This window comes from Sphingobacterium spiritivorum ATCC 33861 (genome assembly GCF_000143765.1).
In the GTDB taxonomy this organism is placed as follows: Bacteria; Bacteroidota; Bacteroidia; order Sphingobacteriales; family Sphingobacteriaceae; genus Sphingobacterium; species Sphingobacterium spiritivorum.
In genome coordinates this window covers 115,343-172,550 of the sequence record NZ_GL379772.1, presented here as the reverse complement: position 1 = coordinate 172,550, position 57,208 = coordinate 115,343, and the positions used below count along the sequence as shown (strand labels likewise).

Annotated in this window: 59 protein-coding genes, 1 tRNA gene, 1 other RNA gene and 1 riboswitch (2 of these 62 cut by a window edge); of the genes, 38 read left to right on the top strand and 23 right to left on the bottom strand. The window is 38.7% G+C overall.

The window, feature by feature from the left end:
* A protein-coding gene (locus HMPREF0766_RS15285) for a M48 family metalloprotease (protein ID WP_002999058.1) crosses the window boundary here: on the bottom strand, positions 1-1,044 show its start. 1,047 nt of this gene lie to the left of the window's left edge; only the first 1,044 of its 2,091 coding nucleotides appear in the window; the start codon lies at positions 1,042-1,044; the stop codon falls past the left edge of the window.
* A 155-nt stretch (positions 1,045-1,199) separates the two neighbouring features.
* On the bottom strand, positions 1,200-2,591 hold the full coding sequence (locus HMPREF0766_RS15280) for an arginine decarboxylase (RefSeq protein WP_002999056.1): 1,392 nt from the start codon (positions 2,589-2,591) through the stop codon (positions 1,200-1,202).
* Positions 2,592-2,700: 109 nt separating this feature from the next.
* Here HMPREF0766_RS15280 and argS point away from each other — a divergent pair, with 109 nt between their 5' ends.
* The 5 genes from argS to HMPREF0766_RS15260 all read left to right on the top strand — a co-directional run bounded on the left by argS (position 2,701) and on the right by HMPREF0766_RS15260 (position 8,839).
* Positions 2,701-4,485: an arginine--tRNA ligase gene (argS, locus tag HMPREF0766_RS15275; protein ID WP_002999055.1), complete on the top strand. Its 1,785-nt coding sequence runs from the start codon at positions 2,701-2,703 to the stop codon at positions 4,483-4,485.
* A 119-nt stretch (positions 4,486-4,604) separates the two neighbouring features.
* On the top strand, positions 4,605-5,681 hold the full coding sequence (locus tag HMPREF0766_RS15270) for a Gfo/Idh/MocA family oxidoreductase (RefSeq protein WP_002999054.1): 1,077 nt from the start codon (positions 4,605-4,607) through the stop codon (positions 5,679-5,681).
* 2 nt (positions 5,682-5,683) lie between these two features.
* Positions 5,684-6,874: a BaiN/RdsA family NAD(P)/FAD-dependent oxidoreductase gene (locus tag HMPREF0766_RS15265; RefSeq protein WP_002999052.1), complete on the top strand. Its 1,191-nt coding sequence runs from the start codon at positions 5,684-5,686 to the stop codon at positions 6,872-6,874.
* A gap of 111 nt (positions 6,875-6,985) precedes the next feature.
* Positions 6,986-7,370, top strand: an RNA gene (rnpB, locus tag HMPREF0766_RS21960) — RNase P RNA component class A.
* A 65-nt stretch (positions 7,371-7,435) separates the two neighbouring features.
* Entirely contained in the window at positions 7,436-8,839 is a 1,404-nt protein-coding gene (locus tag HMPREF0766_RS15260; protein WP_002999050.1) for a sigma-54-dependent transcriptional regulator, read from the top strand.
* 419 nt (positions 8,840-9,258) lie between these two features.
* Here HMPREF0766_RS15260 and HMPREF0766_RS15255 read toward each other — a convergent pair whose 3' ends face one another.
* From HMPREF0766_RS15255 to HMPREF0766_RS15245, 3 genes are all read right to left on the bottom strand, one after another.
* Complete coding sequence (locus HMPREF0766_RS15255; protein ID WP_002999044.1) at positions 9,259-10,440, bottom strand: homoserine dehydrogenase; 1,182 nt, start codon at positions 10,438-10,440, stop codon at positions 9,259-9,261.
* A gap of 25 nt (positions 10,441-10,465) precedes the next feature.
* On the bottom strand, positions 10,466-11,521 hold the full coding sequence (locus tag HMPREF0766_RS15250; RefSeq protein WP_002999041.1) for a homoserine O-acetyltransferase family protein: 1,056 nt from the start codon (positions 11,519-11,521) through the stop codon (positions 10,466-10,468).
* A 92-nt stretch (positions 11,522-11,613) separates the two neighbouring features.
* Positions 11,614-12,921, bottom strand: a complete 1,308-nt coding sequence (locus HMPREF0766_RS15245) for an O-acetylhomoserine aminocarboxypropyltransferase/cysteine synthase family protein (protein ID WP_002999039.1) — start codon at positions 12,919-12,921, stop codon at positions 11,614-11,616.
* A 246-nt stretch (positions 12,922-13,167) separates the two neighbouring features.
* Positions 13,168-13,282: riboswitch (SAM riboswitch) on the bottom strand.
* Positions 13,283-13,533: 251 nt separating this feature from the next.
* Here HMPREF0766_RS15245 and HMPREF0766_RS15240 point away from each other — a divergent pair.
* The gene (locus tag HMPREF0766_RS15240) at positions 13,534-14,235 is read left to right on the top strand and encodes a 2OG-Fe(II) oxygenase (RefSeq protein ID WP_002999037.1); all 702 of its coding nucleotides are present in this window, start codon (positions 13,534-13,536) and stop codon (positions 14,233-14,235) included.
* A complete protein-coding gene (locus tag HMPREF0766_RS15235; protein ID WP_002999034.1) occupies positions 14,235-14,486 on the top strand; it encodes an Ada metal-binding domain-containing protein in 252 nt (83 codons plus the stop codon). The genes HMPREF0766_RS15240 and HMPREF0766_RS15235 overlap by 1 nt, the downstream gene beginning before the upstream one ends.
* Positions 14,487-14,529: 43 nt before the next feature.
* Here HMPREF0766_RS15235 and pdxR read toward each other — a convergent pair whose 3' ends face one another.
* Positions 14,530-15,993, bottom strand: coding sequence for a MocR-like pyridoxine biosynthesis transcription factor PdxR (gene pdxR / locus HMPREF0766_RS15230; RefSeq protein WP_002999032.1), 1,464 nt, complete (start codon positions 15,991-15,993; stop codon positions 14,530-14,532).
* Between the two features lie 90 nt (positions 15,994-16,083).
* Between pdxR and HMPREF0766_RS15225 the strand changes: the two genes are divergently transcribed.
* The gene (locus HMPREF0766_RS15225) at positions 16,084-16,530 is read left to right on the top strand and encodes a GNAT family N-acetyltransferase (protein ID WP_002999030.1); all 447 of its coding nucleotides are present in this window, start codon (positions 16,084-16,086) and stop codon (positions 16,528-16,530) included.
* A 91-nt stretch (positions 16,531-16,621) separates the two neighbouring features.
* Here HMPREF0766_RS15225 and HMPREF0766_RS15220 read toward each other — a convergent pair whose 3' ends face one another.
* Positions 16,622-16,993, bottom strand: coding sequence for a VOC family protein (locus HMPREF0766_RS15220; protein ID WP_002999027.1), 372 nt, complete (start codon positions 16,991-16,993; stop codon positions 16,622-16,624).
* Between the two features lie 266 nt (positions 16,994-17,259).
* On the opposite strand from HMPREF0766_RS15220, the gene HMPREF0766_RS15215 reads away from it, so the two are divergent.
* On the top strand, positions 17,260-17,586 hold the full coding sequence (locus tag HMPREF0766_RS15215) for a DUF4870 domain-containing protein (protein ID WP_002999024.1): 327 nt from the start codon (positions 17,260-17,262) through the stop codon (positions 17,584-17,586).
* Positions 17,587-17,635: 49 nt separating this feature from the next.
* Complete coding sequence (locus HMPREF0766_RS15210; protein ID WP_002999021.1) at positions 17,636-17,869, top strand: hypothetical protein; 234 nt, start codon at positions 17,636-17,638, stop codon at positions 17,867-17,869.
* 103 nt (positions 17,870-17,972) lie between these two features.
* On the opposite strand, the gene HMPREF0766_RS15205 is transcribed toward HMPREF0766_RS15210, so the two are convergent.
* From HMPREF0766_RS15205 to HMPREF0766_RS15185, 5 genes are all read right to left on the bottom strand, one after another.
* Positions 17,973-18,695, bottom strand: a complete 723-nt coding sequence (locus HMPREF0766_RS15205; protein WP_002999018.1) for a hypothetical protein — start codon at positions 18,693-18,695, stop codon at positions 17,973-17,975.
* A gap of 21 nt (positions 18,696-18,716) precedes the next feature.
* Positions 18,717-19,181 carry a hypothetical protein gene (locus HMPREF0766_RS15200; protein ID WP_002999012.1) on the bottom strand — a complete coding sequence of 155 codons (465 nt, stop codon included), beginning with the start codon at positions 19,179-19,181 and terminating at the stop codon, positions 18,717-18,719.
* A gap of 114 nt (positions 19,182-19,295) precedes the next feature.
* Positions 19,296-19,631 carry a carboxypeptidase-like regulatory domain-containing protein gene (locus tag HMPREF0766_RS15195; RefSeq protein ID WP_236590439.1) on the bottom strand — a complete coding sequence of 112 codons (336 nt, stop codon included), beginning with the start codon at positions 19,629-19,631 and terminating at the stop codon, positions 19,296-19,298.
* A gap of 105 nt (positions 19,632-19,736) precedes the next feature.
* Positions 19,737-20,849 carry an agmatine deiminase family protein gene (locus HMPREF0766_RS15190; protein ID WP_236590440.1) on the bottom strand — a complete coding sequence of 371 codons (1,113 nt, stop codon included), beginning with the start codon at positions 20,847-20,849 and terminating at the stop codon, positions 19,737-19,739.
* A 91-nt stretch (positions 20,850-20,940) separates the two neighbouring features.
* Positions 20,941-21,777, bottom strand: coding sequence for an AraC family transcriptional regulator (locus HMPREF0766_RS15185; RefSeq protein WP_002999006.1), 837 nt, complete (start codon positions 21,775-21,777; stop codon positions 20,941-20,943).
* A 191-nt stretch (positions 21,778-21,968) separates the two neighbouring features.
* Between HMPREF0766_RS15185 and HMPREF0766_RS15180 the strand changes: the two genes are divergently transcribed.
* Entirely contained in the window at positions 21,969-22,364 is a 396-nt protein-coding gene (locus tag HMPREF0766_RS15180; RefSeq protein ID WP_002999004.1) for a VOC family protein, read from the top strand.
* 207 nt (positions 22,365-22,571) lie between these two features.
* Here the strand turns inward: HMPREF0766_RS15180 and HMPREF0766_RS15175 are convergent, their stop codons facing one another.
* Complete coding sequence (locus tag HMPREF0766_RS15175; protein ID WP_037460501.1) at positions 22,572-24,422, bottom strand: helix-turn-helix transcriptional regulator; 1,851 nt, start codon at positions 24,420-24,422, stop codon at positions 22,572-22,574.
* Positions 24,423-24,665: 243 nt separating this feature from the next.
* On the opposite strand from HMPREF0766_RS15175, the gene HMPREF0766_RS15170 reads away from it, so the two are divergent.
* The 10 genes from HMPREF0766_RS15170 (at position 24,666) to HMPREF0766_RS15120 (ending at position 32,711) form a co-directional block, all read left to right on the top strand.
* Positions 24,666-24,986: a DUF4870 domain-containing protein gene (locus HMPREF0766_RS15170; protein ID WP_002999000.1), complete on the top strand. Its 321-nt coding sequence runs from the start codon at positions 24,666-24,668 to the stop codon at positions 24,984-24,986.
* Between the two features lie 267 nt (positions 24,987-25,253).
* Positions 25,254-25,715, top strand: a complete 462-nt coding sequence (locus tag HMPREF0766_RS15165; RefSeq protein ID WP_002998999.1) for a hypothetical protein — start codon at positions 25,254-25,256, stop codon at positions 25,713-25,715.
* A gap of 16 nt (positions 25,716-25,731) precedes the next feature.
* Complete coding sequence (locus tag HMPREF0766_RS15160; protein WP_002998995.1) at positions 25,732-26,307, top strand: hypothetical protein; 576 nt, start codon at positions 25,732-25,734, stop codon at positions 26,305-26,307.
* A gap of 65 nt (positions 26,308-26,372) precedes the next feature.
* Positions 26,373-26,831 (top strand): hypothetical protein, encoded by a 459-nt coding sequence (locus tag HMPREF0766_RS15155; protein WP_002998993.1) that lies wholly within the window; start codon positions 26,373-26,375, stop codon positions 26,829-26,831.
* Positions 26,815-27,315 (top strand): hypothetical protein, encoded by a 501-nt coding sequence (locus tag HMPREF0766_RS15150; protein ID WP_002998992.1) that lies wholly within the window; start codon positions 26,815-26,817, stop codon positions 27,313-27,315. The genes HMPREF0766_RS15155 and HMPREF0766_RS15150 overlap by 17 nt, the downstream gene beginning before the upstream one ends.
* Before the next feature lie 89 nt (positions 27,316-27,404).
* The gene (locus HMPREF0766_RS15145; protein WP_037460497.1) at positions 27,405-28,295 is read left to right on the top strand and encodes a helix-turn-helix domain-containing protein; all 891 of its coding nucleotides are present in this window, start codon (positions 27,405-27,407) and stop codon (positions 28,293-28,295) included.
* Positions 28,296-28,361: 66 nt separating this feature from the next.
* Positions 28,362-29,357, top strand: coding sequence for a DUF6268 family outer membrane beta-barrel protein (locus HMPREF0766_RS15140; RefSeq protein ID WP_002998985.1), 996 nt, complete (start codon positions 28,362-28,364; stop codon positions 29,355-29,357).
* Between the two features lie 37 nt (positions 29,358-29,394).
* Entirely contained in the window at positions 29,395-29,808 is a 414-nt protein-coding gene (locus tag HMPREF0766_RS15135) for a DUF2141 domain-containing protein (RefSeq protein ID WP_002998983.1), read from the top strand.
* A 459-nt stretch (positions 29,809-30,267) separates the two neighbouring features.
* Positions 30,268-31,182: an NmrA family NAD(P)-binding protein gene (locus HMPREF0766_RS15125; RefSeq protein WP_002998977.1), complete on the top strand. Its 915-nt coding sequence runs from the start codon at positions 30,268-30,270 to the stop codon at positions 31,180-31,182.
* Between the two features lie 296 nt (positions 31,183-31,478).
* Positions 31,479-32,711 carry a M1 family aminopeptidase gene (locus HMPREF0766_RS15120; protein ID WP_002998974.1) on the top strand — a complete coding sequence of 411 codons (1,233 nt, stop codon included), beginning with the start codon at positions 31,479-31,481 and terminating at the stop codon, positions 32,709-32,711.
* 172 nt (positions 32,712-32,883) lie between these two features.
* Here HMPREF0766_RS15120 and HMPREF0766_RS15115 read toward each other — a convergent pair whose 3' ends face one another.
* Positions 32,884-33,378, bottom strand: coding sequence for a cytidine deaminase (locus HMPREF0766_RS15115; protein ID WP_002998971.1), 495 nt, complete (start codon positions 33,376-33,378; stop codon positions 32,884-32,886).
* Positions 33,379-33,640: 262 nt separating this feature from the next.
* On the opposite strand from HMPREF0766_RS15115, the gene HMPREF0766_RS15110 reads away from it, so the two are divergent.
* The 5 genes from HMPREF0766_RS15110 to HMPREF0766_RS15090 all read left to right on the top strand — a co-directional run bounded on the left by HMPREF0766_RS15110 (position 33,641) and on the right by HMPREF0766_RS15090 (position 37,681).
* On the top strand, positions 33,641-34,000 hold the full coding sequence (locus HMPREF0766_RS15110; RefSeq protein ID WP_002998968.1) for a hypothetical protein: 360 nt from the start codon (positions 33,641-33,643) through the stop codon (positions 33,998-34,000).
* A gap of 18 nt (positions 34,001-34,018) precedes the next feature.
* Positions 34,019-34,432, top strand: coding sequence for an Imm25 family immunity protein (locus HMPREF0766_RS15105; RefSeq protein ID WP_115388680.1), 414 nt, complete (start codon positions 34,019-34,021; stop codon positions 34,430-34,432).
* 426 nt (positions 34,433-34,858) lie between these two features.
* The gene (locus HMPREF0766_RS15100; RefSeq protein ID WP_201680371.1) at positions 34,859-35,338 is read left to right on the top strand and encodes a Crp/Fnr family transcriptional regulator; all 480 of its coding nucleotides are present in this window, start codon (positions 34,859-34,861) and stop codon (positions 35,336-35,338) included.
* A 39-nt stretch (positions 35,339-35,377) separates the two neighbouring features.
* Positions 35,378-35,989: a sugar O-acetyltransferase gene (locus HMPREF0766_RS15095; RefSeq protein WP_002998959.1), complete on the top strand. Its 612-nt coding sequence runs from the start codon at positions 35,378-35,380 to the stop codon at positions 35,987-35,989.
* A 54-nt stretch (positions 35,990-36,043) separates the two neighbouring features.
* Positions 36,044-37,681, top strand: coding sequence for a beta-N-acetylhexosaminidase (locus tag HMPREF0766_RS15090; protein ID WP_002998955.1), 1,638 nt, complete (start codon positions 36,044-36,046; stop codon positions 37,679-37,681).
* Between the two features lie 170 nt (positions 37,682-37,851).
* Here the strand turns inward: HMPREF0766_RS15090 and HMPREF0766_RS15085 are convergent.
* A tRNA-Lys gene (locus tag HMPREF0766_RS15085) sits at positions 37,852-37,924 on the bottom strand.
* 228 nt (positions 37,925-38,152) lie between these two features.
* Here HMPREF0766_RS15085 and HMPREF0766_RS15080 point away from each other — a divergent pair.
* Positions 38,153-38,824, top strand: coding sequence for a response regulator transcription factor (locus tag HMPREF0766_RS15080; RefSeq protein WP_002998952.1), 672 nt, complete (start codon positions 38,153-38,155; stop codon positions 38,822-38,824).
* 1 nt (position 38,825) lies between these two features.
* Positions 38,826-40,097 carry a sensor histidine kinase gene (locus HMPREF0766_RS15075; protein ID WP_002998949.1) on the top strand — a complete coding sequence of 424 codons (1,272 nt, stop codon included), beginning with the start codon at positions 38,826-38,828 and terminating at the stop codon, positions 40,095-40,097.
* Here HMPREF0766_RS15075 and HMPREF0766_RS15070 read toward each other — a convergent pair whose 3' ends face one another.
* The 4 genes from HMPREF0766_RS15070 to rpsF all read right to left on the bottom strand — a co-directional run bounded on the left by HMPREF0766_RS15070 (position 40,098) and on the right by rpsF (position 41,569).
* Positions 40,098-40,394 carry a hypothetical protein gene (locus tag HMPREF0766_RS15070; protein WP_002998946.1) on the bottom strand — a complete coding sequence of 99 codons (297 nt, stop codon included), beginning with the start codon at positions 40,392-40,394 and terminating at the stop codon, positions 40,098-40,100.
* 87 nt (positions 40,395-40,481) lie between these two features.
* On the bottom strand, positions 40,482-40,925 hold the full coding sequence (gene rplI / locus HMPREF0766_RS15065) for a 50S ribosomal protein L9 (RefSeq protein WP_002998943.1): 444 nt from the start codon (positions 40,923-40,925) through the stop codon (positions 40,482-40,484).
* Positions 40,926-40,937: 12 nt separating this feature from the next.
* Positions 40,938-41,201, bottom strand: a complete 264-nt coding sequence (rpsR, locus tag HMPREF0766_RS15060; protein WP_002998940.1) for a 30S ribosomal protein S18 — start codon at positions 41,199-41,201, stop codon at positions 40,938-40,940.
* Positions 41,201-41,569: a 30S ribosomal protein S6 gene (gene rpsF / locus HMPREF0766_RS15055; protein ID WP_002998937.1), complete on the bottom strand. Its 369-nt coding sequence runs from the start codon at positions 41,567-41,569 to the stop codon at positions 41,201-41,203. Before rpsF ends, rpsR begins: the two co-directional genes overlap by 1 nt.
* A 161-nt stretch (positions 41,570-41,730) precedes the next feature.
* Here rpsF and HMPREF0766_RS15050 point away from each other — a divergent pair, with 161 nt between their 5' ends.
* Genes HMPREF0766_RS15050 through HMPREF0766_RS15040 form a run of 3 tightly spaced genes read left to right on the top strand, consistent with a single transcriptional unit; the run spans position 41,731 to position 45,296 of the window.
* A complete protein-coding gene (locus HMPREF0766_RS15050; protein WP_002998935.1) occupies positions 41,731-42,630 on the top strand; it encodes a DUF4886 domain-containing protein in 900 nt (299 codons plus the stop codon).
* Positions 42,631-42,663: 33 nt separating this feature from the next.
* Positions 42,664-44,085, top strand: a complete 1,422-nt coding sequence (locus HMPREF0766_RS15045; RefSeq protein ID WP_002998932.1) for an arylsulfatase — start codon at positions 42,664-42,666, stop codon at positions 44,083-44,085.
* A gap of 14 nt (positions 44,086-44,099) precedes the next feature.
* Positions 44,100-45,296: a sialidase family protein gene (locus tag HMPREF0766_RS15040; protein WP_002998929.1), complete on the top strand. Its 1,197-nt coding sequence runs from the start codon at positions 44,100-44,102 to the stop codon at positions 45,294-45,296.
* A gap of 85 nt (positions 45,297-45,381) precedes the next feature.
* Here the strand turns inward: HMPREF0766_RS15040 and msrA are convergent, their stop codons facing one another.
* The 4 genes from msrA to HMPREF0766_RS15020 all read right to left on the bottom strand — a co-directional run bounded on the left by msrA (position 45,382) and on the right by HMPREF0766_RS15020 (position 47,447).
* The gene (gene msrA, locus HMPREF0766_RS15035; protein ID WP_002998927.1) at positions 45,382-46,032 is read right to left on the bottom strand and encodes a peptide-methionine (S)-S-oxide reductase MsrA; all 651 of its coding nucleotides are present in this window, start codon (positions 46,030-46,032) and stop codon (positions 45,382-45,384) included.
* Between the two features lie 29 nt (positions 46,033-46,061).
* The gene (locus tag HMPREF0766_RS15030) at positions 46,062-46,529 is read right to left on the bottom strand and encodes a DUF417 family protein (RefSeq protein ID WP_236590441.1); all 468 of its coding nucleotides are present in this window, start codon (positions 46,527-46,529) and stop codon (positions 46,062-46,064) included.
* Positions 46,530-46,609: 80 nt separating this feature from the next.
* Positions 46,610-46,885: a hypothetical protein gene (locus HMPREF0766_RS15025; protein WP_002998924.1), complete on the bottom strand. Its 276-nt coding sequence runs from the start codon at positions 46,883-46,885 to the stop codon at positions 46,610-46,612.
* Positions 46,878-47,447 (bottom strand): sigma-70 family RNA polymerase sigma factor, encoded by a 570-nt coding sequence (locus tag HMPREF0766_RS15020; RefSeq protein ID WP_037460607.1) that lies wholly within the window; start codon positions 47,445-47,447, stop codon positions 46,878-46,880. Before HMPREF0766_RS15020 ends, HMPREF0766_RS15025 begins: the two co-directional genes overlap by 8 nt.
* Before the next feature lie 211 nt (positions 47,448-47,658).
* Between HMPREF0766_RS15020 and HMPREF0766_RS15015 the strand changes: the two genes are divergently transcribed.
* The 7 genes from HMPREF0766_RS15015 to HMPREF0766_RS14985 form a co-directional block, all read left to right on the top strand.
* On the top strand, positions 47,659-48,195 hold the full coding sequence (locus tag HMPREF0766_RS15015; protein ID WP_002998919.1) for a DUF6560 family protein: 537 nt from the start codon (positions 47,659-47,661) through the stop codon (positions 48,193-48,195).
* A 248-nt stretch (positions 48,196-48,443) separates the two neighbouring features.
* On the top strand, positions 48,444-49,556 hold the full coding sequence (locus HMPREF0766_RS15010; protein WP_002998916.1) for a FecR family protein: 1,113 nt from the start codon (positions 48,444-48,446) through the stop codon (positions 49,554-49,556).
* Between the two features lie 150 nt (positions 49,557-49,706).
* The gene (locus tag HMPREF0766_RS15005; RefSeq protein WP_236590442.1) at positions 49,707-53,177 is read left to right on the top strand and encodes a SusC/RagA family TonB-linked outer membrane protein; all 3,471 of its coding nucleotides are present in this window, start codon (positions 49,707-49,709) and stop codon (positions 53,175-53,177) included.
* Between the two features lie 12 nt (positions 53,178-53,189).
* Entirely contained in the window at positions 53,190-54,617 is a 1,428-nt protein-coding gene (locus HMPREF0766_RS15000) for a RagB/SusD family nutrient uptake outer membrane protein (RefSeq protein WP_002998911.1), read from the top strand.
* A 15-nt stretch (positions 54,618-54,632) separates the two neighbouring features.
* Entirely contained in the window at positions 54,633-55,334 is a 702-nt protein-coding gene (locus tag HMPREF0766_RS14995; RefSeq protein ID WP_002998909.1) for a DUF4843 domain-containing protein, read from the top strand.
* A 19-nt stretch (positions 55,335-55,353) separates the two neighbouring features.
* Positions 55,354-56,820 (top strand): PKD-like family lipoprotein, encoded by a 1,467-nt coding sequence (locus tag HMPREF0766_RS14990; RefSeq protein WP_002998906.1) that lies wholly within the window; start codon positions 55,354-55,356, stop codon positions 56,818-56,820.
* 57 nt (positions 56,821-56,877) lie between these two features.
* Positions 56,878-57,208 carry the 5' end (the start) of a TlpA family protein disulfide reductase gene (locus HMPREF0766_RS14985; protein ID WP_002998903.1) on the top strand. It continues 1,043 nt past the right edge of the window, so 331 of the gene's 1,374 nt are visible here — the first part of the coding sequence; the start codon lies at positions 56,878-56,880; the stop codon falls past the right edge of the window.

Genomic DNA, 57,208 nt, shown 5'->3' with positions numbered 1-57,208 from the left:
AGCCCACTGATCTTTGATGTTTAATTTGGATTTGTTGTATTTGGTAGTGTCTTCCATCGTAATATGCGGAAGATCATGTTCAAATATGTAGTTGTTTTCTTTTCCCAGATATTCCATTACTCTGGCCTGTTCACTAAAAATATTCTGACTTCTGATATTGTCCGGTATTTTGGCGTCATAAAAAGTAAATACACTGTCCAATGCAAAATTGGCAAATTCCAGGCGCAGTAGCGAATGTTTAAGTGCTTGTGATCCTGCAACATTTGCGGCGATCTCGTCAGCATGAAATTCCATTTCACGGGACAAGGCCATGTAATTGATGTTGATATAGGTATACATTTTTTTCAACACCCACTGGATCCCGACAATGATACGTACAGCTAAACTGGTGAAAAACGCAAAATATCCGCTTGCATTGGACCAATTCTGAATCATACTTTCAAAGCCGGTATTGTTATACAACATATTATAAATGATCTGGTTGACATTGTACACGTAGCTGCCAACCTTCATGCTCTTTTGTGAAAAATGACCGAATTCATGGGCTAATATTGCTTTAAGCTCCTGCTGAGTCACTGCATTGATCAGTCCCACACCGATCTGCAAATTCTTTCTGATAGGAAAAAACATACTCCAAAAACTGGAATCATAAAATACGGAAGCATTTACTTCTGTAGACAGGTACACTTTTTTGGGAGAAGGGCTCTCTACCTCGGCTACTATTTCATCAATCATACGGAACAGTTGCGGATATTCTGTTCGCTTGATTTCTCTAAGATGACTCCGGTCTGTTTTATTGCGGATAAATATGAATTTGATAAGGAAAAAAAGTACCATAAAACCAATACTACCCAGGCCTATTCCGACCATAAATGTGAATATCATTGGACGGAGTACAATAATATAGATGCCTCCTGCCACACAGGCTACTGTCAATGCCACAGCAGATAATAAGAGAGCGAGATAAACAAAGGAGAAGAATATAATGGAGGTAATAGATTTTTTTCCGTATTTTCTGAAATTAGGAGAAACCTGTACATTCATAATGCTGATACAATTGATTTAAAACCCAAAATATACAACTTTTTTAAGTTATATGAAAATGATGTTTTAAATTTATTGTTACTTCCGGATTGACAGCATAAAAAAAGCGGAAGTATTGTTCTATACTTCCGCTTTTATATAACTAACTATTTATTTTACTGGTATCCCAGTAACTTCATTACCTGTTTGGAGTTCTGTTCTTCACCAAATACCTCATAGTTGAATGTTTCATCCCGGTTACGTCTTACCAGTACATGTTTGGGTGAAGGTAGTAAACAGTGATGAATACCGCCGTATCCACTCAATACATCCTGATATGCTCCCGTATGGAAGAAACCAAGGTATTGTACTTTACGTGTTTTTGGCATGAAAACGGAGTTCATATGCGCTTCCTGATTGTAATAATCCTGTCCGTCACAAGTGATACCTCCCAGATTGACACGTTCGTATTCTGAATCCCAGTTATTGATCGGCAATAAGATATATTTCTGATTCAGCGCCCATACATCAGGTAGATTGGTAATAAATGACCCATCGATCATAAACCATCTTTCACGGTCATTCTGTTGTTTACGGCCTAATACTTTATACAAAATACCGGATGCTTCAGCTACAGTGTATTTTCCGAATTCTGTAATAATATCCGGTTCCATAACTTCGTGGTGTGCACAGATCTGTTTGATACGGTTTACGATTTCATTGACCATGTACTCATAATCAAAGTCATGTACCAAAGAATCTTTGAAAGGCATACCTCCGCCGATATCCAAAGTATCCAGTTCAGGATTTATTTTTTTGAACTTACAGTAAAGTGTAACGTATTTCTCCAGCTCATTCCAGTAATAAGGGGTATCCGAAATACCTGAATTAATAAAGAAATGCAGCAGTTTAACTCTGAAATTCGGATTATCAGCGATCTTATTATTGTAAAAATCAATGATGTCTTCGCTGCGGATGCCTAGTCGGGAAGTATAAAACTGAGAATCCGGCTGTTCTTCCGATGCAATACGGATACCGAGGTTACAAGGCTCATCCAGCTCGATTTCATCATCATATAAGTTGAATTCTTCCTTATTATCCAATACCGGAATAATATTCTTGTACCCGTCATGAATCATATCAATGATATACTGTTTGTACTGATACGTTTTGAATCCGTTACAAATAACCGTGATATCTTTTGTCACCGTTCCTTGTCTTTCAAGTGTATCGATCATCGGCATATCAAAAGCAGATGAAGTCTCCAGGTGAATGTCATTTTTCAATGCTTCTTCAACTATATGCTTAAAATGCGATGATTTGGTACAATAGCAATATTTATATGAACCGCGGTAATTGTGTTTCAGAATTGCTGTCTGAAACAAGATTTTCGCTTGTTGGATTTTTTTGCTGACAATAGGTAAATAAGTAAAACGTAACGGTGTCCCGTACGTTTCTATCATTTCCATGAGATTCAGATCGTGAAAATACAATTCGTCGTCGATGATTTCGAATCCGTCTTGCGGAAAACCAACACTTAGGTCAAGAAATTCCTGATAGCTCTGCATTTTTTATTATTTTTGGCAAAGATATGCTTTCAATGCGAATACCTGAATAGTGAAGGCTATTTATTTATCGTTCAGTATCAGAAAGTTGTAAATATTACTTAATCATTACATGAGTCAATTCATAGAAAAAGCGCTTATAGACCATACGGTGCAAGCAGTACATGAGCTTTATCAGGCCGAAATCCAGCCTTCCCAGATCGCGTTACAGGAAACACGTAAGGAATTTGAAGGCCAGATCACTATTGTGGTTTTTCCGATCACTAAATTTTCTAAAAAGTCTCCTGAACAAACAGGAACAGAAGTAGGTGAGTTCTTACAATCCCGAATTCCGGAATTATCAGGATTCAATGTGATCAAAGGATTTCTCAATGTAAGTCTTTCGGATAACTATTGGATCGACCTGTTGAATTCAACACTTTTAGCTTCTGATTTCGGCTGCTTTCCGGCAAACGGCAAGAAACTGATGGTGGAGTATTCCTCGCCGAATACAAATAAACCTCTGCATCTGGGGCATATACGTAATAATCTTTTAGGTTATTCCGTCGCTGAAATACTCAAAGCTTACGGTTATGATGTGATCAAGGCTAATCTTGTCAATGACAGAGGTATTCATATCTGTAAATCTATGCTTGCCTGGCAGAAATTCGGAAACGGAGAAACGCCTGCATCTTCCGGATTAAAAGGAGATCATCTGGTGGGTAAGTATTATGTGATCTTTGATAAGGAATATAAAAAGCAGATCGACGAGCTGAAGGCTGAAGGACAGACAGAAGAAGAAGCGAAAAAGAATGCTCCTCTGATCCGTGAGGCACAGGAAATGCTTCAGCAATGGGAAGCCGGTGATCAACAAGTCATTCAGCTGTGGTCTACTATGAATGGTTGGGTATATTCGGGATTTGAAAAAACGTACAATCAGCTTGGTGTTGATTTTGATAAATATTATTATGAATCCAATACCTATCTGTTAGGTAAAGATATTATTCAGGAAGGTCTGGACAGCGGGGTTTTCTTTAAAAAAGAAGATAACTCGGTGTGGATAGATCTGACTGACGAAGGGCTGGATCAAAAGCTGGTATTGAGAGGTGACGGTACTTCGGTATACATTACACAGGATCTGGGTACAGCACAGCTGAAATATGACGAGTTCCATATGAATGAGTCCATATACGTTGTGGGCAATGAGCAGGATTATCACTTTAAAGTGTTGTTTCTGATTCTGAAAAAATTAGGTAAACCATGGGCTTCAGGTCTGTTTCACCTTTCTTATGGAATGGTGGATCTGCCTTCCGGCAAGATGAAATCCCGGGAAGGAACTGTTGTAGATGCGGATGATCTGATGTCCGAAATGGTTGAGACGGCAAAAGAGCGGACAGAGGAACTGGGTAAAACAGATGGTTTCTCGGAGACTGAAAAAGCTGAACTGTACAATACAATCGGCATGGGAGCACTGAAGTATTTTCTGCTGAAAGTAGATCCTAAAAAACGACTTTTATTTGATCCGAATGAGTCTGTCGACTTTCAGGGACACACAGGACCATTTATTCAGTATACACATGCGCGGATTAAATCGGTGTTAAACAAAGCTGGCTTCTCGGAAGCAACTCCTGTTACTAAACCGGCTTCTATCTCATCCTATGAGCGGGATCTGATCCAGGTATTGGGAAATTTTCCTGTTGTTATCGAGGCTTCTGCCACGGAATTCAGTCCTGCACAATTGGCCAATTATATCTATGATGTGGCTAAACTGTATAATAAATTTTATCATGAGGAAAGTATTCTGAAAGCAGAGGTGGAAGAAGTGAAAAATTTCCGTCTTCACTTATCTGCAACGGCAGCCAGAGTCATTTCAAAAGGAATGAATCTGTTGGGAATACAAGTTCCGGAAAGAATGTAATCAATTTGTATATGAAGCTCAGTTACTCAAAAGAGGGGCTTCATATACGTTCTGTCAAGGCAAGATCCCTGGTGTCATGTCTGCAGGAAAAATATAATGCGTATCAATAATTGTATTCAATGAAAAAGATTGGTGTAGGATTAGTTGGATTTGGGATCTCCGGTCAGGTGTTTCATGCGCCTGTAATGCGGGGCGTAGCGGAATTGGAACTGCTCAAAGTAACAGCCCGTAAACCTGAACAACAGGCGATTTTACACGCTAAATATCCGCAGGTAGAGATTGTGCAGACAATAGACGATATTTTAGCTGACGACCGTATCGAACTGGTGGTCATTGCCACGTCCAATGATATGCATTATCCGTTTGTAAAGCAGGCACTGGAAGCCGGGAAGCATGTTGTTGTAGAAAAACCGTTTACGAATACAACCGTGCAGGCAGACGAACTGATTGCACTGGCAAAATCAAAAGGATTGCAACTGGCTGTGTATCATAACCTCCGTTTTAATTCCGATTACCGTACGGTTGAAAAGGTCGTTAAGAGTGGTGAACTCGGACCTGTTGTCAATTTAGAGAGTCGTTATGACCGGTTCAGAAACTATTTGCGACCGAATGCATGGCGTGAAAATAATCTTCCCGGATCAGGGATATTCTATGATCTGGGGGCTCATCAGATTGATCAGACGCTACAACTCTTTGGAAAACCAACAGGAGTTTTTGCAGACTTAGCCATTCAGCGCACCGGAGCACAGGCTGTTGACAGTTTTGATCTGTTACTGTATTATCCTAATCTGCGGGTATCATTAAAGGCGTCCATGCTGGCAAAGGAAGAAACGACCCGCTACCTCATCTTCGGTCTCAATGGTACTTTTACAAAGAATGGTTCGGATCCGCAGGAAACTTTGCTGCGCGCCGGGCATTTTCCGGATGAAGATCCGCATTGGGGAGAAGAAGATCCTTCCATCTATGGGAAACTGAATATATTGAAAGACGGGGAAGATATTTCTAAAATCATTCCCTCCGAAAAGGGAAGTTATCTGGATTTTTACAGAAATGTTGTGGATGCTATCCGGGGTGCTGCTCCCTTGATTGTACAGCCTGAGCAGGCACGTGATGTCATCCGTATCATTGAGCTTGGCTATCAAAGCCAGCAGGAAAGACGTGTGATTCCTGTCGAAGATCAGCTGATCGCTTACTAATTATGCAATATGATGCTGTAATTATAGGAGGGGGTGCCTGCGGACTGATGTGCGCTGTACAGGCAGGTTTATTGGGTAAGAAGACGCTGATCCTGGAGCGTAACAATAAACCCGGAGCCAAAATTCTGATTTCAGGCGGAGGTCGTTGTAATTATACCAATCTGGGAACTACTCCTGCTAACTTTGTAACACAGAATCCGGACTTTTTACATGGCATATTCAAGCGCTGGACTGTAGATGATACGGTCCGTTTTTTTGAGTCTTATGGTATTTTCGGGCAGGAAAAGACATTAGGTCAACTTTTTCCGATCACTAATAAAGCTAAAGATATTGTTGGCGTATTTACAAATCTTATGTTTGAGACCGGACAGGATATCTGGCTGGATAGCCTGGTAAAGTCTGTGGATCAGGCAGACGGAGGTTTCCGTATCTGTGTCGATACACCTTCAGAGGAAAAAACTTTGAAAACTGCGAAGGTTGTTATGGCCAGCGGAGGACTTCCGGTACAGAAGCTGGGTGCATCTGATTTTGCATTGAGGCTGGCACGTAGATTTGAATTAGCTATTGTTCCCACAGCTCCGGCATTGGTTCCCTTGACCATCACCGGCAAAGATGCTGAATGGTATGCCTCCCTTTCGGGAAACAGTGTTTTCTCAAGAGTATATAATAAAGAGATCAGCTTTGAGGAAAACATCTTATTCACACATTGGGGCCTGAGTGGCCCGGCTATTCTGCAGATTTCTTCTTATTGGCGGGCCGGACAGGAATTTACAATAGATTTGTTGCCGCAATTCAGTATGGAGCAAATCATAAAAGATGAGCGCAACAGCGGTGGTAAGCGACTATTGTCTCAGGTGCTGAATGATTATTTTACCCGCAAGATGGTAGATGCTTTTGGTAAATTTTTGCCGTTGACGACCAAAATTGCTTCTTTGAGTAAGGCAGATGCAAAGCTGATTGTAGAAACGATTCACCGTTTTCAAGTGAAGCCTGCAGGTGACAAGGGATATGACAAGGCTGAAGTGATGCGGGGCGGGGTGGATACAAATGAGCTAAATTCATCCACTCTGGAATCAAAGCGGATTCCCGGATTATACTTTGGCGGGGAAGCTGTGGATGTGACAGGCTGGCTTGGCGGATATAATTTTCAATGGGCATGGGCATCAGCCTATACCATTGCTCAGGCGATCTGACCGCAGGGTTCAGCTTTTCGGTTAGTATGGATAAAAATCACTGCTCTGATTTTTTCTAATACTTACTTCTTCTTAACGATTCCTCATTTAAAAGTCTTACTTTTGCTGCTGAAGCAAACTGGTTCTATCGCTGTTCCGATTATTCGGGAAAGAGGAAAGTCCGGGCAACACAGAGCAACTCACTTCCTAACGGGAAGGCTCCGCTCAGGCGGAGACAGCAAGTGCCACAGAAAATATACCGCCTTGTCTTTGACAGGTAAGGGTGAAAACGTGAGGTAAGAGCTCACGGTATTGCATGGCGACATGGATTACGGTAAACCTTGAGTGTTGAAAGACCAAATAGGTTACGAAACCCGAAGGCTGCTCGTCTTCTTTTACTTCGGTAAAATTCGTAATGGGTAGGTTGATGGAGTCTGTCAGCAATGGCAGATCTAGATAAATGATAGAAAACCGATTTTTCGGTGTACAGAACCCGGCTTATAAGGTTTGCTTCCTTTTTTGAATATTGCCCCTAAATTCTTAATTTGTACACGACAATTAGATAGAAGAGAGTTACCTCATATGACTACAATATTAATAATAGACGACGAACGTGCAATAAGAAGTACGCTGAGAGAGATTTTAGAATACGAAGATTATAAGGTTTTTGATGCAGATAATGCTCTTGACGGTCTTGAAATTCTTAAAAAGGAAAAAATTGATCTGGTACTTTGTGATATTAAAATGGAAAAAATGGACGGTCTGGAGGCGCTTACATTTGCGCAGACACTTAAGCCTGAAGTTCCTTTTATTATGATATCCGGTCATGGGACAGTGGAAACTGCAGTGGAGGCTACTAAAAAGGGTGCGTATGATTTTCTTTCTAAACCACTGGATCTGAACAGAATCCTGATTACGGTGCGCAATGCGCTGGAAAGAGGATCTCTTGTAGAGGAAACCAAAGTTCTGAAGAAAAAAGTATCCAGTTCCAAAACCAAAGAGATACTCGGTAGTTCGGATACCATCTCCAAGATTAAAGAAACGATAGAACGTGTTGCGCCTACAGAGGCAAGAGTATTGATCACCGGAGAGAATGGGTCGGGTAAGGAGCTTGTTGCCAGATGGCTGCATGAAAAATCCAATCGCTCATCCTTACCGCTGATCGAAGTCAACTGTGCTGCGATTCCTTCTGAACTTATCGAATCGGAATTATTCGGACACGAAAAAGGCTCCTTTACCTCTGCGGTAAAACAACGTATCGGTAAATTTGAGCAGGCCAGTGGCGGAACTTTATTTCTGGATGAGATCGGAGATATGAGCTTATCAGCTCAGGCAAAAGTATTGAGAGCTTTACAGGAACATAAGATTACACGTGTAGGAGGGGAGAAAGAGATCGATGTCAATGTACGTGTGATTGCGGCGACTAATAAGGATCTGTTGAAGGAGATTGATGCCGGTAACTTCCGAATGGACCTGTACCACCGTCTGAGTGTGATCCTTATCCATGTGCCGCCTTTGTCTCAGCGTACTGATGATATCCCGACAATAGCAAACAGCTTTTGTGAGGAAATCTGCGGCGACTACAATATGCCGGTCAAGAAGATCACCATGGAAGCTATGAAAGCTCTTCAATCTCTACCGTGGACAGGTAATATTCGTGAGCTTCGCAATATGGTGGAACGCCTGATCATCTTAAGTGATAAGTCGATCACAGATGCAGATGTACTGACTTACGCTAATCCATCTATTGTCAATCCTGCTAATGGTTCTTCTGCAGGAAATGAAACGGGTAAAGCGGTTGACTATAAAGGCATATTCGAACGTTTTGAATCTTTTCAGGACTTTAAAGATCATGCTGAAAAGGAATTTATCAACTTCAAACTGGATAAAAACAGCTGGAATGTTTCCAAAACGGCTGATGATATCGGTATCCAGCGAAGCCATTTGTATAGTAAAATAGAAAAATTCGGTCTTAAAAGAGACTAATACTTATACAAAAGGGGATCAAAATAAAATTTGATCCCCTTATTGCTTGCAAATAATGAATGGAAATTTTAATCGTTAAATCTCCGCTTTTGCTTGTTATAAAGTGTAAAAACAACAACTGCTATAAGTATAAGACCAATAACTAAATATCCTAAGGTGGAATGATCTTGTCTATCCGTCTCATGCTGAGCAAATACGAAATTTGCTATTCCCATCATTAAAATTAATAACCACGCTCTCATAATAAAATTTAGTTTGTAAACGTAGGAATTTACAATTTTAATGCCATACCTGCAATATTGAAATTGTAACTTTTTAGATACAATAAAAATGCGCCTTTTACTTTTATAAAAGACGCATTTGTAAAAATGGTTACTTCCATTTCGGAAGTAACGGGTTGGTTTATGGTGAGTTGCCTCTTATGCGATTTCAGCTATGAATACACCATCTTTTTTGATGTCATTCAGATGAGTTATAATGTGCTTAAGATTGATCTTTCCAATAACATATTTGAAGTTATCAGCATAATAACGCTCACTGATTGAGCTAAAGTTTAATTTGTTAATAAGTACATCGTCTTCATATCTTAAATATATGTTCAATTCATAGTCAGTACTGTAGGAAAGTTCCTGAGCCTCGAGGTGCTTCTTATACTCGTATCTGTAATCATAACGCAGTGCAGTAATGTCTGAGAGTACTGCTGAACCTGTGGGATGACCACCAGCACCTTTTCCATAGAAGAATTGTTCGTCCGCAAATGCTGCTTTTACCAGTACGCCGTTGTTTTCATTCTCGACATTGTATAGCATATTATCTTTACCAATAAATTTTGGCAGAACATATAACACTACCTGTGCATTATTGATCTCCTTGGCCAATGGCACAAGTTTCAGTTTGTAGCCCTTCTCTTTTGCAAAGCGGATATCCTGCTGATCCAGTTTATCTATGCCGATATTTAAAATATTATCCGGTTTGATATATAGTCCGTAAGCATGTGAAGCTACAATAGCAAGTTTGTATTTAGGGTCATATCCTCCTACATCGAGTGTAGGATCTGTCTCTGCAAATCCCAGTTCCTGTGCTTTTTTTAATGCTGTATCATAACTTTGATTTTCGTTAAAAATCTTGGACAGAATATAGTTGGATGATCCGTTGAAGATGCCACTTACCGAATGCAAAAGTTCATTGTCATAATATTCTTCCAGGTTGCGGATAATAGGAATACTTCCGCAGACAGCTCCTTCATAAAGCAGACTTGTACCTGTCTGTTGCTGGATCTCTGTAAGTTCTTCCAGATGTGTTGCAATCATTTTTTTATTTGCTGATACCACATTTTTTCCGGACTTAAGCGCTGTCACTGTAAACTGGTAAGCAGCTTCTGCATCGTCAATTAGTTCGACAACTGTATTGATCTCCGGATCGTCCAGTATGGCAGCAGGATCTGTTGTAAATAATTCTGCAGGCAGAGAACGTTTCTTGTCTGCGTTTTTGATCACAAATTTTTTGATCTCTAAATTTAAATTCTTCGTTTTTATTATATCATAAAGGCCTTGTCCTACTACCCCAAACCCAAACATGCCTAGTGTTAATTTCTTACTCATTTGTTTTTAATAATATCTTTTAATCTTATGCTGTTGTTAATTCTATTGATTTATCTTCTGCAAATTGTGCTGCCAGGAATCCGGAGATGATTTGAGAAAGTGTTTTTGTCTCTATCAAAAAGCCATCATGTCCATACAGGGAATCCAGCTGATAGTATTCGGCTCCTGTAATGTGCTGCGCAATGAATTGTTGCTCTGCCGGTGGAAATAATACATCTGTCGTGATACCGATGACCAGAGTTTTTTGCTTTAATTGCTGCAATGTCTGTGTGGCAGAAACACGGCCGCGTCCCAGATGATGACTGTCCATTGCTTTAGACAAAAACCAATAGCTGTAGGCATTGAAGCGGTTAACCAGTTTATCTCCCTGATAGCTTTGGTAAGAGGAAGCCTTGTACTGCTCTGTTTTTTCAATATCAGATTCTGCCTGTGTTGCTGCATAGGTATCATATGAGCGATAGGATAGCAGCGCCAGGCTTCTGGCTGCTTTCAATCCTTTGGATCCGCCATCAGGTTTGTTGGCATAAAAGGTACGGTCAGCAGTGATCGCCAATCGTTGACTTTCATTATACGCTATACCCCATGGTGAATGCACGGCATTGGTCGCGATGACTATAAGATGGGAGATGTCGATCTGTGCGGAAGCTGCCCATTCCAGTGCCTGCTGTCCTCCCAGTGAACCGCCGATGAGGATGTCGATCTTCTGTATTTCCAGATGATCGGCCAGCAACTGATTTGCCTGAACAATATCGCGTACTGTAAACTGTGGAAAGGATAAGTAATAAGGCTGGTCTGTCTGTGGATTGACAGATAAGGGGCCTGAAGATCCATAGTGGGAACCCAGTACATTGGCACAAACAATAAAATAATCCCGGGGATTGAAAAGATCGTTTTCTCCAAATAGTCCTTTCCACCAATCAAACACATCGGAATTTGCCGTCAGGGCATGGCATACCCAGACGACATTATCTCTATCCGCATTTAACTTTCCATAGGTATGGTAGGCAATCTGCAGATCATCGATCTGCCTGCCATTCTCAAATACAAATGGTTCCGTATATTTAAAAGTTTTGCTACTCATGTATGCTTTATTGTATTGTCCCCTGTGAAGGGGATTACATATTATCCGAAAAATAGATACTTTACAGACCTGTAGTAGTCTGTACGGTCTTTTTATTTAATCTTTTCAAATGCTTGCTGAAGATCCGCTTTGATATCATCAATATGTTCGATACCGACAGAGATTCTCAATAAACCCGGATATACTCCGGCACCGATCTGTGCTTCTTCGCTCAATTGCTGATGTGTAGTGGCTGCAGGGTGAATAATCAGGGATTTGGTATCTCCGACATTGGCCAGGTGACTGATCAGCTGCAGACTGTCAATAAATTCGTTTGCTTTTTGAGGATCTCCTTTAATCGCAAAGGAAAGTACGCTTCCGAATCCGTTGCGTAGATATTTTTGTGCATTGTTGTGGTACGGAGAGCTTTTTAATCCCGGATAGCTTACTTTTTCTACCTGAGGATGTGCTTCCAGCCATTGTGCCACTTCCAGTGCATTATCTACATGGCGTTGTACACGCAGAGACAATGTTTCAAGACCCTGTAACAATAAGAAGGAATTGAAAGGAGAGAGTGCGGGACCAAAGTCGCGAAGACCTTCAACACGTGCGCGGATCGCAAACTGGATGTTTCCGAAAGGACCATCAGGACCAAATACATCTGCGAAAACCAATCCGTGGTATCCTTCAGAAGGTTCTGAAAATTGTTTGAATTTACCATTACCCCAGTTGTAATTCCCACCGTCAACAATGACACCACCAATACTGGTACCATGTCCGCCGATCCATTTCGTAGCCGATTCAACGACTACATGTGCTCCGTGCTCCAATGGTTTGAACAGGTAACCTCCCGCACCAAATGTATTGTCTACAATCAAGGGAATATCATATTTCTTGGCTACTGCTGCGATTTTTTCAAAATCAGGAATGTTGAAACTCGGATTACCGATGGTCTCGATATAGATAGCTTTGGTTTTGTCGTCGATAAGTGATTCGATGTGTTCAGCTTCGCTGTCCTGTGCAAAACGAACGTCTATACCTAATCTTTTAAAAGCAACTTTAAACTGATTGTAAGTCCCACCGTAAAGATTGGATCCGGCAACAAAGTTTTCTCCGCTTTCGAGAATATTATTCAGTGCAATAAACTGAGCTGCCTGTCCTGATGCGACTGCGACAGCTGCTACTCCGCCTTCTAATGCAGCAATACGTTTTTCAAATACATCTGTTGTCGGATTCATGATACGGGTGTAGATATTGCCGAATTGTTTCAGGGCAAATAAGTTGGCACCATGTTCCGCGTTTTCAAATACATAAGATGTGGTCTGGTATATAGGTACTGCTCTCGATCCTGTAGTCGGATCTGCTACCTGACCTGCATGTACCTGTAGTGTTTCGAATTTTAAGTTTGTATTTTCTGACATTTCTTTGGAAGTTTAAAATTGTAATGAAATTATTAATTAAAAGAATACACTTGTTGCTGCTCACTCCTGTGTCTGAGGCGTGAGATAGCCGTGCTGAGGGATAAGAGAAAACTTAGCAACACATCATATTGTACATTCGCATTCGGTTGGAAAACAACACAGAATGGTATGACAAACGATTGGTATCCTGATTACAGGATGTTCCGAATGATGTGAAATTGTAAAATGTAATGTTCATAGCCTTTTCATTTATATGCTCCAAAGCAACATTGCTTTGGACAGGAATTGGCACCTTTTCAAACGTTTTTTGAAGGTTGCCAGTGGGTCATTGAGCCAGTCTCTCGCCACTTCTTTATAAATCAAAACCCTACGATATAGAGAGGTAATGATTAGGTTGTCTTCCGCTGAAGACTCTGCAAATATATCTTTTGATTTTTAATCTTGCAAATATTTGCTCGAAAACTTTTATAAATAAAGTGCTGAAATGTCCGGAATGCAGAGTTGCAGGAGGATTTTAGGACAGCTGAAACCAGCCTTTAAAAGAGCAGAAAACGGATTTTTTTGATGCGGTAGACTATATATGTTTGTGAAGTAAAATCAAGGTCATATAAGATGAAAGAAATAGACGAATTAAACTGGAATGACATTACTTTAGCGTTACATAATAAGGGATATGCTCTGCTTTCGGATGTTCTTACTGATCAGGAATGTGAAGATCTGAAGGCAAATTATTCGCATCCGGATGCTTACCGAAAAACTGTAGTGATGGAGCGTTATCGGTTTGGAAAAGGAGAGTATAAGTATTTTGATTATCCGCTTCCGGATCTTATTGAAAAAATCCGTAGAACGGTTTATCCATATCTTGCAGCCGTGGCTAATGCCTGGAATCGTGCATTACATATTGAGGTTGAATTTCCGGCTGAACATGAAGTGCTTTTGAAACAGTGCCACGATCAGCAACAAACCAAAGCCACTGTACTGATCCTGAAATACGGACCCGGTGGATTCAATACGCTGCATCAGGATTTGTACGGAGAGATTTATTTCCCTATGCAGATTCTTCTTTTTCTTAGTGAACCGGAAGTGGATTTTACAGGAGGTGAATTTGTATTGCTGCAGCAGATACCCAGAGCTCAGTCACAGGCTATTGTGTTGAAACCCAAAAAAGGAGATATTCTGATTTTTACAACCAATTTCAGACCTATGAAAGGAACAAGGGGATATTACCGTGCCAATATGAAACATGGTGTAAGTGAGGTGTATAGTGGCGAACGCTATACACTGGGTATTATTTTTCATGATGCGCTAAGCTGATGCTAATCCGCCATATCGCATGTGTAGATGCGGAAATAAGAAGTAAAATCCGGACTTCCGAAATATGTTTTGCGGGTAATCGTAAATTGAAAATCTACGGTAAATTGTCGTGCAGATCGGGCAAAAGGATGCTTCGCCAGAACAGGGTTTTCTTTGCTTCTGAGCAGCAGGCTCTGTTAGGCGGATACAGACCGTGTGGACATTGTATGAGGGCTGAGTTTGTGAAATGGAAAAATACAGAGATGCGTTAAATGTAAGTATACCTGCGCAGGACAATGCATATATATTCAACGATCAGCTTATAATTTTGTGGATGGCCATTTCGATTATATCAATAGCTTCTTCGATTTCGGTAAGATTTAAAGAGGCAAATCCGAATCTGAAAGCATTTAGTTCTTCGTTAAGTACCTTAATCTTTATACCGTTTCGAAGTAAAATTTCGTGTAGTTGGCGGACAGGAATCTTTTTGTCCAGCTGAATCCACATGGCCATTCCGCCACCCGGCAGGCTAAGCGAAACATAGGAGCCAGCTTTTTTGGTAAGAAGATCATAAAGGCGGTCTCTTCGCTGATGGTATGCTTTCTTTGCTTTTGTAATATAACGTTTGAGTTCTCCCTCCTGAATAAGAGAAGCGAGTGCATCCTGCATAAACATATCTCCGCCAACATCTATGGATTTTCTGAAATCTGCAGCATGATCGATAAAATTGCCGGGAGCAATCATAAAACCTATGCGTATGGAGGGTGCCAGTATCTTAGAAAAGGATCCGATATAGATCACTCTTCCTTCATGATTGGCACTTGCAAGAGGCAGATAGGGTGCTGAATCGTAATGGTAATCATAGTCGTAATCATCTTCTATAATCACAAAATCATATTGTTTAGCCAGCTCCAGCAGGCGCATTCTGCGTTCTGTAGTCAGTGTTACTGTCGTCGGATAATGGTGATGAGGAATCACATACAAGAAATGAATGGTCTGGTGGGCACAGATCTGTGCTATTGCATCTACGTCCAGGCCATATTTGTCAACCGGTACTCGGATCACTGTTGCACCCATATCTGTAAAGACCTTTGTTGCTGTGGTATATCCGGGATCACCTACTATTACCTGCGTATTTTTATTGATCAGAAGATGGGCGGCAATATAGATACTCATCTGTGCGCCGTGGGTGATGAGTATATTTTCTTTGCCAATGTTTATTCCTCTTGTTTCGGAAAGCAATAAAGCCAGCTGATCGCGCAGACGCGTAGAACCGCGGGCATTGTCTTCCTTGCTCTGTTCGATGTTATTTTTCTTAGTTAAAATAAAACGGTATGATTTTAACAATGTATCAATAGGAGAGAGGCGTACATCGGGATATCCGTCATCGATAATTAATTTCAGAATCGCCATATGATCTTTCTTTTTGGCAGGCTGCATCATATGTTCGCCCGGGATTTCCAAACGATATCCATAAGCATTAAGCATGCGTTCGCTGTTCCATTTTTTAGGTTTCAGTAACGGCAGTTGTTCGGATACATAAATTCCTTTTCTGGGAATGGCTTTGATATAATCCTGAGCAATAAGTTCCTCGTATGCAGCAAGTACCGTTTTGCGGTGTACCACTAGTTTCTGCGCCATTTCCCGACTACCGGGTAGGGCTGCTCCGGGCTTCAGTATACCGTTGCGTATAGCATTACTGATTGCGAAGGCGATCTGCAGGTAAACCGGATTTTTGTGTGTTCTTTCTATAGTTATGATTGACTCAAACGGAAACATACTGGACTATTTGTTGGTTTTGTTGTGGACTACAAAGGTAGTCCAAATAACGCATATGTTTGTTGTAAATTAATAACAAATAATAGGAATATGAATTACAACATTAAAAAAGTGGTCCTCGAAGATCTGGATCAGGCAGCAGAATTATTTGATCTTTACCGTGTTTTTTACCGTCAGGAATCGGATGTGGAAAAGGGGAAGAAATTTTTGCGGGAAAGAATACTGAATGATGAATCGCATATATTTTTGCTGTTTGAGGATGAGAAAGCGGTGGGATTTGTACAGCTGTACAAATTGTTTCACTATACCAAACTCCAGAAGCAATGGTTGTTGAGCGATCTGTATGTTCACCCGGAGCACAGGGGAAAAGGTTATTCGGTGGCTTTGATTGACAGATGTAAGAAGTGGTGTGAACAGACAGACGCCTGCGGACTGATGCTGGAAACAGAGAAAACTAATGCTATCGGCAATACATTGTATCCGCGCTGCGGATTTGAGTATGACGGATTGCATAATTACTATTATTGGTGGAAGTAAAGTTTACGTAATAGAATAGTACATGAAGCCCCGGTAAAATTGAACTGCCCCCTAAAAGTTGGACAAAACTTTTAGGGGCTTTTATTAATTATCAGATATGCTGATCAATAAGAATTGGATTGCCGTCCGGATCCACAATAAAAAATCCCGCCGGACCTGAACTTTTTATATCAACTTCTTCAAGTGGATGAATGCCGGCTTCTTTTAGTGCCATTTGTATAATGCGCACATCATCAAAGTTCGTGAGTAGTTTGGCGTTGGAATCCCAACCCGGATTGAAAGTCAACAGATTTTTGTCAAACATTCCCTGAAACAGTCCGATTAGTGTTTCCTCATTTTTCATAATCAGATAGTTGCTTTCCAGACTTCCTGCAAAAACTGAGAAACCTAATTTTTCGTAAAATTCTTTTGAAACGTTAATGTCTTTTACATTGAGACTTACAGAAAATGCACCTAATTTCATAATACTTCTTTTTAAAATTATCAGGATCGTTTATAACTCTGGTTTTATCTTTACAAGGTAACAAGATAGTCCTGTCCGTACAACTTTTATTTACTTAACATGTGCACTCCTTTTAATTTCAGGTGTTTAGTTGATTTTAATTGTGCCTGGGCTTGTGTTTTTGTGTTGTGTCTCTAGCTGTATTGTTTAAATTAGCTGTTTTCGGGGATTTTAAATAGCCGTTCGAAGAGATACTTTTGTTGAAGTTATTCATCAAAAAAAATATCATGGACAGAAAAACGACTGCAATTATCTCTTACATTACTCTTATTGGTTGGCTTATAGCTTATTTTCAATACAAAGATAAAACGAAGGACGCATTTGTAAGTTATCATCTTAAGCAATCCCTGGGTATTACGATAATAAGTATCCTGCTTGGATTGGTATTGAATATTGTTGTTATAGCTGTACCTGCCTTAGCTGTACTTACCTACGCCAATATTTTTATATTGATCTTATGGATTTTGGGGATTGTTAATGCTGTAAAAGAGGAAATGAAACCGGTGCCTGTTGTAGGAACTATATTCGAGCAGAAGTTTTCCTTTCTTGATTAATGTTTCGTACCGGATTTTGTAATACTATTGACTTAAAAAAATAATAATTATGCAAAAGATTGGTTCATTTATGGTTGTTATCGGCATTCTGGCGATAATACTTGGTTTCTTTAATTACGTACCTAAAATATTGATGTGGATCTACCAGTGGGGAGAGGGAGTGGCCTGGACTATTAAAATCGGTCTTATTGTTTTAGGCGGACTATTGTATCTTTTGGCAGGAAAGAGCCCTGAGCAAGCAGAAAGTTCTTCTGCAGATCAGAATGATGCCGCACAAAATTGATTGGTTTTATTGTTGTTTTTAAGGTTTTGCAGATATAGAGCCGGTCTTTATAATGCAATACTTCAATTAGAAATACGCCTTCGGGCGTATTTTTTTTGTTAGGCTATGTCTGACTCCCTACTTCATTATAGTGAAGGTAACTTTCATTGGTAAAATCCCGGAAGTCAAAGATTTCGAAAACTATTTTCCCTATTGTATAGTGTAACCGGGATAGGATTTGTTGCTTTTCTCCTTTCAGAATTAATGTGAGTCTGGTGCCATTGTGATCCGATTCAAAACCTGATTTCAGGAGATGATGTATTTGAAACTCATTCCAAACATGTTTTTCCAATAGTTTCTTAATATGAGGTATCGTGACTTTAAGTGTTTTTCGGGAATATGTTATGTTGAGATGTATATTTTCCTGCTTGTTTAATATCAATTTTAAATCTTTAATACTATTTGCTAACAGTTTTTCAAGTATATGCTGAAATAGATCAGGATCCTGTTGAATGGGTTTGGAAACAGGTTGAAGATTAAGTTTTTCAAGCTCTTCTTTTGATTTATGCAGGCTTTCTTCAAAGTATTCCTTCGCGTACAGGAGCTTTTTATCTTTCAAAAGCTTTTCATAGAACCGGATATTCCTTTGCTCGTGCTCTTTCTTCTCGTACAAATTATCTGTGAGCTTATACAGGGTACGAAGTCTTTGATTGAGACGACTTAAGGCCCGGCTATGGTGATGGGCTTCAAGGTATTCCATTTCTTTCACACAATTCCTTATGAGCTTTTGAAGTTTTTTCTTTTCTGCTTCATATTGGGAAATCAAAAGTTCGGGAGAATGTTCCATGCTATTCGTGCTTGATCTGTTTTAGTCTCGGATTCGTTTAAATATATATGTATTTGTGCTTTCTGATTTTTTTAAGAAGTTGTCTGTAAAGTTGAGCATGCCGTTACATTCATAGATAAGCAGTTTATCAGCAGAAACAGATATTTCGCAATAGGGTGCATGATGATCATCATTTTCTGCGGGCAGAATAAGTTTATCACCTTTGATAAAGGCTTTATATGCATCTGTATGTTCAGAAAGAGATCTGTCTTTTATTGTTTCCATTCCTCCTGTCCAGTCATTAATCAGGACATAAGTTAAAGTGGAATCGTAGGAAATGCTTATGTTCCGGTTGTTGGTCTTGTCTCTCCATATACCCTCATATATCTTTTTTGAATTCGCTATATCAGTTTTACTTTGGGCATATGCACTCTGCGAAATACATAGCAGTAATAAAAATATATTTCGGATCTGAACGGCCATGCTATCTACAACTTTTAGGGTCATTTTTGACTAAAAGTAATGAATTTTTCCGGTCAATGGAGCGTTATATGTCTAAGCTTATACGTGTTTTTTACAAACAGGGCAATCGTCTGTCCGAATAGGGGAGCATAGGATTTCTTAAAGTGATGTGTCTTCGCGCTTTAATTTAACAACCACATGATGATCACCGGCTTTCAATATAACAGTCTGTTTCTGAAAATGATCTTTTTGAAAATTTAATTTCACCCTTTTGCTGGTGCCGATAAATCCGCTTCTTATTTCGTAAAACTCAAACTTACCGATGGAATCTGTAAGGTATGGTATATTGCCATTTCTGCTGTTAACAATTACATATTCAACCTCAGGAAGAGGTTTTCCTGTCTGTGCATCCGTTACAATTCCGCTGACTCTTACCATCATGTCACAGGAGGACAGGGATAATGTCAGAAGAAAGGCTGTATAATATCTTTTCATAACGTAATGCATTGAATATATAAAAATACAGAAATCGTTATACGCATACATCACTGTTTTCAGGGATATTGCAGTATGATTGTCTATGTTAAGAATAATCCGGATCTATTTTGGTTGTTGCTGTGTGACACAATGGACCATCCCGCCATTTGCAAATAAATTGCGACAGTCTATTCCGATAACTTTTCTTCCCGGATAGTGCTTTTGAATAATAGCATTGGCGACTGTATCATTGGGATCGTTATAGTTAGGTACCAGTACTACAGTGTTGCCAATATAATAATTGATGTAGGAAGCTTTTCCGACATTTTTACCATATGTGGTTGTTACATCATTTTTAGTAAGTGGTACATTGACAAAATTGTAAGGCTGACCATCCCTGTTAACGGCCTCATACAATGTCGTGATGTCATGCTCCGGTACCTGCCAGTATAAAAGATCATCATCTGCCATTGTGATAATAGTAGACTTATCGGCAAATCTGGCAAATCCGTCAATATGAATGTCCGTGATATCGAGTCCTGCTTCCCCTTCCAGCCAGATAAAATGTGTAGTTCCCAGATATTTGGTAAAGATACTTTCAGCCTGCTGCTGTGTCATACCGGGATTCCGGTTTTTATTGAGGACCGAGCTCTTACAGGCCATTAAAGTGCCGTTTCCATCAATTTCCACACTTCCGCCTTCATTGATCATTATATCATTGAGATTTATGGATTGCATATTTTTGTCTGCAGCCAGTTGCGATGGGATACGCTCGCAATTTTCATAATCCGCTTTTTCTCCCCAGCCATTGAATCCCCAGTCTTCAACGAGGAGTTTCCCATTGTTATCTTTTACATAGATCGGTCCATTGTCACGAATCCATACATCGTCGGTACGTGCGATTGTAAACTCCACATAAGCAAGAGAGATCTGCGCTTTCTTTAGTAATGCGCTGACTCTTTCCAGTTCGATATTGTCATACACGATGATATGTACCTTTTCACTGTTTACAAGCGCTTTGGTCATGGCGACCCAGGTTTCATCCAGCCTGTCGCGGAAAGTTCTGCCATATAGGTATTCGTGAGGCCATTGCAGCCAGGTGCCTTCATGTAAGGCGGATTCTTCGGGCATTCGGTACAGGACTGCAGAATCGACAGGAGAAACCGGATTCATCATGCTGCTTTCTTTTGAGCAGGATAGAAATAGGGTGGATAAGATCATTAGTGTGATTGCCATTTTATACATCATTAATATTATAAATTTTGTTAAGGCAAAACTACGAGCCTGAGAAAATAGATTGTTGTCCAAAATTGACAACCTTATTTTTTTAGTCCAAGGGTAACCATATGTAGGTTATCTGCTCTTCAGCTGAGTCTGTATTGTCCGGGTGTTTGGTATATTTCTCGATAACTGGCGTATGACTGAACCGGAGTCCTGCTGTCAGTATCCAGCCGGAATATATCTGGCTGTAGGTGTCTTCGATGGTTTCATATCTGCCATAATGGGTAAACTGTGCATATTTGCCTCCGCCAATTGTCTTGGAGGGAAGCCTGCTTGTCAACGACTGCAGCGATGAACAGGTATCGTATCTGCAGTTTAGATTCTCCCTGATGAGCGGCTCGTCAGCGACAATTCCGTAGAACTCATTTCCTTGCTCAGGAAATTTGTGTTGCAGGAATGTATCCCACTGTGATTCGATCTCTGTATCTATATAATTGATAAAGGAACTCCTGTAATAAACTGTCATGGGACGGACATAGATAATCTGCAGTTGGAGAATCTGTGTCGCTTCGACCGGTAAAATATCGGCTTTCGTAAACAGGGGAGTCTTCCCGGCTCTGGCTTCCTTCGGAGAGATTAAAAAATGTTGTTTAAATGCCTTTGAAAAAGATGCTACATTCGAAAATCCTACTTTTAAAGCAATTGCAGAAATATTCTGATCGCTGTAGAGCAACATTTTATATGCATTCTCTATGCGCAACCTTTTCTGGTAAGCACCGATAGTTTCCCCGCAGGTATAGCTGAATATCCGCTGAATATTTCTGTATGAATAATGGGAAATATCTTCCAGCTGCTCAATAGAAATAAGCTGATCATAGTTTTTTTCTATAAAGCTCAATGTGTTATACACACAGGTTAGATTCGAAGAAATATCCTGTTTCATCCGGATTTTATATTATCTGTCAAAGATACCGGAATCAAACTGCGTTTTGAAATACCGGAATGTACGCAATCCTCTCCGTATCTTTGAGCTATCTATGCAAACAAAATTCAGTATTTGTTGTTCTAAGTTCATTCAGATTTAATAGCTGACAGCGTCTTTGTATAATATTACCTGACCATAAATCCTGGCATATGAAAGCAAAAAAAATATGGGCAAACTTTAGTGTTAAGGATGTAAACCGTACCCGCGAATTTTATACACATTTGGGTTTTACGCCTAATAAGTTTAGTAATAATCCTCAACTTGTCAGTTTTCTCTTCGGGGAAAATGACTTTGTTATTCATTTTTTTGAACAGGGCTCACAAATAGATAGGTACTTGTCTCCCGAAATACAAAACAGTGAGATTATATTCACACTTTCTGCCGAAACGGCATCGGAAGTGAAAGAATGGTCGGATAGAGTGAAACAAGCCGGAGGTACTGTTTTTAATGAAATGAGCAGGGATGATTCCAATTATTATGGTTTTGCCTTTGCGGATCCTGATGGTCACAGATTTAATATCCTGTTAATGGAGCCGGGAATGTGACGTAACCCGCAACCTTCCTTTTATTTTGAAGTTTTATGCCCTTTTCTGTTTTTTAAAATATTTAACAAAGAAAAAAAGTCAGGGTAATAATGCCTGCAAAAGTAAATATCCCATATTAGCGCATCGGCAGAAAATTGAGTTGACTCAGCAATCATTCCTGTTGATAAGGACATTACCAGAGCGTTGGAAAGATAGGTGTCTGATATTTTAAACTATATTCTTAAGGTAACCCGTAAGATCTGTTTCCGAATCCAGGTTAAACTTCTGTTTGAGACGATACTTGGTCATCCTTACACTTTTAGGTTCCACATTCAGCAAATGGGCAATTTGTTTGGTTTCCATACCGAGGTAGAGATAAGCACAGTATTTAAAATCAAGGTTTGTCAGTTTCTGTCTGGATCTGTCATTGAGATTCTTAAAAAAATCCGGATGCAGCTCCTGTATACTGAATTTGGCCTTTTCAAATTCATGGTCCATGCGGTACTCTTCTTTGACTACCTGCCGGATATTAATGTCTTTATCATCGGATAATCTGCTTTCCAATTGTTGAAGTACTTCGTTTTTATGCTGCAAATGAAGCTGGTTTACCAGTGCTTCGCGTTGAAGTTGTTGTTGTTTTAATGTAAGCAATTCCTGTTCTGCTTTTAGCCTTGCTTTCTCTTCTTGCTCAAGTTTAAACTGAATTTCGGCCTCATGTTTTTCGGTGATCAGTTTTTTCTCACTTTCTAAAGAAAAACGAAGTTTGAAATGATAGGAGCGAAACATAAAAAATGCACCTATTAATCCAATGATACCTAATCCTATATACAGTAATTTTTCACGCTTAAGGCTTACGGCCCTCTGTGTTAATGCCTGAAATTCTGTTTCTCTTTTTTGCGCCTGATACTGTGCTTCCAGTTTTTTTGCAGTAGCAGCCTGGTTTTCATTATACAACAGGTTGTTGTATTCCGTTGTTTTGGATTGATATTCATAGGCTTTCCGGAAGTTTTTCTGATCCGCATACAGCTTTGCCAGATCGCTTACAATATTCAGGAGTGTATAATAATAAACAGGTCTTTGAGTCATCGCAATAGCTTCAGCCTTAAGTAAATACTGTTCGGAGAGCAATACATTATTGTCCTTCATGGCCAGGTTGCTCAAAATACCAAGAGCACCTGCCTGAAGAGGCTGACTGTTGGATATATGCCGGGTAAGTTGCAGTATTTCATTAGAAGCGCTTTCAATTTCCCTGCGAACGGAAGGTTTGATTACCGGATACATCAGATTATAATTAGCCAGGTTCAGTAAAGATAAAGCATAGGTATAATCTGAAATATGTCCCGGAAAGTGATGGTATAGGGCTACAGCCTTTTGACACATTTCAACTACAGCATCCAGATCTTTGATATCTCCTGTTTTCTCATATTTATATGCATAGCATACCGCTAATGCAGAATATGCAGAGCTCATCATATTTTTATGTCCGGACATTTCAGCGAATGTTATTGCTTTTTTCGCATATAAGGTTGCATTTTCAGCATCGTTCCATTCTGAATAAATTCCGTATAGAATATAATTGAGTTTGGCCTTTAACAGGACTTCATCAGGCTGTTTTTCTATTTCGGGTAATAGGACCTGTGCCAGTTTTATAGCATTCTCATATTCTCCCAGTGTGTTGTAATAATATATGCGGAGGTAGCTGGCATACAGCTTTGTTATTGGAGTACCGGCTTTTTTTGCAGCCCTCTCCGCTGCATCCAGATCTGTCTGAAACTTATCATATTCTGATTTATTGAGTGTAATTACTCCTTTTTGGACCAATGCTTTTACTTGTTCTGTCTCATTATGCGTATTCTTTGCTAACAAGAGTTGATGCTGTACTGTTGTTTCAGCTAAAGGATAATTGTCATTGATCCGGTACAGCTCAATAAGTTCATTATAAATTCTGAATTTTTCGGTAACAGAAATGGCATTCTCTTTCAACCTGTTTTGCAGGCTGTCGGTCAGCATATTCTGTGCATCACAGTATGTCGCTACACAAAGTACAATTATAAATAGACAACAAAATCTGATTTTCATGCTGTTAAAGTACAAAAATTGTAAACATACAGCAACGATTTGCGCAGGTTTTGAAATAATCAGTTGACGGTTAATTTATTGACATTTAGATTGTTATTTTGTTTTGTAGTCGTTTTGTAGTTGCCTGTTTTTGTTGCAGTAGCTGTTTTGTAGGAATTCAAAAACAAATTTTCTTCCCAAATACCTGCAACTTTGACTCAACGAATTTCAAAACAAAATTTAAACTTAATCAAATACATTATCATGGACAACAAGACAATTTCAATCCTATCGTACATTACATTAATCGGATGGCTTATCGCTTATTTTTCAGGAAAAGAAAAAGCAGACGATTCTGCAAAATATCATCTGAAACAGGGGCTTGGCTTGATCGTTTTTTCTTTTGCGTTGAGTATTGTACTACAAATAGTCATGAGCATAACGCATATCTATGCGCTAAGTTACATCAGTGTTATTTCTCTGGTACTTCTTATTATCGGAGCGATCAATGCCTCAAACGGGGCTAAAAAACCACTTCCGTTTATTGGCAGTTTCTTTGAAAATAAATTCGCCTTTATCAGCTAAGTCTTTCTTAAGGGAGAAATCAAAGAGACAAAACCGGATTAAGGAAGTTTTCAGACAGATTCAGTTTTATTCAGGTGCAGTTTTATTAAATGGATGTTTTAGCAGTGTTGTGATTGACTTAAACAGCCATCCCATTATCCGGCAATCGGAACTGTTTTTATTTCAGGAAGCAGTGCCTTTTGCGGATATTGAAAATTTTAGCCCGTAAAGCAGTTTTTTGAAGAACAGATCTTGTTGTCAGCAATTACTATTAAAAACAGAATAATAATGCAAGCATACACATATCTTATACAGGACGATAATAGTTATAAACTGAAAAGTTTTATTTCCTTTTTTCATATTATTATTGTAGTCTGGTGGCTTATCGGGGCAGCAATAATCATCTATAGCGATCACTTCAAAACAGGTGTCAGCATTATAATTTTAACTTCGCTGATGCTGGCATTTCTATTTATTAGGCTATCCAAAACCAGAATATTTCCTAACGAGAGAAAGTTTAAAATTGATACGGGAGTAAGGGGACAGGCCCCTTTGCTCTATAGCTTTTCGGAGATTGAAAGGCTAGAAATATATGTTATAAAATGGATTTTCGGAATACCGATCCACGTCACTTTATACGTGAGATTCAGATTTGCTGATAAAACGAAGCGCTTTGAGCTGACTTCTTCACTAAGCAAGAAGAAGATTCAGCTCCTGTATAACGAACTGGAAGAAGTCTTAAATCAATAAAAACAGCGTAGAAAAAATGAAAAGAATATATTATATAGTATTTATCCTGAGTCTGTGTGTAGTTTCCTGCGGACTGGGTGAAAAAAGTTACCCTGAAATGGTTTTTGAAAAAGTAAAACTGAATAGTAATAAAATTCCGGATGGTTTTGAACTGCATTTTACGGAGATTCGGGGACAACTGAAGGTAGGAAACCTGGTTATTGTTACTCCTCAAAATGAAGTGAAAAAGGTGAACGCTACGGAGTATGTGCAAAATCGCTATGTAAATATGTTTGATGCCGATATCCGGGATATAAAAGATCTTAAATCCGATGAGGAAACAGCTCCGATATTGAAAGCTGCTTTGGACATGTTTCAATACGCAGATGATATTTATAAAAATGATTTTCCACGAATTGCCGGAATGATTGATGAAGGCAAGCCTGCTGCTGAAATTGATGCCGCTATTGCAGCACTGGAAGAAACAAAAGGTGCTTTGGTCGATGAAAAATATAATAAAGTACATGATCTGATCATGCCCTATGCCGACAGGCATGGAGTGGAGTACAAAATGTTGAATACACCGGGATTTGGTAAATCTTCAAATAAATAAACCGCTAAGGCAACTTTTCATAAATATCAGTATAGATCAGATACCTGAAAACAGAAAATAAGCAAGTGAAAAAATTTACAAGAAACGGAAACGAATACAAACTAAATACACAATGGGGACTATATATCCCTTTGGTTGGATCCTTTGTATTACTAACTATTGCCGGCTTTACAGCGATACCTGAATCTTCCTTTAAATGGTGGATGATAGGAATAGTGGTATTGTTAATTCTTTCTATTCTCAATAGTTACCTCATCATAGATGTAGATAAAAAAGAAATCCGTACCAAAACAGGGTTTATAAAAGTCTCCAGGACTATTCCTTTTGCGGATTTAAAGGGTTTTACAGTTCATAAAACACTCCAGTTTGGTTTTATTACCACCAATGTAGGTCTCGTTGCTACCTATGGGGATAACAACGGGAAGAAAAAGGATATACAGTTGGCACAGAGCTTTTTTGCAAGACCTATACAACACATATTAAACGAAATAGACGAAATAATAAGTTATGAGCATCAGAGATAGACTCAGATTTGAGCATGCACCTTACGGTATCTCTCTGCAGCCTAACCGCAGAATTATATCCTCATTAATGTGTTATGCCGTAGCAGTGGTGATCTCTGTTATTGTGTTGATTCTGTTTGCTCAGCAGCTAGGTGAGGGTGGCAGGATCTTATGTTTAGCTGTAATCATTTACTTTATACTTCACGGCTTGTATGATATACTTTTTCGTTTGAATGTCAGGTACATTTTTGATAGGTACGATCGGGCTGTTTATCGTGAAAACTCTCCTTTTGGCAGACGAAAGCTGATGATGTTTGATGAAGCTGTGATTTTTATAAATGCTGATTCAGGTAGCTGGCACTATAGTCTGGGTATTAAAAGGAAACAGTTTTTAAAGAATTATAAAATCAGTCCGAATTATAGCAACGGAAAGATTTCTGAGAAGCATTCAATGGAATTTGAAGAAGAAATATTAGATCCATTAATACTGTTACTGGAGCCATAAACCTGAGAGCATTTATTTTTGACCTAAATTGTTGTTTTTTTGTTGAAATGAGGTTATAATACTATAATATAGGTTGTTAATTTTGTGTTGTGAATAAAATTAAGAGAATAACGCCTACAGATTTCAGAGGACAGTTTATGTCAGAAATGTCGACAGAATTTGCTGTTTTAAGAACACCTATTCAGATTCACGATATAGCAAAAACATCTGGTTTTATCAAAGTGCCTACACCCCTACACAGGCCGGAATTCAATTTTATTGTTCATATTACCGGAGGAAGCGCCAAACAGCAGGTAGATGCTAATCTGGTATCCCTAAAAAAAAATGAGATCTTATTTGTCAGGCAGGGTAATGTGACTTCATTAAAAGAGGTAAGTCCGGATGCTACCGGATATATGATTTTATTCGAAGATCAGACACTCAATCAGTTGTTATCCAAACAGGAACTTATTAAACTTTTTTCTGCCAATGTAGTTATTCAGTTACCTGAGGAGAGCAGCATATGGCTTAACTCATTATTTGAGCTGTTGAGCATCGAACTTTATCACCCCAATCCAAATCTGGGGATCTGCTATTCACTTTTTCAGGCTGGACTGCAAAAGATATTTACTTCCAGTAAGGAGTTAAATAAAAATATGAACCGAAGTGCTGAGGTTACTTTTAATTTTAAGGAACTCGTGTATAAGCACTATCAGGAACATAAGATCATCTTATTTTATGCTGCTAAGTTATCTGTTTCTGAAAACTACCTTCATAGATGTGTAAGTGAAACTATCGGTGAAAGTCCGAAAGAATGGATCAATAAGGTGAGCATCCTGCAAAGCCAGCTGCTGTTGCAGGATCTGACCAAAAGCATTTCCGAAATTGCTTTTGAACTCAATTATGGTGACCCCAGCTATTTTGGGCGCCTCTTTAAAAAAATAACCGGAATAACCCCATCGGAATATCGGATTGCTTTTATGCAGGATTTGTCCGAGTAAAACGTGATTTCGTTTTAAAGCACTGTTTGTTTTCAGGCCATCTTTGTATTAACAAAATCAAAGAAAATGAAAACATTAATAGTTATTAAAAACGGTGATATCGGCAGTAGGCTATCGGTCATCTCTAATGGTAAGTATAAAGCGCTGACCACATGTACACGTCTGTATCTGGTCGCTTTATTTTCTATCCTCTTTATACATAACAGTTACAGTCAGATTATTCAGGATATCGGTGGAATCGCAGTTACCAGTCATAATAAGACTACTTTTAAAGACATGCCCTTGGGCAGTTTAGATTCAGAGAATAAGTTTCAACTGAATACATATGATGCCTGGCTATCGGTTCCTCCTGTTAATATTGGTAAAACCAGCATTTTTACAAATATGAATTATCGGTTGATGGACTTCAATTATGATGACAATACGATCGATGATCCAAATCGTATCGGAAGGATTCAGGAAATAAAATCAACCCTAATTATCCAACACCCCATTTCGCGTAAATGGTCTGTCATGGCGATAGCTATGCCAACCCTTGCTGGAGAAAAGTCCGTCTCGTTTGATGATCTGATTCTGGACGGTATACTTGGGGTATCCAAAAAATTTGGTTCTGAATCAAATCTTGAGATCGGATTTGGCGTTCATGCACTGTATTCTTTCGGAGAGACATTGATTACGCCGGGAATAACTGTTGACTATCGCAGTACTAACAATAAATGGCTCGCACAATTTTACTGGCCCCGGTTAAATGTGCTCTATAATGTAAGTTCGAATACACAGGTCGGTTTGGCAGGCTCCATAGACTGGACACGGTTTAACCTGAAAAATTATCGCGGTTATAACGACAGAGAGATAGATTATGCTCAGTTCTCCACGATTCACGGCGGATTGCAAATACATCAACGGCTGATAGGAGGACTTTGGTTGCAGGCACAGGGAGGAATGGGACTTTTGAACAGTTACGAACTGTACGACACTAACCAAAAAACTGTGAATAAGTCCTCTATTTCTAATATGGCATACGGAAAAGCAGCATTGACTTATCGTATTGGCAGGAGATAAATAAATTAAAATCCATTCAAATAATCCATTGAAAATCATGAAAACTACAATTTTTACAGCTTTTCTCCTGTGTACATCAGTCATGGCTAGGGCTCAACAGGCAAAACTGAGTATCAATGTCACAAATGTTGAACCGGGTAAAGGCACGGTCATATTGAATATTTATGATAAAAAAGAAGATTTCCTGAAGAAAGTCTTCCTGAGTAAAACACTTAAAGCAGATGATTCAAATCTGACATTCGTTATTGAATTGCCCAGGAAAGGTATCTACGCCATCACTGTTTTTCAGGATAAGGATGACAATAAGAAATTAAAACAAGATTGGTTTGGTATTCCGCAGGAACCTGTTGGCTATGGAAATAATTTCAAACCATCTGCTAAGCCCGGTTTTAAGGACTGCTCGATAAGGGTAGACCGTGATCATGTAATCCAAACGATTAAGCTTTATTAAATATAATCCAGAACCGGATAACGGATTAATTCAGAGAGTTTTCCGGTTCTTATAAATTACTTATTATGAGAAATAGAAACTATATTCCGTCAGCTTTCAATTTACGTACGCTGGTGGCTGCGGCTGTACCTTCTTATGTATTTCCGGCCCTGATGTCTTTTTTATCTGGTTATTTTCTTCAAAAAACAGAACTAATGAGGGCAAGCTATACAACTATAGGTCTGTCTTCCTTATTATCAACGCTATTTAGCTTTATTATACTGTGGCAGTTTGAGTCGAGACAGATCTTAGTACAAAATAAGCTGATAAGATCTCTTATTGTTGTCTTTTTAATGATCAGCCTGGGAATATTTTGCACTTCCTTACTCAATTTACCATCGGAATGTTTTAACATCACGTTTTCAGCTTTTCTGGGTGCAGTCATATTAACGGCACGTCAACACATGAAAAATTATAAAGATGAAAAAAATTAGACCAACAATAGTTGTTTTTGGATGTACGGGTACGGTGGGAAGAGAAGTGATGCATCAATTAACAGAGTATGACTGTATAGTAAGAGGAGTGCTCAGACATCCTGACCGGATGTATCCCGTGCGGACAGATTCCCGGACTTCGAATATAACGTATGTAAGCGCTGATCTGAATTCAATAGAACAGCTTCAAAAAGCCTGTGTAGGAGCAGATGCTTTGTTTCTATTGACAGCAACATCACCACAGCAGGTGCAGTATGAAATAAATATAATAGATGCAGCCAAACAAAGTGGTATCAAAAGGATCGTGAAGTTGTCTGCTCCGGTCGTTCAGCCGGCTGCTCATGTCGAAGTCAGTCAGTGGCATAATATAATTGATGATTACCTTGTGCAGAACATGGATGAATTCTGTTGTCTGAGACCTCATTCATTTATGCAGAACTGGGAACGCAATACATTTACCATTCAATATTTTGGTAAAATTTACGGAACATTAGGAGATGCGAAGAGAAATTATATTGATTGCCGGGATGTGGCAACAGTAGCGATCCATTATTTATTAACTCCGGAACAAGTAAAGGAGGGATCTGTTATTCTGGCCGGTCCTCAGGCTATTAGTAATATAGAGATGGCCGACAAATTGTCTCATGTAACCGGACGTAAAATCGAATATGTAAATATTACAGCGGATGAATTTTTTAGTCTGTTAACCAGAAAAGCAAAATTGCCTGAATGGTTAGCCAGCCATATTGTAGAACTGGATAATCTGGCTCTTCATATTCCGGAACCTGAGTGCGATACGATCACCAACTTAATTTTAAGAAAACCCCGTATTATGGATGAATACCTCCAGGAATACAGATATCTTTTTAAAAGAAAACCTTTCTGGAAGTTGTTGATATAAATAAGAAAAGCCCAATCTTAAGATTGAGCTTTTCTTATTTAAAACTCTTGCCGGCAATCCCAGGCTTTCAGATAATTGATTTGAAGTGATTTATTAAAAGTAACTTAAAGAATGAAAATATGAATTGATTTACGTTACAAATTGTATCTTTCGGAACAAAAAGACTAATCCGTATTATTTGATCAACTGTCAGTGATTTTGAAGAACCGGTTGCTGAGCTTTGCAACGTTTTTACTTTTTTTGTCGTCATATATAAAAATGCAATACCTGATCCGAAGTCCTCAAATTACTATGTAATGAAAAATTTAGTCAAAACCAGTGTACTGTCCTTTCTTCTGCTACCAGTCTGTATCCTGATTACGCATATTAGTAAAGCACAAAAAATTACTCATTATGAAGGTAAGGTTGCTATAGATTCCCTAAAAAATATTATTGCTGCTTTTAATATCAGTTATCTGAATGGAGATAAAAATGAGCTTGACTTCTATCTCAATAAGAATGCGGATATTAAACAGTTCCGGTTCGGGAACAATTCTGTAGAATATACAATTGAAGGTGTTGTAGAAGATCTGAAAAGGATCAGAATTAAAAACACATTTCCCGAAAAATTTGTCCTGAATATCGAATATACCTATCCTCTGGACAAGATTGAGAGTAAGATATTTGCTTATAATCCCAACTGGATCGAATTAAGCCTTTATACAGGTTGGTTTCCTGTAAATATTGATGACAAAAACTACTCGTATCAGTTGAATTTTAAAGTACCCGAAAATTACGATATTATTGGTAATGGAGTGGTTAGAAAAAAAGGATTAAATACCATAATTACCAACACAAACAATCACTTTGACATTCCTGTTGTGCTTTCCGGAAAGTTCCAGCGATTTAGTACCCGTAATAATAAAATTAAGTTTTTCAGCGTACAGCTTCCTGCTGAAAAGATAGAGGAGATTCAGGAAACGTCTCTTGAAATGTACAACTTTTATGAAAGCAGATTTGGGAAAAGTGCTACCGACAACCTGATTGTGACAGTAAATCCCTTTGCACATGATATGTCTTATGCACGAAGAGGATTTATTTCATTATCATTACTGGATAATTATGGTCTTGTTGATAGAAAAGTCCTGGCACACGAAATAGCACACCTATGGTGGCAAAATGCTAAGACTGGTGTCTGGGAAGACTGGCTAAATGAATCTTTTGCTGAATTTTCCACTTTGAAATGGATGGAGAAAACGCTTTCTGATGAGATATTTCAGAAACAACTGAAAAAATATGAAGATGCATACAAAAAACCTGTAAAAGTTTCAAAGACGAAAACAGGAGATACTGACTGGCACTCAGTTGCTTATTTTAAAGGACCTTATATGTTATATCAATTGGAAAAAAATATTGGAGAGGAAAAAATGCTGCAATTCCTGAAGAAGGTCTACAAAGACAAGATCTCCACCACAGAAAAATTAATAGAATTGTTAAAGCATTATGCTGATGAAAAGTCCGTGAAAATATTAGAAAATGAAATCTATTAAATACCATAGCTGAAACAGTTGTTTCAGCCTCATGGATAAGAAAGGGTAGGGAAGGAGATCAGTAAATGATAAGGTATGACCAGATAAAAGCTCGGGATGTAGCAACTTGATAGTAAATGACTAATTACACGGGTTTTAGAATCCACAAGATTGATCTCATGAATCAAGTGCTTTAAAGACTAGCGACCAATCGATCCTCAACAAAAACAAATGGCAACAGGCTTTTAATTCCGTTAACTTTCAAAACTTCACCATTAAGACAATAAAACAACACTTGAATAGGTCTGTTCTGTTTCATTTCAAATTCGGCCATTACCTGTAGACAGGCTCCGCAAGAAGTTATGGGTTTGGTAATTTCAAAAGCATTTGTTTGAGCAGTAATAGCCATACTTTCTATTACTCCATCCGGATGCATCACTCCAATTGAAAAAAGCGCAACCCGCTCAGCACATAACCCCGAAGGATAAGCTACATTTTCCTGATTACTGCCTAAAAAAGTCTCACCTGATTCAAGTTGAATGGCTGTACCTACTCTAAATTTGGAATATGGAGAGTAAGAACTTTCCAGCGCTTTCTCGGCCATCTCACATAAATTTTTGTCTGTCTCACTTAACTCTTCAATATTGGCGTAATGCTCGTAAGTTATATTTAAATCGATCGATCTCATCTTAATGTCTTAACTAAAATATCCCCGATAATTTTAATATCGGGCAAACAAATTAGGGTAATTTATTGGATTATTCAAATAAATATGATGTTATACTAGATTTTGGTTGCCCGGCTACTGAAATATATAAATGTGTAGGTAAGCTGATGAAACCCGATCTAAAGAGTGTTTAGGTTCTGTAAATACTTAAATATGAGTATTGTGTCTGTATTATTGTTATATTTATTGAGATTAAGCTGTCCTTAAAATAATAGCGAAACAGATGGAAAATAAAGATCGGGTAATCAACAGAGTCGGCTGGGTAACCCAGATGAAATCTACTCCGCCATTAACGGGAGAATATATCCAAAGGCAATACCGTTTCTTTGAAAATCAGGTACATTTTCTGCAGGACAATGGGTTTACTACGCGCACTATTTTGAAAGCGGGTGAAAAAGCTACTAATGATTCACAAATAACCGTTGGAGATCTCACACCCTTAGGACTGAAATTTTACTTGTTTGGCATCAGACCCTGGACTGCACGGTATGACAGAAATAAAGACAAGGATAAAGCCGTCGATGATCTGAGTTTTATCAATAAAAAACTGACGGATTTTATAAAAATGAATGGTGTTAAATAGGGGATGAGGATAAATACAATGATAGAAAAAAATAGTGATGATTTCGGTTCTGTGGTTGCCGAATTTGGGAATCTGATTAGCGACTTTGGTTTCTCTTGTCCTGAGAAACTTTGGTATTCTAACCTTGTTTCATTGAGCAAAAATGTAGACGATATTTATTACTGTTATGTTATAGTCCGTGTGTATAAAAATGACGGTTCTTTAGAAACGACATTATGGGTAGGTCCGATAAACAGACCGGACGATGGTTTAGAGAACCTGTCCGCAAATATCAAAATGCAGATCGGTTACACTCAGGTATTAGACCCTCTTTTTTTTAGAAATTGTGAGTCAAAAATTATCATACTTATTGAAAGTGGTATTCTGAAAACTCTTTTAACAGCTTCCCAAAATGAGCTTAAGTACCATTCAATCCACAATTATTGTAGTTAATTCCTTTTCTCTCAGATTCTGATACTGTTAAATAAGAAAAGCTAATCGCAAGATTAGCTTTTTCTTTTGGTGATCCGGCTGGTTGGGAAATAGAATCAATTTTTCAAGGATTTAGAAAGTATTTTAGGTATATGTAATTAATTGTTGTGTTTTTGTATATTATTTTTCGCTTTCATATCAGCTGTGTTTTCGAAGCTGCCAAATTGGTACACTAAAATATATTATTATCTAATTTTTTCATTACAATATAAGAGGGTAAAGAAGATTAATGATAATGTGTTTATAAAATTCTAATGAAATATTAATTTACTACTTTAGTATGATTTAATTTAATGGATATCTATGAGGACAATATTACAGTCGATTAAGGATTCATATTGTATAAATAATAAAAGTCTAAAAAAATTGAGCGACAAACTTCTTCCAGTGGAAATCAAAAAAAAGACGATTTTAGTAAGCCCCGAAAAAATTAATAACAATCTTTATTTTATAGAGCGGGGGGTAGCAAGATCCTTTACGATAATGGATGGGAAAGAGATTACATCCTGGTTCAGTAAAGAAGGAGATCTTATCTACTCTACGAACAGTTTTTATGGTAAAAGACAAGGATATGAATCGGAAATGGTTCAGGTTCTGGAAGATTCTCTGTTTTATTATATTTCTATATCCGAAATCCATGACCTGTGCCTTTATGATATTGACATTTCAAATTGGTTACGTGTTTTGCATCAGGATGCCTTCGTAGATTTAGAGAGAAGATTAATTTCGCGTTTGTACCTGTCAGCAGAAGAACGGTATAATGATTTTTTTCTGAACAATAAAGATTTGTTCAATAGAGTGAATTTAGGTCATATCGCATCTTATCTTGGAATGTCGCACGTCACGCTATGTGCACTACGCAAATAATTTGATTTCTTTAAGTACTTAAAAAAGAAGCAGGGAAGAATGAACTATCTTCGTTATATAAATATTTTAAAAATGACGGAGAAAGACAAAATGCTTAATGGAGAGCTCTATGACTGTGGAGATAAAGAATTGCTTGAACGATGGCACACTGCGAAGCGCCTGCAAAAAGACTATAACCAAACCGATACAACTGACAGTGAGTCTCTTGATGAAATTCTGAAAAAGCTGCTTGGTTCAAGAGGTAAAAACGTATGGATTGCTGCCCCATTTTTTGTGGATTATGGAGAAAACATTCACATTGGCAATAATGTTGAAATCAATATGAACTGTATTTTTCTTGATGGCAACCGTATTACCATTGGGGATAATTCAGGCATAGGACCAGGGGTGCATATTTATACTGTTAATCATCCTGTGAGAGGGTTTGAAAGGCTTTCTTATGTTAAAGGAAATAAATTTCCGTTTTGGAAATCATTTACAAAGCCTGTTACGATTGGAAATAACGTCTGGATCGGTGGGGGATCTATTATTCTTCCTGGGGTAACTATCGGTGACAATACTACTGTTGGAGCAGGGAGTGTTGTAACAAAAGATATACCGTCGCAGTCTATCGCTGTGGGCAATCCATGTAGAGTAATACAACAAATCTAAATTTTCCTTATAACCAATAGAATCTATAATAACAATAAAACCATCATTTATAAAATGAAGAAAATATTATTGTTCACTCTTCTTTTTTTTGGATCACTAATGCTAAATGCTCAAGTAAGTATTATCCCTGCACCTGCTCATTTAAATGTAAGATCGGATAAAAAAGGACTCCATATTACCAAAGATACAAAGATTGTTGTGGCTTCTGAATCTATGGAAAAATCTGCACTTTTTCTAAACCAATACCTGAAGACCTATTTTGATATTACACTTGATATTGTAAAAGAGAAACCTAGGGAGAATTATATATTCTTGGTGCTTGACAAGAAAGCGAGTACTTTTGAAGATGGATATCGCCTGAAAAGTTCAAGTAGGGATATTTCAATTGCCGGAGTATCCAATGCCTCCGTTTTTTACGGAATACAGACTTTGTTACAGCTGTTGCCAACCAGCCTTACCCAAACAATTATTATTCCTTCTGTAGTGATTAATGACTATCCACGGTTTTCATATCGTGGTATGCATCTTGATGTTAGCAGGCATTTTTTTGATATCAAATTTATTAAACAATTTATTGATTACTTAGCATTACATAAATTGAATTATTTTCATTGGCATCTGACTGATGACCATGGATGGCGAATAGAAATTAAAAAATATCCTAAGCTGACTGAACTTGGGAGTTGGAGAAATGGTACTATTATCGGACTCTGGCCAGGGATTGGAAATGAAGATATTAAGTATCAGGTATTTCAGGACAAAATTTCCATAACGCCTGAAAACGCTGTTATAAAAACTGATAATGTTCGATATGGAGGATATTATTCGCAGGAAGAGATCAAAGAAGTTGTGCAATATGCTGAAGATCGGTATATCACGATTATTCCGGAGATAGAGATGCCAGCTCACAGCATGGCGGTACTTGCGGCCTATCCAGAACTGGGTACCGAACCCAATAAAAGGTATTCGGTGGCAGAAACCTGGGGAATCATGAACAAATATAATAATGTTTTGCAGGTTTCGGAAAGAACATTCCATTTTCTGGAAGATGTATTGACCGAGATACTGGATTTATTTCCTTCACGTTATATACATATCGGGGGTGACGAAGCGTCAAAAGTGTGGTGGCGACAATCTGCAGAAACCAAAAATTTCATGAAAATACATCGCATAAATGATGAAGCGGGCTTACAGAGTTATTTTATCCATCGCATTGAAAAATTTGTCAATTCCAAAGGACGGATCATTATCGGCTGGGACGAAATATTAGATGGAGGGCTTGCTCCCAATGCTGTTGTTATGAGCTGGCGAGGTGAGAAAGGAGGTATAGCCGCAGCTAGATCTAGGCAGCGCGTTATCATGACGCCTGAGGATAAGCTCTACTTTAATCATAGCCAATTTATCAAAGATGATAGTTTGACGGCCAATAAATTTCTACCATTAAAAGATGTGTACCAGTATGAGCCTATACCTAAAGAACTTGCTGCAGAGGAGCAGAAATATATTTGGGGTGCTCAAGGAAATTTATGGTCTGAATATATCTCTAATCCCTCTAAAGTTCAGTATATGCTTTTTCCGAGAATAGATGCCTTAAGTGAGGTTGTATGGTCGCGGAAGGAATCACGAATCTATTCAGATTTTACTCGTAGGCTAAAGAATCAATTCAAGAGGTATGATGGGTATACATTATAGTTCTCACTATGTCAAATAAAAGCACAGGATAAAATACTGTCAATTTCAGACAGACTAGAAATTTTATATAATAAAATCAAACCATAAAATATCAGGCTGTAAAAATTTGATATGGAGATTTTTTATGTGCAAAAAAAGAGAGACAACTATCAAATAGTTGTCTCTTTAAGTGATCCCGCTGGGATTCGAACCCAGGACCCATACATTAAAAGTGTATTGCTCTACCAGCTGAGCTACGGAATCCTTTCTTTTTGTGAAACTAATTCCGTTTCTGAAAGTGATGCAAAGGTAGGAATATAAATTATATATGCAAAGAATTCCGTTGTTAAAACATAAAAAAAAGTAAAACGCATTCATTTATAGTGATTTATTTTTTTTAAATAAAAATGCGTTAATGATAGTGCCATGCCATATTTCCCTTTTCTTTCCAGAATTAAACCCTTATTTTGTACAATATAAGTTGAACATAGCATGAAAATACTAATTGTAGAAGACGAACTCGAATTGCAGAGGAGTGTGCAGGAATTTTTGGAGGCAGAGCAATATGTTGTGGAAGTCGCTTCGGATTATTCTTCGGCTTCATCAAAGATTAATCTGTATACCTATGATTGTATACTTTTGGATATAAATCTGCCGGGAGGCAACGGGCTTACGCTGCTGGATGAATTGAGAGGAAAAGAGCAGCAACATACCATTATTATTTCGGCAAGAGATTCTATAGATGATAAGATAAGAGGGCTGGATCTCGGGGCGGATGATTACCTGACAAAGCCTTTTCATCTTTCCGAATTGAATGCGCGTATCAAAGCTGTATTGCGACGTAAGCAGCTTGCCGGCAACCCTGTTGTTCAACTTAATAATCTGCAGATCAATTACGACACACGCAGCATCTGTGTCAATGATCAGGATCTGCATTTCAGCCGTAAGGAATTTGATGTATTTTCTTTTTTTGTCCTCAATAAGAATAAGCTGGTGACGAAAACCGCATTGGCCGAGCATGTATGGGGAGATGATTCAGATATGGCCGATAATCTTGATTTTATTTATTCACAGATTAAAAATATTCGTAAAAAGTTGAAAGAGCATCATGCACAGCTTGAGATACAGGCAATCTACGGTATAGGATATAAAATGAGCGTATAAGATGAGACTGCTGAACCGAACTATGTTGTATCTTTCCGGAGCATTGCTGCTGATCCTGAGTGTATGGGCTGTGATCTTCTATCTGGATATGATGGATGAAGTATACGACAGCCTTGACGATGGTCTTGAAAACCACAAAATGCTTATTATACATAGGGCATATGAGGATGAGATGGTCTACCAGAAGAGGGATTTTGGGGAAAGTAATTACAGATTGATTCCTGTCCCTGAAGATATCGCCATCAGCGGTTTGGAAACTTATTCTGACACATCCATGTACATGGTTAATGAAGAAGATTTTGAAGTCGTGCGTATGCTGACAACCTATTTTCAGGATAACGATGGTAAATACTACAAGTTGCAGGTTATCTCCTCTATGGTGGAGGAAGACGATCTGATCAGCAGTTTACTGTACTCACTTCTTACGCTCTTTGTTGTCGTTATGACATCCATTTTTATTATCAATAAATTGATATTGAGTAAAATATGGAAACCTTTCTATCAACTGGGGCATCAGTTGAAAAAATTTGAACTGGGGAAAAGGAATACCTTTGTTGCTCCCAAAACCTCTGTGCTTGAATTTAAGGAACTGAATAATACAATCACCCAGCTGCTGGATGATAATACGGCCGTTTATGAGCGGCAAAAAGACTTTGTCGAAAATGCTGCACATGAATTGCAGACACCGCTGGCCATATCACAATCAAAAGTAGAAATGCTGTTGCCTCATTTTGAGAAAGATGAAGAAGTGTTAAATCAGCTGGCGGAGGTATTGCATCAACTGGACCGGATGAAAAGATTGAACAAATCGCTGTTGTTGCTGACTAAAATCGACAACCGGCAATTTTTAAATCAGGAGCCAACAGATTTCAATATGTTATGGAAAAAGCAAATAGAAGCCTTCAGAGAGCTTTTAGAGCATAAAAGCTTACAAATAGACCTGTTGGAAGAAGAAGTGCTTATACGCGATTTTAATCCCGATCTGGCGCAGATGCTTATTTCTAATCTGCTGCGCAATGCACATATCCATAACTACGAGGGTGGGCGTATTGTTGTGCGTATTTACAAGAATAGATTTACCATAGCCAATACAGGCAAAGAAATGGCACTTAATACGCAGCATATCTTTGATCGCTTTTATAAGGATGTGGAAAATCAGCAATCCACAGGTCTGGGACTGGCGATCGTCAGATCTATAGTGGATTCGACAAATGGTCACATTGACTATACATATACAGATCATATGCACAGCTTTACGGTGCATTTTGACTAATTAATCGTTTCTGAGATACTCTTCGTCTTCTGCACTCAAAGATTTGGCAGCAGGAGGGAGTGTCTCACCTGCATCACCTGTAATACTGTAGACAGAAGGGTGCTGGTCTTTTTTCTTTCCTGACCGCGCAAGGATCAAGCCTACAATAACACCCAGCAGAAAGAAAATAGCCAGAATAGCCAGTTTGGAGACGCTATGGTCACCGAAAATCCAAAAATTGACCGATTCTGTATTCTTCATCAGCACAATAGTGAGCAGAATGGTCAGTATTAATAAGAATATGGTCTTGATACGCATGTGACAACGAATTACCTGAAACCGAAAGTAATAAAAAAAGGAGATAACGCAAGTTATCTCCTTTATATTTTGTGTTGAATAACAGTATTATTCAGCTACTACTTCGAAAGGAACCTGAACTTTAACTTCTTTGTGAAGGTTCAAGTTAGCGATGTATTCACCAACTAATTTTGGTTCAGTTTCGAAAGTGATGCGGCGACGATCTACGTCAAAACCTTGCGCTTTCAAAGCATCAGCAATCTGAATGCTGTTTACTTTACCGAAGATTTTTCCTGATTCACCAGCTTTAGCACCGATTGTTAACTTGATAGCTTCTAATTTAGTCGCTAATTCTGTCGCATCTTTTTTAATTTTCTCTTGTTTGAATTGCGCTTGTTTGATGTTTTCAGCTAATACTTTCTTTGCAGAAGATGTAGCCAATACAGCGAAACCCTGAGGAATTAAGTAGTTACGACCGTAACCCGGCTTTACTACGACAACATCGTCTTTTTCGCCAAGGTGTTTGATATCATGTTTTAAGATAATTTCCATGTCGTATTCTCCTTATTTTAATGAGTCAGTAACGTAAGGTAATAAACCGATGTGACGGGCACGTTTAACGGCCTGAGCAACTTTACGTTGGAATTTCAATGAAGTACCAGTAAGACGACGAGGTAAAATTTTACCTTGGTCATTCACAAATTTCAAAAGGAAGTTTGCGTCTTTGTAGTCAATGTATTTGATACCGTTCTTTTTGAAACGGCAATATTTTTTACGGTTGTCCTCTACTTTAGGAGCAGTTACGTATTGGATGTTTTCGTTTGCCATTAGTTTGCTACCTCCTCAGTTTTAGTTTCTGCTTTCTTGTTGAATGCTCCGCTACGTTTTTTCTCACTGTATGCAATAGCGTGTTTGTCTAATGCAATCGTTAAGAAACGCATTACGCGCTCATCACGTCTCAATTCAATCTCAATTTTTTTGATTAATTCACCTGGAGCCTTGAATTCAGTTAAGTGATAAAATCCAGTTGTTTTTTTCTGGATAGGATACGCTAATTTTTTCAAACCCCAATTGTCTTCAGCGACAATCTCGGCTCCGCCTTCTGTTAAGATGTTTTTGAATTTCGCGATTACTTCTTTCGCAACATCATCAGAAAGCAACGGGGTAAGAATGATTACAGATTCGTACTGTTGCATTTTGTTAAATATTTTGTTAATTTAAAATCTCCGCACTTACGGAAGTGCAAAGGTATAAAATTACTTTTATTTATAAAAGAGAAATTTAGAATAAGTGACCTATTGTCAAAATCAAGGTACAAAGTATTCCCTGATGCAAATATTTAATAACTTTACTTCCTATGAAAACAATACAAAATTACTTTATAAGCCTTTTTCTAGTCTTTTTTATCAGCGCCGTTCCCTCTTCAGTTCAGGCACAAAAAGATCCGCTGGATGATGATGTGTTACGAATATTAGCTATCGGTAATAGTTTTTCAGAAGATGCAATCGAAAATTATCTTTATGAGCTTGCAAAGGCCAGTGGCAAAACCATGGTCATCGGCAATCTGTATATCGGAGGAGCGCCTTTGTCTCTGCATGTACGCAATGTGAATGAAGATAAGGCTGCTTACAGCTATCGCAAAATAACCTCCGACGGGAATAAAACCGTTACTCCTGATGTCCGTATATCGGAAGCACTGGTTGATGAACCCTGGGATTATGTCAGTTTTCAGCAGGCCAGTCCGCTTTCGGGTAAATATGAAACATATCAGACCGATCTTCCGGCTCTGTTTGCCTATGTAAAAGCACATGTACGGTATCCTTCTACAAAGTATATTCTGCACCAGACATGGGCATATCAGCAGGATTCCAGGCATGACGGTTTTGCAAACTACGACCGGAGTCAGTTAAAGATGTATGAAGCTATTGTACGCACTTCTCAGCAAGCATTCAAACTGGTTCCCTTTGACTTATTAGTTTCTGCAGGCACTGCTGTGCAGAATGCGCGGACAAGTTTTATAGGAGATCATTATACAAGAGACGGTTACCACCTTAATCTGGACTACGGACGTTTTACGGCAGCCTGTACCTGGTTTGAAACTCTTTTTCAGCAGGATGTCACAACGAATGTTTACAAACCGCTAAAAGTGACGGATATTCAGGCTGAAATAGCAAAGAAAGCGGCACACGAAGCTGTTTTACATCCTTTTACAGTAACGCCGCTTAAGGCATTTCAGATAATGGAAATGGCAAGGTAATCTGTGTATTAATCAAAAACCAACCTATAAGTAATGATACACCTTCAAAAAATCAGGCTGCTTACTGCTGCCTTCTTATGTTTGAGCACGATCGGACTACAGGCACAGGAGAGAAAGCCTAATATTGTGTTTATTCTGGCTGACGACCTTGGCTACGGGGATCTCGGTGCGTATGGACAGAAGCAGATACAGACGCCCAATATTGATCGTCTGGCTGCGGAAGGAATGAAATTTGAACAATTCTATGCCGGTGCATCCGTATGTGCGCCCTCCCGATCTTCGTTAATGACAGGCCAGCACACTGGTCATACCTATATCCGTGGCAACAGGGAAATTGAACCGGAAGGACAGCAGCCTCTGGCTGATTCCGTACAGACTTTTGTGCAGTTGCTTCAGAAGGCCGGATATGCTACAGGAGCCTTTGGCAAGTGGGGGCTGGGTATGGTCGGCACAACAGGAGCACCGGATCAAAAGGGTTTTGATGAATTTTACGGATACAATTGTCAAAGACAATCCCACCGTTATTTTCCTACCCATTTGTGGCACAATGATCAGCGTGTGGAATTGCACGGAAATGACCTTAAAAATAAGGTACAATATGCGCCTGCATTAATTCAGGAACAGACGCTCCGGTTTATAGATGTGCATAAGGATGAACCATTTTTTCTGTTTATCCCTACCGTACTGCCGCATGCCGAATTATCCGGCATTGACGATGAACATTATCAGAAATATGCTTCCCGGTTTCAGGAAACTCCCCATAAAGGCAATGATTATGGCCCCGGAGCTACCGTTACAGGATATGCTTCTGTTGAAAAGCCAAGAGCAACATTTGCCAGTATGGTCAGCCGGATGGATGCTTATGTAGGGCAGGTATTGAAAAAGCTGGATGATCTCGGACTTACAGAGAATACCATCGTTATATTTTCCAGCGATAACGGAGCACATCGTGAAGGAGGTGCAGATCCCGTTTTCTTTAACAGTTCGGGAGGTCTGAGAGGATACAAGCGGGATCTCTATGAAGGAGGTATCCGTACTCCTTTTATTGTTAAATGGCCTCATAAAGTAAAACCCAACAGTACAAGTGAATTTGCCGGAGCTTTCTGGGATGTGATGCCTACTCTTTTAGATATTACAGGAGCCGGAAAAGCCCGTTATACGGATGGCGTATCTTTAGTGCCTGCACTGCTGGGCAAAACAAAAGAGCAACAGCAGCACCCTTATTTGTACTGGGAATTTCACGAAGACGGTGGCCGCCAGGCTGTGCGCGCAGGAGACTGGAAAGCTGTCAAACTACAGGTAAAGAATAAGCAAAAGACCGTTACAGAACTATATAATCTAAAGAAAGATCCTGCCGAAAAAAAGAATGTCGCCGCAGAAAATCCTGAACGGGTAAAGCAGTTGGAAGGAATTATGAATCAGGCACACACAGCTAATCCTTATTTTGCGTTTTAGACCGTATAGAACCTATGAAAAGAAATTTATTAATTGCGTTGCTTTCAGGTGGGATTCTGATGAATATTTCCTTTGTACCGGAAAGTGCAACGGATAAGATGACAAAAGAAGGAGAGGAGAAGATCGTATTTGCATCCGGAAAGGACGGATATGAAAGCTATCGTATTCCGGCTATTATAAAGGCTGCCAATGGTGATATCTTAGCTTTCGGTGAAGGAAGAGTGGCTCATGCCGGAGATTATGGGGATATCGATATTGTCATGAAAAGGAGTAAGGATCAGGGACGGACGTGGTCTGCTCTCCAAAAAGTAGTGGACTTTGGAAACTTACAGGCAGGCAACCCTGCTCCGGTACTGGACATGACAGATCCGCAATACCCGAAAGGACGTATTTTTTTGTTTTACAATACAGGAAACAATCACGAGGGGGAAATCCGTAAAGGCAATGGTGTGCGGGAAGTCTGGTACGTCACGTCGACAGATCAGGGAGAAACCTGGTCTGCTGCAGTTAATATAACGACTCAGGTACACCGTCCAAATGCACCGGCATTCCACCCGGCCTATACCTTTAAAGAAGACTGGAGAAGCTATGCCAACACTCCTGGACATGCTATGCAGTTTGAGTCCGGCAAATATAAAGGACGCATCTTTGTATCTGCCAATCATTCTGCAGGTAATCCTCGGGCAGCTTTTAAAGATTATCAGGCACATGGTTACTATACAGATGATCACGGCAAGACATTTCATCTGGGAGCTACTGTACAGGCTGAAGGTGGTAATGAATCCATTGCTGCACAGATCAGCGGGGACCGGTTGCTGATGAATAGCCGAAATCAGCAAGGTCAGGTGCGTAACAGGTTAATAAGCGTCAGTACTGACGGAGGAACAACTTGGGATACTACTTACTTTGATAAGCATCTTCCGGACCCTGTCAATCAGGGAAGTATATTATCTGTGAGTGGAAAAAAACAGCTCCTGGCCTTCAGTAATGCAGCCAGTAAGACACAAAGAGACAGCCTGACACTGCGTATGAGCAAGGATGATGGAAAAACCTGGTTTTATAATAAGCGGATTGCAACAGCTCCTGCAGGATATAAGGGAGATTATGCTGCATATTCTGATTTGGTACAGCTGGATGCTAAGAAGATAGGTGTGCTTTATGAAAAAGATAATTATAAGAATATTGTATTTCTGCCCGTGAAGTGGCATTAAGAAATACAAAATAAAAAAAGACTCCCGTTATGGTTGTCAGACATAACGGGAGTTTTCAATTCCAGGTCAGGCTTCTTCTTATTATTTAGTGTGTGCTGGTCTTTTTCGAATCCTTACCTTTATTTTTTGTGGTATCCTGATTGGCTTTTCTCGCCATTTCGAACAGTGCAGGGTCAATATGGCAATAACCTTGTGGATTTTTGTCCAGATAATCCTGATGATAGTCTTCCGCTTTGTAAAAATTAGTCAATGGTTTTACTTCTATGGCCAGCGGCTTTAAATAATTTTTGGATAGTGCAGCTATACATGTTTTGATTACAGAAAGATCCTTTTCGTCTTTGTAATATATACCTGTCCTGTATTGTTCTCCGATATCATTACCCTGACGATTCAGACTGGTCGGATCTATCGTTTTAAAATAAAGTTCTATCAGTGTTTTGAGAGCTACCTTTTCCGGATCATAGCGCACTTTTACAGTTTCGGCATATCCGCTCTTGGTATGGGAGACGATATCATAGGTCGGATTTTTAGTCTTTCCGTTTGCATATCCTACCTCAGTGCTTTTCACACCGTTGATTTGTTTGAAAAAATGCTCCGTTCCCCAGAAACATCCTCCTGCAAAATAAATTTCCTGCGTATTACCTCCCTCAGTCAATGGATCTGAATTCGTGTTTTTGCTTCTGACAAGTCCGACACTCAGCGTGAAGATTATTAAAGTGATGATGCTGTATTTCATGGTGTTGCAATTTGATGTTAACAGATTTTTTAGTTCGTACGGACAGGGGATGGCAGATAAGGAAGCATAAGGCCAAATCCAAGCAACAGCAGATCTTTAAGGATAAAAAAGTCTGTTGTCGGAATACCTTCTCTGAATTTCCACATTCCCGAAGTGGTGAAAAGGAAGCTCAGGGTAAGCACAAATGTGATAATCATACCTACAGATGCTATTTTTCTCAATTTGATCCATTTTATACTCAGTACCAATACAAGTGCCAGTAACACTTCCGTAATACCTATGATGTTGGATACTTGTTGTATAGTAAAGATACTGTACATCCAGGAAAGTAAGGGATGTTGTTCCATCAGCGGTCTGATCGCCTCGGCCTCTACGGCAGTAAATTTATAAACTCCTATCCAAAACAGTATAAGAAAACTTCCTGCCATTGAAATAAAATATCCGGTTTTGTACATGACTGTTGTTCCGGTGCGGGATGTCGAAATTAAAGATTCCATGTCTATGATCAATTGATATTAACTATTCGTTTTATAGTTATATAGTCGCTGCCTGATCAAAATCCTGACACAGAAAGAAGTTATTTTTTTATGTTTTGTTTAACTTTTTCTATAAAGTCCTTGTTGTCAGTAAAATATTTTTTTGCATCCCCTTCATGCTGTTCGATATAATGTGTAATTGCATGCTCAATAAAGCCGGCTTTCTTTGAATAGCTGTTACAGGAACTGCAGGCTTTCAGATGTATGCTGAGCTGTATCTTCTTCCATATCGGAATATCCATATGAAATCTCTTTTCTACTAACAGTGTTGCCTGACTGCAGGAGAGAATGATGGTATGTATGATCTTGTCAAGCATTATTTGTGTTGTTAAACCATTTGATATCGAGACATTTTCGTAGCTGCATGCGGCTTCGTTGCAGGATCTTCCAGTAATTAGTCGTTGAAATATTTACTTCCTGACAGATTTCTTCTGCTTTTTTTTGTTGAATGTAACATTGTCTGATCAGAAATCCCCATTTTTGCGGAAGTGCCTGCAGGCATTCCTGAAGGGATTTGTTGAATTTCTCATTATCCAGAAGAGAGGCCGATGTGTCTGTGATGATATCCCAGTGATTCTGTACATCCAGATCACGCCACCCCCCGTTCTCATCAAAAAAGTAATCCATGCTGACCGTTTCATTACCTCTGTATTTGCGTCTGTAAAGATCAGCAGCTTTGTGGTTTAAAATGCCTTTAAGCCATGTCAACGGGCTGCTCTTTCCCTGATAGCGATCTTTCATCAGAAAGGCGGTCATAAAAACATCCTGTACCAGATCTTCCGCGTCCTCTTTGTTGGCCAATAAAAAATAAGCCTGTCTCAATAGCGATCCGGAATAGTTTTCGATCCATAGTTCAACATCTTTTTGGGAAGAACTCATAGGTATTTTTAATAATTGATTGCAAATATCAGCATCCAAAAGTATCAAATTGTCCGGATATATCATTATTACTTTCAATTTCCATGACTCGTTTGTCGTAAAATATTTAGTTTACCCTATTAAATGCTTTGATAATATTGCTTATCTTGTATTCGGATTATAAACCCTCAAGTTTGTGCATTCCAATTTATTAATCCTAAAATGCTAACCTATGAAAAGCATTGTGACTATAGCAATAGCAGGGCTGCTCTGTTATTTCATTTTCCGTTGCATCAACACTTCTGCTCAGGCCGGGCGAACCGCTGACAACAGGCTGCAGATGCGTATGCATGCTGCTTATATGTACTTTGGGTATTGCTGTCTGATGATTTGTGCTGGTATCGTAGGGGGCGTGATATATGATTATCCAAAGATAGATGCCGTAGCTGCAGTACTGGCAATTTCTATCTTTCTATTATTTGGCGTATTGGGAGTCTATAATCTAAAATTGTATTATGTGCATACAGTGCTTTATAATGAAGACCATATCACCTGTTATAACACCCGGGGAAAAGCAAAAGTCTTTTACTGGAAGGATATCAGACATGCCGTATACAATGGTTATACAGGAAGTATCAGACTATACAGCAGTCGTAAGGAACATATCATTATTCATCACGATCTGGGAGGTATTGATGATTTTTATCAGGAGTTTTACAGACAGAAACCCCATATAGCGCAAAAAGTAAAAATAAGAATATTGACCTGAGGGTTATGCAGATCAGAGGATATAATTTATCTGTTTTTTAATAGCAATTGCTTCTTTCCGCCCCCCAACAAACTTTTGTAATCTACACATATTAATTTTTTTTCATTTATTTAAAGCGTTATCAATCAGCTGTTTTACTGAGTTGTTATAAATGTGAAATTATATTTTTTATTTTTTTTTCAAACACACTAGCCCTTCACCCCAGGGATTGCCGTCATATACTAAAACCAGAGTATATAACCTTTTGAATGAAAAATCAGGAAGCAAAAGCGCTATTGGAAAAATATCGCAACAACAGATGTTCGGAGGAAGAATTGAATCTTCTGTATTCATGGTATATCCTTCATAATGCAGCACAGCCGGATAGTCTGTCGTACAGCGATTGGATCTCCCTTATGGATATGCAACTCACAGACAGATCATTAAACAGTAGGATCATAAGCCGGAAACGGATAGCCGTTGCAGCATCCTTAATACTTTTCTTAAGTGCAGGTCTGCTTTATTATTATTCAGGACAGCAAGTATCCATTCAGGAAGACCATCGTACTATTGTACAGTCAGTCGGGAATAAAGCCACGCTAACCTTATCAGGTGGTGAACAGATTAGTCTGGAAGATGCACAACAGGGTGATCTTGTCAGAAAATCTGGTATTAAAGTAACCAAAACAGCAGACGGAGAAGTCGTCTTTACGGTTGCGGATGCTCATGAATCAAAAGGTATAGCTGAGAATACCATTTCGACCCCCAGGGGAGGGCAATGGCAGGTGCGTCTAGCTGATGGTTCGCATGTGTTTCTTAATGCGGCATCCTCTATAAGTTTTCCCGGTTCTTTCTCCGGGTTAAAGAAACGGGTAGTCAAGCTCAAAGGAGAGGCTTATTTTGAGATTGCAAAAGATAAAGAACATCCTTTTATTGTCAAAACTGAAAAACAACATATAGAAGTGCTGGGGACACACTTCAATGTAAGCAGTTATCAGGATGATGAATATACCCGTACTACGCTGCTGGAAGGTGCTGTCAAAATACATACGGAAAATCCTTCCATAGAAGATGTATTGCTGAGACCTGGTCAGGGGGCTTGTTATAGCGGCAATACACTACAGATTGCAAATGTAGATGTGGAAGAATCGGTGGCATGGAAAAACGGAGAATTTAGTTTTGCAGATGAAGATATCTATGGCATTATGCGCAAAATAGCACGATGGTATGATATAGAAGTTGTCTATGTCAATAAGACAAATAAGGCAACTTTTGACGGCAAAATATCTGTCAACAGACCCCTGATAAAAACTTTACATCTGTTAAAGTCGACAGGCAAAGTTGATTTTCAGATAAAAGGAAGGAGGGTGATCGTGATATAAACACTTACAAAAAAGGCAATCAAAAGTAAACAAAAGAATATCCTGCCCGGGATACATATTGCTTTACTATTGATACGTATACTAAACCTCAATCACACTAACTATTAACCAGTCCCTGTTTCCAAAAATAGGGGATTTAAATTTAAATGTATGAAATTTCACCTGAACCATTTGGTTTCGAGTCGGATTCAGCAAATCTTGAAGACAAGATGTCTGATGCGCATTCATCTGACTATTTTTATACTCACTACATTTTTTGTGCAAATTAGCACAGCCTCTCTTGCGCAGAGAATCAGTCTGAATAAAACAAACGTACCCTTACAGCAGATATTTAAAGAAATAGGTAAACAAAGCGGATATGATTTCGTGTACAGTACTGAGCTGATGAAACAAGCTAAAAATGTAACTGTAAACGTAAGCAAAGCTTCTTTAAGGGAAACTTTAGACGTATGTTTTGACAGACAGCCTCTTGATTATGAAATTGATGATAACAGTATCATTATAAAAGAAAAACCAGTTGTCTCAAAAGCAATGATAGTTCATCAGTCAACACAAATAATAATTACAGGTTGGGTCACAGATGAAAAAAATAAACCTGTTTCCGGTGTAACAATCAGGCAAGCCAACAATAAAGTTACTGCCATTACCGATTCTTTCGGAAAATATAGTATTAAAATTTCGGATAGGAATGAAGAGCTGATCTTCACACACATAGCATACGAAGTATATAAAGTAAAACCGGGTAATGAAAATGTTATTGTAGTCATATTGAAACCCGGCAAAAATGAACTGGAGGATGTAGTCGTTACGGGATTGTTTTCGAGACCTGTTGAAAATTTTACCGGAGCGGCAACTACAGTTAGCGGTAAGGAACTAAGAGAAGTAAATGCGATGAATGTTTTGCAGGCACTGAAGGTGTTTGATCCTGCTATTCGTATGCCTGATAATATACAGATGGGAAGTAATCCTAACATACTTCCGCAAATCAGTTTACGAGGTACTAATAACTTTCCCGCACAGGGAGGTTCTGGAAAAATTCCTACCTCAGGAGCCGATTTTATGTCCGCTTATGTATCTAATCCCAGTATGCCACTCTTTATATTGGATGGCTTTGAGGTCAGTTTACAAAAAATATATGATCTTGATATCAATCGTGTAGCCAGTATTACTATTCTGAAAGATGCGGTAGGGACTTCAGCGTATGGCTCCAGAGCTTCAAATGGTGTCGTAGTGGTGGAGACTATTCGGCCTAAGGAAGGTAAATTACAGCTCAGTTATACTTCGACTCTGCAAATAACAGGGCCTGATCTTACATCCTATAAACTGTTAAATGCAGCAGACAAACTTGATCTGGAAGTGGCTGCAGGAATGTATAAGGATGCAAAACAGTATCCTCCAAGCCAACTCTATTATGACAGGTTATATTCTAAGAGAAGAGCAGATGTAGTCAGAGGAGTTGATACCTATTGGTTATCCCAACCTTTGCAGGTAGGCATTGGTAATAAACAGTCTCTGTATGTAGAGGGTGGAGATGAATTTATAAGGTATGGTGTGAATTTTGGATATACGGCAAATCGTGGTGTAATGAAAGGATCGTTAAGGAAAAACTACGATGGTGGAATGATGTTATCCTACCGAAAGAAAAGCCTGCTGGTCAGAAACCAGTTAAATATAAGTGCCAATCGTGCTGACGAATCGCCCTGGGGAAGTTTCTCGGACTATTCATCCCTTAATCAGTATTGGTCGCCATATGATGAAGAGGGGCGAATCAGAAAAATATTGGAAGTTATTTCAAACCCTAGTTATTTAGCTTATGAGGATGTGGTTTCTAACCCCATGTATAATGCCACCTTAGGTACAGCCAACTATGCTAAGTATATAGGTTTTAATAATAATACGATGCTGGAGCTACGGCTTGACAATGGTTTTAGATTAACCGGAAAACTCGGAATTATCAGTCAAAAAGATCAATCTGATCTCTTTCTGCCCGCAGATCATACAGAATTTGTCAAAATTACAGATTATAATGATCCGGAATATTTTAACCGGGGAAGATATAGCAAAACAAGTGGCAGTTTTTTAGCCTATGATGCAGGTCTCTTTGCTGATTATAGCCGAAGTATTAATAAGCATCTTGTTTTTGGTACATTGGGTGTATCGGCTGCTCAGCAAAATAGCCAGAGTTACGGCCTTACTGTCACAGGTTTTCCAAACACAAGACTGGACGAAGTATTTTTAGGAAACGGTTATCAAAAAGACAGTCGTCCCATCGGTAAAAATAATATCAGCAGGCGAGTTTCAGCATTTACCAGCTTCAACTACACTTATAACAGACGCTATCTTGCTGATTTTTCTTTCAATGTCGACGGGTCTACACAATTCGGAGCCCGAAACCGTTATGCGCCATTTTGGGCTGCAGGTGTGGGCTGGAATCTGCATGAAGAGAATTTTATGTCAGAGCTGAGTAAGAAAACTATCAATCGATTCAAGATAAGGGTGGGAATAGGCACTACCGGAAATCAGCAGTTTCCGCCTTTTATGGGAATAAGTACTTATCAGTACAATACGGCGCAGGACTATTTGGGGATGTTAGGCGCATCATTAATGGGCTATGGAAACGAATCTTTGCGATGGCAGCAAACCTTAAAAAGAAACCTGGGTGCTGACATTTCATTATTAAATGATAGAATCGGAATACGTCTGGATGCTTATCTGGAAACTACCAACGATATGTTATTAGACATTAATACACCTCCGTCCTTGGGTGTAAGCAGTTATAAGGAAAATGTCGGAAGGCTTCAGAATAGGGGTATTGAAGGGAACATCAATGTGTTTATTCTGAGAAATATGGAAAAATCTACCACCTGGAGTGTATTTATAAACGGTATTCACAACCAAAATAAAATATTAGAAATCTCCAATTCTTTGAAAAGGATGAATCGGGAAAATGATGCTGCCCGCGATCCTGACAATAAGTTGAAACAACTCCGACCCCAACTCCGATTTGAAGAAGGACAATCGGTGAATGCCATTTGGGCGGTACGTTCAGCAGGTATAGATCCCAGCAATGGCAGGGAAATATTTATTAAGAGAAATGGTGATATCACCTATGATTGGAGCGCATCCGATAAAGTGATTGTGGGGGATGCTCTGCCCAGGCTGAGAGGTAATATGGGTACGAATGTTAACTACAAAGGCATACAATTGGGGCTATACTTCAGTTATCAATGGAAAGGACAATTGTACAACCAGACATTGGCAGATCGGGTAGAGAATGCAAATATGTCTCGCAACGTTGATGAACGGGTATTGCTTGGAAGATGGCAAAAGCCGGGTGACAAAACTTTTTTCAAAGGCGTGGTTGATCTTAACGGAGAGACTGTTACCACACCAACCAATGTCACTTCAAGGTTTTTACAAAAAGACAATTTTCTCCAGTTGGAAAGTCTTTCATTGGGCTACCTGTTTCCAAATAAAACCACTGCAAAATGGGGATTGAAAAACACACGTATAAGCTTTCAGTCAAATACCTTGTTCAGATTTTCAACTATAAAGGCCGAACGTGGATTAGATTACCCTTTTGCCCGAAACTTTACATTTAATATCAGTACTTCACTTTAACGAGCTAAAGCTATGAAACTAAAAAATAAATATTTGTTCTTTTTCCTGCTTGCCTGCAGCCTGTATGGTACCGCATGTACAAAATGGCTCGATATAAGGCCTAAAACTGAGGTAAGTGAAATTGTCCTGTTTGAAAATGAACAAGGATTCAAAGATGCTATGACGGGTGTATATACCCAAATGGCCTCTCGTAATCTCTACGGACAAGAGGCGACAATGGGGCTTATGGAAGTCCTTGCCCAAAATTATGATGTTGACCTCAATACACATATTTATTATGAGGCCGGAAACTACAATTACCTAAATCTAATGACAAGACCTAAAATTGATGCTATCTGGAGCTCCTCCTATAAAGCTATTGCCAATCTTAATAACTTATTAAAACAAATTGATCAAAAACAGAATGTTTTTAGCGGAGTCAACTATCAGATCATCAAAGGAGAGGCGCTGGCATTACGAGCATTTTTACACTTTGATTTGCTGAGAGCCTTTGGTCCTGTACCTGTTGGTAATATGGATGCAGAAGCTATTCCATACCGAAGAGAGTTTGATATGAATATCAAGCCGTCGCTCAGTTTGAGACAAGTAACAGATGAATGCATCAATGACCTTAATGCAGCAGGCAAACTATTGGCTGCCGACAAAAATGTGTACTATGGACATAGTGACGTGTATAGAGCTTTTACCCGTAATCATATGAACTACTGGGCAGTAACCGGGCTAATGGCAAGAATATATTTGTACAGGGGAGATAAAGTATTAGCATACCAAAAGGCTAAAGAGGTGATCGATGCAAAACTATTCCCGTTTATAAACTCGTCTGCTATTAGCAACAGTAATTCTGCTCCTGACAGAATTTTCAGCACCGAACATTTGTTTGCGGTTTACGTAGCCAATCTAAGAGACATTAACGATGAATTATTCAGAGCAACAGTTGATGCCAGTGACATACTCACTAATACAACCGATTTTATCAACAGTCGTTTTGAAACCGGATCCGGAGGCAGTACAGATTACCGGTACCTGAATTTATGGAAAACAGATGGCCCGACAGCTATAAAATTTCCTGTAAAGTACAGGTTTGATGATATTGGCAGTAATGCTAACATTACTACAATAAAGAGGGTTCCTTTGATCAGGCTTTCTGAAATGTACTATATCTGTGCTGAGACAAGCAACGATAAAGATGAAAAAATAGACTTGCTGAATGAGGTGAGGACAAATAGGGGTTTACATGTATTATCAAAAACCTTAACAGGTGATGCTGTTGAAAATGAGCTCTTTAAAGAGTATAAAAAAGAATTCTATCAGGAAGGGCAGTTGTTTTACTATTATAAACGTAAAAATAAATTAAAGATAGACGGTTACGGGCCTGAGGTTACCAGCAAAATATACGTACTGCCAGTACCTGATGATGAAATAGAATATGTTACCGAATAAAGATCAATAAAATATATGAAAAGACATACATATCTGGTTATTGGCTTACTTTGTTTAATAAGTATAGCCTGCCAAAAGGATAAATTGATATCCTTTGATCAAAAACCAATGGTATATATCTACAAGACCAGTCAATACTGGGTGCAGAGCTTCTATACAAATGATAGCATCACTTACTCTTTTGCTGCCAGACCTGATTATATACAAACAGATACTATTTTTGTTCCGATCAGAATTATGGGCGATGCAGTAAATTATGAGCGAAAAGTAAATTATGAATTAATGAATACCTCTGCGGCTGATAAAGATAGCTACCAGTTATTACCGGCAGTAATTAAGGCGGACAAATTTGACGGGCATATACCCGTATTGGTAAAAAAAGCTACTTCCCTTAAGGAAAAGGAAAGCAGGCTATGGATCAAAATAACAGCTTCAGAAGATTTTGATCCAGGTATAGTCAACCAACTTACCTATCTTATTAAGATTAATAACCACCTTTCCAAACCTGCCACATGGACAGATTATTACCTCGGGAAGTATAGTAATACCAAATATTATTTTATCATAGAAACTACAGGATACATCAGCTTTAATGAGTTTAATGAAAGCGAAATGATTTATGTAGCCCAGACTTGTAAGAATAAATTGCTGGAATATGAATCCCAAAATAATGGTCCGTTAATGGATGAAAATAATGAACCTGTAGTATTTCCGTAATCATTTTAATCAAACAGAAATGAAAAAATATATCAGTACTATTTTAGGAATATGCTACCTTATAATTGCAGGCTGTTCCAAAGATAAAGGCAATTATGATCTGGTACCCATCAATCAGATAACTATCAAAGATGAGGTAACAGGAACTATTCCTGTCTTTCAATATGATAATCTGAAACTGACACCCAGTCTGGAGCAAACTATGGCTGTAGAGGAGAGTAAACTTGTCTATTCCTGGCTTGCATATGCAGAATCCAATCCCAAAACTTCTTATCCTCTAGGTAATACAAAAAATCTTGATGCGACAATAGAACTTTTGCCGGGTAATTATATCATACTTTACACTGTCAAGGATACACAAACCGGAGTGATGTTTTTCAAAGAATACAAAATAGCGGTTAGCACCAGACTGAGTGAAGGCTGGATGATATTGGAGGATATGCCGGACGGAAAACAGGAAATTTCTATGATTAATGCCAGTGATGAAGTGTTTCATAATCTTTACCAAACTGCTAATAGCGGTAAGAGTTTACCTGATAACACTCATACCATAAGGGTGGTAAATTCAGGACGTGGCAATGCACAATATATATATGTACTGGCTGATAATAATGCAATTGAAATAAATTATGCAGGGTTTAAAAAATTAGGCGAAATGAAAGACTGGTTTTTCTCTATGCCATCTGTTGTTAATGTTCAAAATTACAGTTATGGCAAGCTAGGGGCAGTAGCGTTTATTATAAATAATAGTGAGCTATATTCGTTAAGTCTAATGAGTGGTGATGACCCGATTTATAAATTTGGAGCCCCAATAAGGGGAGACTGGAAAATATCACCCTTTGTTTTTCCATTCACATTTGGCGACTATGCCCTGTTGTATGATACGAAAAATCAACGCTTTTTGGCTCACTCATACGCTTCCATATCTTCCCTTTCTAATCCACCGGGTTCTGCCTTTGATCCGGGAAATGTTGGTAAAGAAATGGTTTTTGGAGGAGGAGGTTCAGGCTTTGGCAGTTATTATAACTGTCTGATGAAGAATAATAACGAAAATAAGTTCTTTGTATATACAATAGATGCCAGCGTTTTTGCTGATGTTATCGCAGTGGAACAATATGAAGTTGAAGACGCACCTGAACTACAGAATGCCAGGCATTTCGCTTTTTCTGGGATGTATCCCCATATGTATTATGCCGTGAACAACAAAATTTACCTGTTGGATATATTTGCTCAAAAATCAAGGCTAGCTTATACCTTTCCCACAGGTACGGAGATAACAGCCATTAAACTGAAGCAATCAACAAGTATGGTAGTTGATTATCCTGACGATAATAAACAGTTAGTAGCAGCTACTTATCGGAGCGGTGAAGGTAAATTATACAAATTTGATATTAGCAATACAGGCGATTTTGAAGGTGATACATATGCAAAGGAATATACTGGCTTTAAGAAAATTAAATACCTTGAATATAAAAACAGGAAATGATTTCTGAGCAGGAATCTGGCGTGCTTTTTTGTTTGCTAAATTCTAAGAATAAGAAAAATGATAAAAAAAATCTTAACTGCAGCCGTTTTGGTCTTGTTGTCCGTGTGTCTCTTTGGACAACAAATAGCCGATCCCGTACAAATTAAAGGGGAACTAAAATTAAAAGCAGAAAATGTCCGGTTGTATAAAGTCAGCGAAGGCCGTATTGTAGAAATTGCAAATACAACAGTTGCAAAAAACGGAAAGTTCGGCTTTTTGTTTTTTCCGGATTACGAAGGTATATATGTATTAGGTACCGGAGATGAAAACCAACAAATGGGTAACTACAAGTTTTATTTAAAAAGTGGAGACCAGCTTGATGTTACGTTGACGGATACGACCTACCTGC

Bases quoted from the DNA above. Each gene is read 5' to 3' on its own strand.
- msrA (WP_002998927.1), bottom strand. From the start codon at position 46,032: ATGAAATACAGCATCATCACTTTAATAATCTTCACGCTGAGTGTCGGA.
- HMPREF0766_RS15020 (WP_037460607.1), bottom strand. From the start codon at position 47,447: ATGAGTTCTTCCCAAAAAGATGTTGAACTATGGATCGAAAACTATTCC.
- HMPREF0766_RS15125 (WP_002998977.1), top strand. From the start codon at position 30,268: ATGAAAAAAATTAGACCAACAATAGTTGTTTTTGGATGTACGGGTACG.
- HMPREF0766_RS15245 (WP_002999039.1), bottom strand. From the start codon at position 12,921: ATGTCAGAAAATACAAACTTAAAATTCGAAACACTACAGGTACATGCA.
- HMPREF0766_RS15220 (WP_002999027.1), bottom strand. From the start codon at position 16,993: ATGAAATTAGGTGCATTTTCTGTAAGTCTCAATGTAAAAGACATTAAC.
- HMPREF0766_RS15160 (WP_002998995.1), top strand. From the start codon at position 25,732: ATGAAAAGAATATATTATATAGTATTTATCCTGAGTCTGTGTGTAGTT.
- HMPREF0766_RS15200 (WP_002999012.1), bottom strand. From the start codon at position 19,181: ATGACCCTAAAAGTTGTAGATAGCATGGCCGTTCAGATCCGAAATATA.
- HMPREF0766_RS15040 (WP_002998929.1), top strand. From the start codon at position 44,100: ATGAAAAGAAATTTATTAATTGCGTTGCTTTCAGGTGGGATTCTGATG.
- HMPREF0766_RS15150 (WP_002998992.1), top strand. From the start codon at position 26,815: ATGAGCATCAGAGATAGACTCAGATTTGAGCATGCACCTTACGGTATC.
- HMPREF0766_RS15180 (WP_002999004.1), top strand. From the start codon at position 21,969: ATGAAAGCAAAAAAAATATGGGCAAACTTTAGTGTTAAGGATGTAAAC.
- HMPREF0766_RS15120 (WP_002998974.1), top strand. From the start codon at position 31,479: ATGAAAAATTTAGTCAAAACCAGTGTACTGTCCTTTCTTCTGCTACCA.
- rpsF (WP_002998937.1), bottom strand. From the start codon at position 41,569: ATGCAACAGTACGAATCTGTAATCATTCTTACCCCGTTGCTTTCTGAT.
- HMPREF0766_RS15135 (WP_002998983.1), top strand. From the start codon at position 29,395: ATGAAAACTACAATTTTTACAGCTTTTCTCCTGTGTACATCAGTCATG.
- pdxR (WP_002999032.1), bottom strand. From the start codon at position 15,993: ATGTTTCCGTTTGAGTCAATCATAACTATAGAAAGAACACACAAAAAT.
- HMPREF0766_RS15165 (WP_002998999.1), top strand. From the start codon at position 25,254: ATGCAAGCATACACATATCTTATACAGGACGATAATAGTTATAAACTG.
- HMPREF0766_RS15005 (WP_236590442.1), top strand. From the start codon at position 49,707: ATGAAATTTCACCTGAACCATTTGGTTTCGAGTCGGATTCAGCAAATC.
- HMPREF0766_RS14995 (WP_002998909.1), top strand. From the start codon at position 54,633: ATGAAAAGACATACATATCTGGTTATTGGCTTACTTTGTTTAATAAGT.
- HMPREF0766_RS15205 (WP_002999018.1), bottom strand. From the start codon at position 18,695: ATGGAACATTCTCCCGAACTTTTGATTTCCCAATATGAAGCAGAAAAG.
- HMPREF0766_RS15260 (WP_002999050.1), top strand. From the start codon at position 7,436: ATGACTACAATATTAATAATAGACGACGAACGTGCAATAAGAAGTACG.
- HMPREF0766_RS15095 (WP_002998959.1), top strand. From the start codon at position 35,378: ATGAACTATCTTCGTTATATAAATATTTTAAAAATGACGGAGAAAGAC.
- HMPREF0766_RS15070 (WP_002998946.1), bottom strand. From the start codon at position 40,394: ATGCGTATCAAGACCATATTCTTATTAATACTGACCATTCTGCTCACT.
- HMPREF0766_RS15250 (WP_002999041.1), bottom strand. From the start codon at position 11,521: ATGAGTAGCAAAACTTTTAAATATACGGAACCATTTGTATTTGAGAAT.
- HMPREF0766_RS14990 (WP_002998906.1), top strand. From the start codon at position 55,354: ATGAAAAAATATATCAGTACTATTTTAGGAATATGCTACCTTATAATT.
- HMPREF0766_RS15045 (WP_002998932.1), top strand. From the start codon at position 42,664: ATGATACACCTTCAAAAAATCAGGCTGCTTACTGCTGCCTTCTTATGT.
- rplI (WP_002998943.1), bottom strand. From the start codon at position 40,925: ATGGAAATTATCTTAAAACATGATATCAAACACCTTGGCGAAAAAGAC.
- HMPREF0766_RS15110 (WP_002998968.1), top strand. From the start codon at position 33,641: ATGGAAAATAAAGATCGGGTAATCAACAGAGTCGGCTGGGTAACCCAG.
- HMPREF0766_RS15025 (WP_002998924.1), bottom strand. From the start codon at position 46,885: ATGCTTGACAAGATCATACATACCATCATTCTCTCCTGCAGTCAGGCA.
- HMPREF0766_RS15090 (WP_002998955.1), top strand. From the start codon at position 36,044: ATGAAGAAAATATTATTGTTCACTCTTCTTTTTTTTGGATCACTAATG.
- HMPREF0766_RS15175 (WP_037460501.1), bottom strand. From the start codon at position 24,422: ATGAAAATCAGATTTTGTTGTCTATTTATAATTGTACTTTGTGTAGCG.
- HMPREF0766_RS15280 (WP_002999056.1), bottom strand. From the start codon at position 2,591: ATGCAGAGCTATCAGGAATTTCTTGACCTAAGTGTTGGTTTTCCGCAA.
- HMPREF0766_RS15000 (WP_002998911.1), top strand. From the start codon at position 53,190: ATGAAACTAAAAAATAAATATTTGTTCTTTTTCCTGCTTGCCTGCAGC.
- HMPREF0766_RS15270 (WP_002999054.1), top strand. From the start codon at position 4,605: ATGAAAAAGATTGGTGTAGGATTAGTTGGATTTGGGATCTCCGGTCAG.
- HMPREF0766_RS15210 (WP_002999021.1), top strand. From the start codon at position 17,636: ATGCAAAAGATTGGTTCATTTATGGTTGTTATCGGCATTCTGGCGATA.
- HMPREF0766_RS15215 (WP_002999024.1), top strand. From the start codon at position 17,260: ATGGACAGAAAAACGACTGCAATTATCTCTTACATTACTCTTATTGGT.
- HMPREF0766_RS15010 (WP_002998916.1), top strand. From the start codon at position 48,444: ATGAAAAATCAGGAAGCAAAAGCGCTATTGGAAAAATATCGCAACAAC.
- HMPREF0766_RS15105 (WP_115388680.1), top strand. From the start codon at position 34,019: ATGATAGAAAAAAATAGTGATGATTTCGGTTCTGTGGTTGCCGAATTT.
- HMPREF0766_RS15170 (WP_002999000.1), top strand. From the start codon at position 24,666: ATGGACAACAAGACAATTTCAATCCTATCGTACATTACATTAATCGGA.
- HMPREF0766_RS15015 (WP_002998919.1), top strand. From the start codon at position 47,659: ATGAAAAGCATTGTGACTATAGCAATAGCAGGGCTGCTCTGTTATTTC.
- HMPREF0766_RS15235 (WP_002999034.1), top strand. From the start codon at position 14,235: ATGCTAATCCGCCATATCGCATGTGTAGATGCGGAAATAAGAAGTAAA.
- HMPREF0766_RS15080 (WP_002998952.1), top strand. From the start codon at position 38,153: ATGAAAATACTAATTGTAGAAGACGAACTCGAATTGCAGAGGAGTGTG.
- rpsR (WP_002998940.1), bottom strand. From the start codon at position 41,201: ATGGCAAACGAAAACATCCAATACGTAACTGCTCCTAAAGTAGAGGAC.
- HMPREF0766_RS15050 (WP_002998935.1), top strand. From the start codon at position 41,731: ATGAAAACAATACAAAATTACTTTATAAGCCTTTTTCTAGTCTTTTTT.
- HMPREF0766_RS15030 (WP_236590441.1), bottom strand. From the start codon at position 46,529: ATGGAATCTTTAATTTCGACATCCCGCACCGGAACAACAGTCATGTAC.
- HMPREF0766_RS15115 (WP_002998971.1), bottom strand. From the start codon at position 33,378: ATGAGATCGATCGATTTAAATATAACTTACGAGCATTACGCCAATATT.
- HMPREF0766_RS15075 (WP_002998949.1), top strand. From the start codon at position 38,826: ATGAGACTGCTGAACCGAACTATGTTGTATCTTTCCGGAGCATTGCTG.
- HMPREF0766_RS15140 (WP_002998985.1), top strand. From the start codon at position 28,362: ATGAAAACATTAATAGTTATTAAAAACGGTGATATCGGCAGTAGGCTA.
- HMPREF0766_RS15225 (WP_002999030.1), top strand. From the start codon at position 16,084: ATGAATTACAACATTAAAAAAGTGGTCCTCGAAGATCTGGATCAGGCA.
- HMPREF0766_RS15185 (WP_002999006.1), bottom strand. From the start codon at position 21,777: ATGAAACAGGATATTTCTTCGAATCTAACCTGTGTGTATAACACATTG.
- HMPREF0766_RS15265 (WP_002999052.1), top strand. From the start codon at position 5,684: ATGCAATATGATGCTGTAATTATAGGAGGGGGTGCCTGCGGACTGATG.
- argS (WP_002999055.1), top strand. From the start codon at position 2,701: ATGAGTCAATTCATAGAAAAAGCGCTTATAGACCATACGGTGCAAGCA.
- HMPREF0766_RS15190 (WP_236590440.1), bottom strand. From the start codon at position 20,849: ATGGCAATCACACTAATGATCTTATCCACCCTATTTCTATCCTGCTCA.
- HMPREF0766_RS15240 (WP_002999037.1), top strand. From the start codon at position 13,534: ATGAAAGAAATAGACGAATTAAACTGGAATGACATTACTTTAGCGTTA.
- HMPREF0766_RS15255 (WP_002999044.1), bottom strand. From the start codon at position 10,440: ATGAGTAAGAAATTAACACTAGGCATGTTTGGGTTTGGGGTAGTAGGA.
- HMPREF0766_RS15195 (WP_236590439.1), bottom strand. From the start codon at position 19,631: ATGAAAAGATATTATACAGCCTTTCTTCTGACATTATCCCTGTCCTCC.